Genomic DNA, 57671 nt, shown 5'->3' with positions numbered 1-57671 from the left:
ACGAAGATCGCCGACCAGTTCGTGCACATCCGGCTCGGTGGCGACATGGCGCTGATGCAGGCCGTCTCGAAGCGGGTGCTGGATGCCGAACGCACGGCCCCGGGAACAGTGCTGGACCACGAATTCCTGGCCGAGCACTGCTCGGGGCTCGAGGAGTTCATGGCGCACATCGACGGCCTCGACGAGGCCGCGGTGCTGGAGGCCACCGGACTGACGGCAGCCGAGATCGACGAACTGGCCGAGCGCTACATCTCCGCCGACCGGGTGATCATCACGTGGGCCATGGGCATCACCCAGCAGAAGAAGGCCGTGGGCACGATCAAGGAGATCGTGAACCTGCTGCTGCTTCGGGGCAACATGGGCAAGCCGGGTGCGGGGGCGTCGCCCATCCGGGGTCACAGCAACGTGCAGGGCGACCGCACCATGGGCATCTGGGAGAAGATGCCGGATGCGTTCATGGATGCACTGCAGAAGGAGTTCGGCTTCGACCCGCCCCGCAAGCACGGACTCGACTCGGTGAACGCCATGAAGGCGATGGCCCGCGGCGACATCAAGGTGTGGTTCTCGATGGGTGGCAACCTCGTGGCCGCGATCTCGGACAGCCAGGTGGCCGAGGCCGCCATGCGCGGCACCCGGCTCACCGTGCAGGTGTCGACCAAGCTCAACCGCTCGCACGCGGTCATCGGCGATGAGGCGCTCATCCTTCCCACGAAGGGGCGCACGGAGCTCGACCGGCAGGCATCCGGGTTTCAGTTCGTCTCGGTCGAGGACACCGTGTGCGCGGTGCACGCCTCGAGCGGAAAGGTCGAGCCGATCTCGAACCACGTCTTGTCCGAGATCGCCATCGTCAGCCGTCTCGCGCGCGCCGTTCTCGGCGAGGAGTCGCCCATCGACTGGGCCGGGTTCGAGCAGAACTACGATCTGATCCGCGACCACATCGCCCACGTCGTTCCCGGTTTCGAGAACTTCAACGAGCGCATCCGCAACATCGACGGCTTCGTGCTGCCGAACGGTCCGCGCGACAGCCGCACCTTCAACACGCTCACGGGCCGGGCGATGATCACGGTGAATCACCTCGAGCCGGTGGTGCGTCCCGAGGGAACACTGCTGCTGCAGACCCTGCGTGCCCACGACCAGTACAACACCACGATCTACAGCCTCAACGACCGGTATCGCGGCATCAAGAAGGGCCGCAGCGTGGTGTTCGTCAACCCGCTCGACCTCGACGAGCTCGGACTCGAAGACGGGCAGCTCGTCGACGTGTTCAGCGAGTGGAACGACGGAATCGAGCGGGTGCTGCGCTCGTATCGGGTGGTGTCGTACCCGAGCGCCCGGGGGTGCGCCGCGGCGTACTACCCCGAGGCGAACGTGCTCGTGCCGCTCGACTCGGTGACCGACGAGAGCAACACCCCGGTGTCGAAGGCCGTCGTGGTGCGCCTTGTTCCGGCGGCGGCACTCGTTCCCTGAGCCTGTCGAAGGGAAGACCCGCTCCCTGAACCTGTCGAAGGGAAGACCCGCTCCCTGAGCCTGTCGAAGGGAAGACCCGTTCCCTGAGCCTGTCGAAGGGAAGACCCGTTCCCTGAGCCTGTCGAAGGGAGTTGCCCTTCGACAAGCTCAGGGAACGAACGAAGGGGGTTGCCCTTCGACAGGCTCAGGGAACGAACGACTGCTTACAGGCCGAAGGCCGCGCCCGCCTTGGCGAGCGGTTTCGTGCCGCCCTCGGCCGTGAGGCCGGTCCACTGATCCTCGCCGTCGACGTGAGTGGATGCGACGGCACCCTTCGCGCGAGCCGCGGCGACGCGCTCGGCGTGGCTGGGCGGGTTGCTCGGAACGCCCTCGGGGCGCTTCGATTCGTTCTCCTTGCGGAGCGCGGGAACGATCTCCTCGGCCAGGATGTCGATCTGCTCGAGCACCGTCTTCAGCGGCAGTCCAGCGTGGTCGATGAGGAACAGCTGGCGCTGGTAGTCGCCCACGTGGTCGCGCATCGCGGCGTAGCGATCGATGACCTCCTGCGGAGATCCCACGGTGAGCGGGGTCTGCGCGGTGAAGTCCTCCATCGTCGGGCCGTGTCCGTAGACGGGGGCGTTGTCGAAGTACGGGCGGAACTCGTCCTTCGCGGCCCGCGAGTTCTTGCGGGCGAAGAACTGCCCGCCGAGTCCGACGATCGCCTGGTCGGCGCGGCCGTGGCCGTAGCTCTCGTAGCGGCTGCGGTAGAGCTTCACCATCTGCTCGGTGTGCTCGATCGGCCAGAAGATGTTGTTGTGGAAGAAGCCGTCACCGTAGTAGGCGGCCTGCTCTGCGATCTGGGGGCTGCGGATCGATCCGTGCCAGACGAACGGCGCGACTCCGTCGAGGGGCCGCGGGGTCGCGGTGAAGCCCTGCAGCGGGGTGCGGAAGTTTCCGGCCCAGTCCACGACCTCCTCCTCCCAGAGGCGGCGAAGCAGCGCGTAGTTCTCTGTCGCGAGCTCGAGGCCCTTGCGGATGTCCTTGCCGAACCAGGGGTAGACCGGGCCGGTGTTGCCGCGGCCCATCATGAGGTCCATGCGGCCGTCGCTGATGACCTGGAGCATCGCGTAGTCCTCGGCGATCTTCACCGGGTCGTTCGTGGTGATGAGCGTGGTGGCCGTGGAGAGCACGATGTTCTTGGTGGTGCCGGCGAGGTAGCCGAGCATCGTCGTGGGCGACGAGGTGACGAAGGGCGGGTTGTGGTGCTCGCCTGCGGCGAAGACGTCAAGCCCGGCCTGGTCGGCGTGCTCGGCGATCGCGATCATGGCCTTGGTGCGCTCAGTGTCGCTGGGCGTGTACCCCGTGGTCGGGTCTGTCGTGACATCGCCGACGCTGAAGATTCCGAACTGCATGTTCACTCACTCCTAAACTTTTCTATGCGTTTGCATATATGTGAGTGAGAACGCGTGCCCCGGGGAAACTATTCCCGCCCGTTCCCTGAGCCCGCGTTCCCTGAGCCTGTCGAAGGGGCCCTTCGACAAGCTCAGGGAACGGAGGTGCCGACTATGCCGCGTCGAGGTAGCCGTTCGGGTTGAGCACGTACTTCGTGGCCGCTCCCGCGTCGAACTCCGCGTAGCCACGCGGTGCATCGTCGAGCGAGATCGCCTTCGCGTTCACGTTCTTGGCGATGTGCACGCGGTCGTGCAGGATCGCCTGCATGAGGCCGTAGTTGTACTTCATCACCGGGCATTGACCCGTGGTGAACGACAGCGACTTGGCCCATCCGGTGCCGAGGCTGAGCGACAGCGAACCCTTCTGGGCCGCCTCGTCGACTCCGCCCGGGTCGCCCGTGACGTACAGCCCCGGAATGCCGAGGGCGCCTCCGGCCGCGGTCACGTCCATCAGCGAGTTCAGCACCGTCGCCGGAGCCTCTCCGCCGCCGTGACCCCTGGCCTCGAAGCCCACGGCATCCACACCGCAGTCGACCTCGGGAACGCCGAGGATCTGCTCGATCTGGTCGACCAGCTCGCCCGCACCCAGATTGACGGTCTCGCATCCGAAGCTGCGCGCCTGCGCCAGGCGGTCGTCATTGAAGTCGCCGACGATGACCGCCGCCGCCCCGAGAAGCAGCGCACTCGTGGCCGCAGCGAGACCGACAGGGCCGGCACCCGCGACGTACACGGTCGAGCCGACTCCGACGCCGGCCGTGACCGCTCCGTGGAATCCGGTCGGGAAGATGTCGGACAGCATCGTCAGATCCATGATCTTCTCGAGCGCCTGATCGCGGTCGGGGAACTTCAGCAGGTTCCAGTCGGCATACGGAACGAGAACGAACTCGGCCTGCCCACCGACCCATCCGCCCATGTCGACGTAGCCGTAGGCGCTGCCGGGACGATCGGGGTTCACGTTGAGGCAGATGCCCGTCTTGCGCTCCTTGCAGTTGCGGCAGCGACCGCACGCGATGTTGAAGGGAACGCTCACGATGTCGCCGACCTTGATGAACTCGACGCCCGGGCCGACCTCGACGACCTCACCGGTGATCTCGTGGCCGAGGACCAGGTTCACGGGGGCGGTCGTACGACCTCGCACCATGTGCTGATCCGAGCCGCAGATGTTCGTTGCGATCGTTCTGATGATCGCCCCATGCGGCACCTTGCGTCCGACGTTCGCGGGATTGACCCCTGGCCCGTCTTTCAGCTCGAAGACGGGGTAGTCGATGTCGATGACCTCGACTTCGCCCGGTCCTTTGTATGCGACTGCTCTGTTTCCTGCCATGTTGATCTCCCTTGATCACCGGTCCCCTGACGGGGACGTCGTTAGGCTGACTCTATGTCGCACACATGGATTCCAACAGGGAAATCCCACATTCGGATGCTTCTCATACGGCACGCCGAGTCCACTGCCAACGAGGCGGGAATCCTGTCGACGACGCAGCCGGGGCCCGAGCTCACGCCACGCGGACGCGAGCAGGCCGAAGCCCTCGCCGAGACCCTCGGCGACGCGCCTCTCGACGGCCTCTACGCATCCACTCTTCGCCGAACCCAGCTCACGGCCGAGCCCCTGTCGCGCGCGACGGGCCTGCCCGTGACCGTGGTCGAGGGCATCCACGAGATCGAGGCGGGCGAACTCGAGGACCGCAGCGATCACGAGGCCATGTCGGCCTACGCCTCGCCGTTTAGCATCTGGGCGCAGGGCGACTTCACCGCCGCCGTTCCCGGCGGATTCAGCGGCGACCACTTCTTCGAGCGCTTCGATCGCGGCATCGCCGAGATCTCGCGGGCACAGCAGGCCTCGTCGGCCGAGCGACCGGATGGCGGCACGGTCGCGATCGTCGACCACGACGCCGCGATCCGCGTGTGGGTGGCCGGCCGCGCCGACAATCTTGGTCCGGAGTTCACGGTCACGCACGGACTGGGCAACACGGGCATCGTGGTACTCACGGGCTCGCCCGACGACGGCTGGCACGTCGAATCCTGGCAGGGCGAGCCGGTCGCCTGACGCGGCTCAGCCCCGCATCCGCGCCCCCGCGGCGCATCCGCGGCCGGTCGAGTGGCGGCATGTGCGCCGAACGGGTGCGGACTCGTCTCTGCGGCTCAGTAGCCGAGGCCGGCGAGTGCCGCCTCGGTGGCACGCGCGATGAGGGCGTTGTCGTACTCCGCGTCCTCGGTGGGGCGGTTCGACATGATCACGAGCACGATCGGCGACCCGCTCGGCGGCCACACGAGCGCGATGTCGTTGCGCGTGCCGTACGCCCCGGCGCCCGACTTGTCGGCGACCGACCAGCCGGCATCCAGACCCGCGGCGATGAGCTCGGAGCCCGTGGCGTTGCCGGTCATCCAGTCGATGAGCTGCGACTGCTGCGCCGCGCCCAGAGCGTCGGTGGTGAGCAGGGTGGCGAGGTCGAGGGCGAATGCGCGCGGGGTGCTCGTGTCGCGGGTGTCTCCGGGGATCGCGCTGTTGAGGTCGGTCTCGATGCGATCGGAGCTGCTCGTCGTGTCTCCGAGATCGCGGAGCGCCTGGGTGAACCCCTCCGGCCCGCCGAGGCGCTCGAGAACGATGTTGCCCGCCGTGTTGTCGCTGAAACGCACCGCCGCCTCGGCCACGGCCCGGAGCGTCATGCCCTCGTTCACGTTCGCCTCGGTGACCGGCGAGTTGGGCAGCAGCTCGTCTGCGCCATACGAGACCAGTTCGTCGAGCTGCTCGTCGGGCACGGTCTTCAGCAGGATGCCCGCCGCGAGCGCCTTGAAGGTCGACGCGTAGGCGAATCTCTCGTCGGCGCGGTAGGCCACCTCGGCGCGGCTGAGCGGGTCGAGTGCGTAGACGCCGAGCCGGGCGTCGAACTCCTGCTCGAGCTGGGCGAACGCAGGAGTGGGATCGCTCGGCGCCGCTGGCGGAGTCGTGACCACGGGTTCAGACACGGCCGCGGGCGTGGGGCTGGGCGCGGGCGTCGAGCACGCTCCGAGCAGAGAGAGCACGACCGCTGCCGTCACGGTCGCCAGACCACCCGATCGGATGCGTCGCGCCACTCGTGAGCTCGTTCTCATCCCTCGAGTGTGCCAGCCCGGGGGCCGGCTGTCACATGCGGCCCTTCGACAGGCTCAGGGAACGGGCCCTTCGACAGGCTCAGGGAACGGGGCCCTTCGACAGGCTCAGGGAACGGGGCCCTTCGACAGGCTCAGGGAACGGGCGGCTAGCGCGGCGTCAGCCTGAGCACGGGGATCACCCGCGCGCCCGCCTTGACCTGGTAGTCGGCGAAGCCCGAGGCGACAGCCACCACCTGCGCCCAGGCGGCGTCGCGCTCGTCACCATGCAGCTCGTGCGCCGTGACCTCGACCATGCCCTGGGGCGTCTCGATCGTGATGTCGGGATTCGCGACGAGGTTGTAGTACCAGGCCGGGTTGTCAGGCGCGCCCGCCTTCGACGCGAACACGAGCCACGAGTCCTCGTCGCGCAGCGCCATCGTGGGCGCCACGCGCTCGTCGCCGGAGCGCGCTCCTATGGTGTGAAGCAGAACGAGCTTGTCGCCGAAGCCCGCCGTCTCGACGTGACCGCCGTTGGCGCGGAACTCCTCGATGATGCGCTCGTTGAAATCCATCGTCGTCTCCTTGTCGCGAACCTTCTTCTCGACCATCTCACACCAGGTGGGCGCGCGGCGTCTAGGAGGCGGACGCTCCGCTCGGCGGGAGGAGCACCTCGACCTTGTTCCTACGGAGGGCCTCTGCGAGCTCGCCCTCCGGAGCGACGTCGGTGACGAGATAGTCCACGCTGCCCAGCTCGGCCACCTGAGCGAAGAGTCGGCGGTCGAACTTCGACGAGTCGGCGAGGATCGCGACCTTCGACGCCCGCGACACCATCTCGCTCATCATCAGCGCCTCGGCCAGGTTGCTCGTCGAGAAGCCGCTCTCGGCCGAGACCGCTCCGACCGAGATCAGAGCCAGGTCGCAGTGCAGGTCGAGGTCGTTGCCGGTGTCGGAGAACTGGAAACCGATGGGCCCGATGGTGGCCTGGCCGCTCAGCCTCACTGCGCCGCCGAAGACGTAGAGGTCACGGCACACCTTCGGTGAGATCTCGGTCGGGATGCGGAGGTTGTTCGTGGCGATCGTCAGCTCGCGGTGATCCTCGAGATGCCGCACGACGGCCAGCGTCGTGGTGCCGGCGTTGATCATGACGACCGAGCCGTTCTCGACGAGCCCCGCCGCCAGGGCGCCGATCTTCTCCTTGGCAGACCGCTGCAGCCTGAGTCGCACGTCGAGCTTCTTCTCGGTCGACGGCATCACCGCGATGCTGACCGCGCCGCCGTGCGTTCGCACGAGAAAGCCGTCGGCGTCGAGCTGATCGAGATCTCGCCGGATCGTGTCGGCGGAGACGCCGAATCTCACGGCGAGTGCCGACACCGTGACCTCGCCGACCTCGGTCACGTAGGCCGTGAGATCCGCCTTGCGGCCCGCCGGCAGCCGGAGAGGCTGATCGTCGCCGTCTGAGAGAGAAGATGAGTCGGCCACGTCTGATTTGTAGCAGAACATCGCAGAAATACGCAACCCGCTGCCTGACGACGAGACATTGTCGCTGAGACCGGTGAGAAAGACGCATAAGAACGCAACATCATGCGATTACTTGCGTTAACGTTCTCGCAGGACTACTCTCACAACGATAAGGCGCACAAAAGCGCACTCAACAGCATGATCCCGCATCTCATAGGAGAGACATGAGCAAAGAAGCTCGTTTTAGAAGAGGCCTCACCACAGCTGTGGCTGCGGCCGCTGCCCTCACCCTCGTCACCGGCTGCTCGTCCGGCGCCGGCAGCGACGACGCCACCTCGGGTGGCGACGTCACCATCGAACTCGCCCAGTGGTGGGAGCCGGAACTGCCCGACGGCGCGCTGCGCACCCTGATGGACACCTTCGAGTCGGAGAACCCCGGCATCAAGGTCAAGCTGCTCAGCGGACCCTACGCCTCGACGAAAGAGCAGCTCTTCGCCGGCGCGGCCGCCGGCACGATGTCCGACGTCGTCGGCCTCGACGGTGCCTGGGTCAGCGACTTCGCCAAACAGGGCGCCCTCGCCGACCTCAGCACTCTGATGAAAGACGCCGACTACGACGACAGTGAACTCGCCAGCACCATCGAGGTCGACGGCAAGACCCAGATGATCCCCGTGGTCAACTTCGTCTACCCGCTCTTCACGAACGACGACCTGCTGGCGAAGGCCGGCATCACCGCTCCGCCGTCGACCCGAACCGAGTTCGAGACGGCCGCGAAGGCCGTGACGGCGCTCGGCGACAACACGAGCGGCTGGGTCCTGCCGCTCTCCTCCGAGGCGCCCAACGGCATCCAGAACGACGTGATGTCGTGGGTCTGGTCGTCGGGCGGAACCATGCTGAAGGACGGCAAGCCCGACGTCACCAACGACGACGTCACGTCCGCCGTCGAGTACATCAAGGGCCTGAACGACGACGGCGTGATCGCACCCGGCTCGGCCACGATGAAGGAGCAGGACAAGGTCGAGGAGTTCACCAACGGCCGCGTCGGCATGATGATCGACTCGCTGTCGCACATCGACCTGATCCGCACGTCGAACCCCGACCTCAAGTTCAGCATCTCGGCGATCCCGGCCGAAGACGGCTTCAGCGGAGAGCGCGGGATCCCCTACGCCTCGTGGGGCATCGGCGTCTCGGCCAGCAGCAAGCACCCGGCCGAGTCCTGGAAGCTCGTGCAGTTCCTCATGAGCGAGAAGACGAACTCCGAGCTGTCGACCCTCGCGAACGCGTTCCCGGGCAACACGAAGAGCGTGCCCGACTTCTCGTCGAGCGACCCGCTGTTCAAGGAGGCCTTCGACATCTACTCCGAGGGCAAGCCCGCCAACGAGTTCGTCGGACTGCCGGTGGCCGAACAGCTGATGCGTCTCTTCGACGAGCAGCTGCAGGCGATCCTGCAGGGAGACGAGTCAGTCGATGACGGCCTGAAGAAGGCCCAGGATGCGTGGGTCGGGGAGTTCTAGCCCCCTCGCCTCACACACATCCGTCGATTGACGGCCGCGCCGCGGCCAGCCCTTGCAGAAAGGGAGCTCCGCGGCGCGGCCACCCCTCACAGAAAGGCTTCTGCAGTGGCCTCGACCAACACCGTCGTCAGACCGGTCAGCACGAAGCGCAGCACCCCCAGGTGGGCCCCCACCGCACGCAAGCTGACCCCCTACGCCTTCCTCTCGCCGACCGTCATCGTGATGCTCGTGCTCATGCTCATTCCGGTGATCATGGTCATCGGGTACTCGTTCATGGACAACGTGATCACGAACAAGTTCCCGGTGTTCGTCGGGCTCGACAACTACGTCGAGGTGCTGAGCGACCCGGTGTTCCGCACCGCGACCGGCAACACCCTCTTCTTCACGCTGGTGAGCGTTGCCGCTCACCTGCTGCTGGGCCTCGGCTTCGCGATGCTGCTGAACTCGCCCCTCGTCGGCAACGTCACCAAGGCGCTCTTCCGGGTCGTCTACATCCTGCCGTGGCTGTTCACCGTCGCCATCATCGCGGTGCTCTGGCGCCTGATGCTGAATCCGAACGGCGTCATCAACTACATCCTCATCTCGCTCGGCCTGACCGACAAGGGCATCGAGTGGCTGTCGTCTCCCGACACGGCGCTGCTCGCCGTGACGTTCATCAACATCTGGGCCGGCTACTCGTTCTACATGGTCACCCTCCTCGCCGGTCTACAGGGTGTGCCCGCCGATCTGTACGAGGCGGCCAGGGTCGACGGCGCATCCGCATTTCAGCGCTTCTGGAACGTGACCCTGCCGCAGCTGAAACCGATCATCATCAGCATGAGCGTGCTCGACATCATCTGGACCTCGCAGCAGTTCGCCCTCATCTGGATGACGACCGGCGGCGGACCCGTCAACGTCACGGAGATGCTCAGCACCTACACCTACAAGCTCGCCTTCAGCCGCTACGAGTTCTCCGTCGCCTCTGCGAGCGCCGTGCTCATCCTCCTTCTCACCATGGTGCTCGCGTTCTTCTACGTGCGTCACCAGAAAGCGCGTGACTGACATGACGACATTCGCCCAGAAACAGACGCCGGCCGTTCGTACGACACCGGATGGCGCCCGACGCTCGCCCGCGCAGAAGCCGCGGCGCCGGCCGAAGGAGCGACTCGCGAAGGTCGTCATCATCCTGCTCCTGCTGACGGGGGCTGCCTTCGCCGCCTTCCCGATCCTCTGGATGGCTTCGAGCTCGTTCAAGCCGAACACCGAGATCTTCGCCTACCCGCCGCAGCTGATCACCTCGACGTTCTCGTTCGACGCGTACATCACGATCCTCACCGATCCCACGAAGGTGCGCTTCTTCATCAACAGCTACGTCGTCTCGCTGGCCGTGACCGGGCTGACACTGCTCGTGGCGATCCTCGCCTCCTACGCCTTCAGCCGCTACGAGTTCAAGGGCAAGCGCCCGATCAACATGATCATCGTGAGCATCCAGGCGGTGCCGCCGATCACGCTGCTGATCCCGTTCTTCGGACTCATGGTGGTGCTGGGCCTCTACAACACCTATCAGGGGCTCATCCTCACCTACCTGGTGTTCACGCTGCCCTACGCGATCATCATGATGACCGGCTACTTCAACACCCTGCCGAAGGAGCTCGACGAGGCGGCCCGCATGGACGGGGCCGGCCCGCTCACCGTGCTGTGGCGCATCCTGGTGCCGATCTCGATACCCGGCATCGTCTCCGTGGGCGTCTACACGTTCATGATCGCGTGGAACGAATACCTCTTCGCCCTCACGCTCACCCGCACGGAGGACATGCGCACGGTGCCCATCGGCATCCAGCTGCTCATGGGCCAGAACTCGTACGAGTGGAACGAGATGATGGCGATGAGCATCCTCGGCTGCATCCCCGTGCTGATCCTCTTCCTCTTCTTCCAGCGCTACTTCATCGGCGGCATGACCGCCGGCGCCGTCAAGAGCTGACCCCTTCCTTCCCCCTTTCCTGCGACACCACTGCCTCACCACAAAACAAGGAGAAAACCCACCATGCTCGTATCCGGAAAAGACCTTCTCGATGTCGCCAACGCGAACAACTTCGCCGTGCCGGCGTTCAACGTCAGCGACTACGCCATGATGAACGGCCTCTTCGAGATCAGCGAAGAGAAGCAGTCGCCGCTGCTCATCGCCATCCACCCCGACGAGCTGAGCCACATCGGCACCGATGTGCTGCACGCGATCATCGCGAGGGCGAACCGCTCGAGCGTGCCGGTCACCATCCACCTCGACCACGGCGCGAGCTACGAACAGGTGCTGCTGGCCATTCAGAGCGGCTTCACCTCGGTGATGATCGACGGCTCGATGCTGCCGTTCGATGAGAACATCGCCATCACGAAGAAGGTCGTCGACACGGCCCACGCCGTGGGCGTCTCCGTCGAGGGAGAGCTCGGCACGATCGGCAAGACCGACAACGAGGCCGAGGACGGCGCCGCATCCATCATCTACACCGAGCCCGACGAGGCGGTGACGTTCGTCGAGGCCACCGGCGTCGACAGCCTGGCCATCGCCATCGGAACGAGCCACGGCATCTACCCGGCGAGCATGAAGCCCGAGCTCAAGCTCGAGCTGCTCAAGCGCATCAAGGCGAAGGTCAACATCCCCCTCGTGCTGCACGGCGGATCGAACAACCCCGACGGCGAGATCGGCGAGTCGGTGAAGCTCGGAGTGAATAAGATCAACATCTCCTCCGACATCAAGGCGAGCTACCACAACAAGATGCGCGAGGTGCTGGCAGACGCGAGTGTGCGCGAGCCCAACACCATCCAGCCCCCGTCGATCGCCGCGATGAAGGAGACTGCCGCCCAGAAGATCGACCTCTTCGAATCGGCCGGCAAGGCAACGCTGTACTGACCGACGGGCGCGAGCCCACGAAGCGTTTGGTGTCACGATGAATGAGAAGCTCGTGCTGGGTCTCGGCGGAACAGTGGACTACGAGATCGTCTGGAACTCCCGGGTGATCGACGACCTCGTGCTGCACTACGCGATCCAGCCCGCGGAGCTCTCGCGGCTGATCGCGATCCGCAGCGAACGCGACCTGCTGATCGCCCTGCTCGCCTTCGTGAAGGACGGTGCGGGAGGAGAGCGATTCGTCGCCTCCTCCCGCACGGTCGAAGAGTTCGCCGCCCGGTTCCGCCGACGCATCACCCTCGGCGGAACGGGCGTGCGGGCGGCCTACGCGATGGAGGCGCTGGGAGTGACCTGCACCCTGCATCTCGTGAGCATCGACGACAACGTGCGCCGACTGCTCCCCCGGGGCTCCGCCTACATCTCGAGCGCCGAGCGCGACACCCTCGACCCGCACCTCATCGTTCAGTTCGTCGAGGGCAGCAGGGTGCGGGTGGGCGAGCTGGAGCTGCGTTCGCCGCACGCCAACCGGGTGATCTTCGCGAATGATCCGCCGAACGCCGAGCTCGTGCTCAGTGACGAACTCGGCAGCAGCCTGGAACAGGCCGAGCTCTTCATGATCTCGGGATTCAACAGCATCCAGAGCGAGGAGACGCTGCTGCAGCGCCTCGACGACATCCGCCGGCACCTGGGCCGGCTGCCGCAGAGCGCGCTCGTCTTCTACGAGGACTCCGGCTTCCACGTGCCGGCCCTGAGCAGGCACGTGCGCGAGGCACTGCTCGATCGCATCGACGTGTACAGCATGAACGAAGACGAGATGCAGGCCTACGTGGGCCACCCCGTCGACCTGCTCGACGTCGACGAGGTCTGCGCCGCGCTCGGCGAGCTCCGCGAACTCATCCCGGCCTCGCTGCTGGTGGTGCACACCAAGTTCTGGTCGCTCGCCCTGGGCGACCGCGCCGGCGACTACGAGGATGCGCTGCGCGGTGCGATCCAGATGGCCAGCACCCGCTACGTGCGCGGCGACGGCTTCACCGAGCGCAACTATGTGCAGACCGGCCTGCTGCCCCTCAACCCGCTGGGGGCCGAGCTGGCCGCCGGCATCCGGGCCCGCCTGGGCGCCGAGGTCTGCTGCGTGCCCGCCTTCCTGCTGACGGTCGAGCAGCCCACCACGATCGGCCTGGGCGACACCTTCGTCGGTGGATTCATCGCGGCGATCGCGCGACGCGGCCCTTCGACAGGCTCAGGGAACGAGTCTCAGCCGCGCAGCGCATCCAGGATCTTCACCCTCGCGCCCGTGCGCAGCAGCGAGTTCGAGTAGATCCTCGACCCGAGCAGCACGACCACCACGGTCGTGGCGATGATGACCACGAGCGAGAGAAGCGGCTCCCACCACTCGGCGGTTCCGAGGTAGACGCGCATCGGCATGCCGATCGGTGCCGAGAACGGCACGTACGACATGATCGTGAGCACCAGGTCGTTGTCCCAGGCGAACACGATGAGGAAGTACGGGATCATCACCAGCATCATCACGGGGGTGGTCACCGATCCGATGTCCTCCTGTCGCGACACGAGCGCGGCCGCCGAGGCGAACAGCGCGGCCAGCAACACGAAGCCCACGGCGAAGAACACCACGAACCAGACGATCGACGGTCCCAGGTCGCCGAGCAGCGCATCCTGCCCCGTCACCACCAGTCCGACGATAGCAGCCGCGGCGATCAGCACGATCTGACCGAACGCCAGGACCGTGTTGCCGATCACCTTGCCGGCCAGCAGGGCGCGCGCCGAGATCGCCGACATCAGGATCTCGACGACGCGGCTGGCCTTCTCCTCGACGACGCTCTGGGCGATCGTCGTGCCGAACAGGGTCGCCGCCATGAAGAACACGATGCCGAAGCCGAGCCCCACCAGATAGGCGAGCGACCCGTTCTGGTCGGCGGGCTCGAGCAGCGACACCTCGGGCGTCACGCTCAGCAGCTGCACGAGCGCGCTGGGCGCCTCCTCGAGCGCCAGAATCCGGATGCCCGTGGGCCCGTCACCCGGAACGATCGCGGCCTCGACATCGCCGGCTCGCACGAGCTGCTCGGCAGCGCCGACGCTGTCGGCCTCGGTCACGTCAAGCGATGCGACCTGCGCGAACGACCCGGAGTCGCCGACAACGGCGACGCGGGTGACGGAACTCGAGGCGGACGCGCCGAAGATGCTGCCCGCCACGATCGACGCGATCACGGCCAGCAGCAGAATCGCCGACGAGACGATGAAGGCCTTGCTGCGCAGCCGCATGCGCACCTCGCGGTCGGCGACGAGCACGGCGCTCTGAACGAAGGTGTTGGCCCGGGTGTCTGCGATGGTCATTTCACGACCTCCGTGAAGATCTCGGCGAGCGATCGGTGCCGGGGCGCGAAGCTGGCGACCGGACCCTGCTGCAGGGCGCGCCGAAGAACGGCCTGCGCGGCATCGTCGTCGTCGGCCTCGAAGAGGGCGTAGCCTCCGTCGAAGTCGAGCACGGTGACGCCGGGCATCTCGCGCACCCAGGCGGCGTCGGATGCGACGAGCAGTTCGAACTGTCGCACCGCATTGTCGTCCTGCAGCTTCTGGCGCGAGCCGCTGGCCCTGACCTGGCCGTTCGCGATCACGACGACGTCGTCGCAGAGCCGCTCGACGACATCCAGCTGATGCGACGAGAACAGCACCGGCGCACCCCGCTTCGCCACGTCGTGCAGCACCCCGAGCACGGTCTCGACCGCCATGGGGTCGAGGCCGGAGAAGGGCTCGTCGAGAATGAGCACCTCGGGAGAGTGCACGAGCGCGGCGGCGATCTGGGCGCGCTGCTGGTTTCCGAGCGAGAGGCTCTCGACGGTGTCGTTCGCGCGCTCGGCGAGGCCGAGCCGCTCGAGCAGTTCGGCGGCGTTCGCCTCGGCGTCGCGACGGGAGAGTCCGTGCAGCCGCGCGAGGTACACGAGCTGCTCGGCGACCTTCATCTTGGCGTAGAGACCGCGCTCCTCCGGCATGTAGCCGAAGCGACGCCGATCGGCCGCGCCGAGCACGGAGCCGCCCAGGCGCACCGTTCCTGAGTCGGCGGCGAGCACGCCCAGGATGATGCGCATGGTCGTGGTCTTGCCGGCGCCGTTGCCTCCCACGAACCCGGTCAGTCGGCCGTCTCCGACCTCGAAGCTCACGGCGTCGAGGGCGGTGCGGTCGCCGAAGCTTTTGGTGACTGCGTCGAGCTGCAGCATGGATGTTCCTTCCGTCGCCTCCACGCTATTGAGGCCCGCGCACGCTCACATCCCCCGCCAGACGTAGCGCGCGCAGCCCTCCTCCTCCCGCAGGCGGAGGAGATCAGGCAGCGGTGCTCAGGCGCCGGGAACCGCGATGCCGTGCTCGTAGGCGAAGACCACGGCCTGGATGCGATCGCGCACGCCGAGCTTCTGCAGCACCTTCGAGACGTGGGTCTTGACCGTGGCCTCTCCGAGGAAGAGCTCGGCCGCGATCTCTGCGTTGCTCATGCCGCGCGCCACGAAGCCGAGCACGTCGCGTTCGCGGGCCGTGAGGTCGGAGACCATGGCGGCGGCTGCTGCGGCGCTCGAAGCCGCGGCGGCCGCGGCAGCGGCATCCGACCCCGCCGCACTCGCCGCGGCGGCCCTGGCGCCGGCGTCGCGATGCGCGAACCTCTCGATCACGCGACGCGTCACATCCGGGCTCAGCAGGGCGTCGCCGCGCGCTACGATCTGCACCGCGTCGACGAGCTGCTCGGGCGTGCTGTTCTTCAGCAGAAAGCCGCTGGCGCCGCCCTCGAGCGCCTCGAACAGGTAGTCGTCGCGGTCGAACGTGGTGAGCACCAGAACGGCGGGCGGATGCTCGAGGGCCGTGATCAGGCGGGTCGCGGTGAGCCCGTCCATGCCGGGCATCTGCACGTCGAGGCAGACCACGTCGGGAGAGACCTGCCTGATGCGCTCGAGTGCGCCGTGCCCGTCGCGCGCCTCGCCGACCACCACGATTCCGGGCTCGCTCTCGAGGATGATGCGGATGCCGCTGCGCAGCAGATCCTGATCGTCGACCAGCAGCACGCGGATCTCTGCGTCCGTCACTGCGTCGCCTCCCTTGGGCGCGCGACCGCGGACGCGGTCGGGATGTCGGCCCGCACGAGGTAGCCGCCGCGAGCGCGGGGGCCAGCCTCCAGCGTGCCGCCGACCGCCGCGAGCCGCTCCCGCATGCCCACGATGCCGAGACCGGAGCCCTGCCCGGTGGCGCTGCGAGCGGGCAGCCCACCCGAGTCGGTGACCTCGACCTCGACTACCGCATCGAGGTAGCGCAGCCGCGCGTCGATCGATGCCGATGCTCCGGCGTGCTTGATGGCGTTCGTGATGGCCTCTTGCACGACCCGGTAGACCGTGATCGACACCAGGGGGCTGAGCGGGCGAGGGTCTCCGACGATGGTGAGCTCGGCGGCGAGTCCGGCGGAGCGGGCGTCGCCGAGCAGCTCGGGCAACTGTTCGACACCGTGCATGCTGGGACCGTCGACCGCATCGCCCACCTCGACCGGCCGGCTGTCGTCGCGCAGCGTGGTGAGCATGCGGTGCAGTTCGTCGACCGCCTCGCGCGCGCTCGACTCGATGGCCGACAGCGACTCGACGGCCTGCTGCGGGTCGCGCTGCAGCACCCGCCGGGCGGCGCCGGCCTGCACGCCCATCACCGAGACGTGGTGCGCGACGACGTCGTGCAGTTCGCGGGCGATGCGCAGGCGTTCGAGCGAGACGGCCTGTGCCGCGGTGCGCTCGCGCTCCTCGGCGAGCTGCTCGGTGCGGTCCTGCAGGGCAGCCCGCTCGCGGGCGGCGATCCAGGCCCTGCTGCCGAAGTAGTAGGCGCCGCCGAAGTAGAGCAGGTTCTGCAGAATCGTCACGAGACCGACCGCGACGACCGGCGAGACCGAGCCCACGACATCCCTGTCTGCGAGGCTGGCGGCGAAGGCCGGCGCGAGCAGCGCCGAGAACAGCCATACGAACATGCCCGCGATCACCACGAGTCGCGACACCATCGAGAGGCGACGATGCCTGCCCCAGGCTCCGGCCGTGTACATCGCGATGAAGAAGGCGATATTGCTGAAGAGCACTTCGGGTACGTTCAGTATTTGAACGGCCATGAACACGGCCGCGCTGACGACGAGCACCGACACGGGGTAGCGCCGCCGCCAGGCCAGGGGCGCGCTCTGCAGCAGCACCATCAGCACTCCGAGCCACACAGGCGCCGGGTCGGGGTAGAAGCCGATCGAGTAGTAGAGCTCGAGGCTGCCGAGGCTCAGCATAAAGACGACCACGGCCAGCACAGCGTCGTTCCTGTACCCCCGGCGCAACGGCCGCGGGCGCACCCATGCGTCGTCGAGCGCATCGACCCTGCTGTTCGTCACAGCACTCACGCTAGCGAAAGGCGGGGCGAGGCACCTCCCTCTTCAGGGGGAGGCGGCGCCTGCTGCTACTTCTTCGAGCTCGTGTACCCCGCGTCGTGGAGCAGCCGACGAAGGTCGAGGACCATCTGCTCGTCGACATCCTTGTGCTTGGGCTTCGTGAGCACGATGCGCCCCTCGCCCAGCTTCACGACGAACTTGCCGTCGTGCTCCTCACGCACGTCGGCGACCTCATCGAGGAGACCGATCACGTCGTTCCACTCGAGGTTGTGGGTAGTGGGGTGTCGCTCGATGTGCTCGAGCGTGGTGCGGTGGTGCTGGCTCACATGAAGGGGTTCGGTCGCGTCGGTCATACGACGAACCTAGACAAGATCACCCTCGAAGGCATTCGACATACGTCGAACGTCGATACCGTGCACGCTCGGCGGCCTCCGGGGCGCGAGAGGATGGCACCTGCACGTCATAACCGAAGCCGCTTCACCGAGGCCGAGCCGCACCCGCCGAGAGGACCCGACGCACCCATGCCCCGTCGCATCCCGACCGTTCGACACGGCGCCGGTTTCTGGATCGTCGCCGTCACCTTCCTTCTCGTGATGGCCTACTCGACCGTGCCCACTCCGCTGTACCCGCTGTACCAGCAGCGCGACGGGTTCCCGGCCTTCGTGATCACACTGATCTTCGCCGCGTACGCGGTCGGCGTGATCGTGAGCCTCTACCTCGCCGGGCACGTGAGCGACTGGCTCGGCCGGCGCCGGGTGCTCGTCGTCGCCGTCCTCGTCTCCGCCCTGTCGGCCGTGCTCTTCCTGCTGTTCCCCGAGGTTCTAGGGCTCATCGTCGCCCGCCTCGTAAACGGGGCGAGCATCGGCATGCTCACGGCGACGGCCACGGCGCACCTCGGTGAGCTGCGCGCCACGGCGCGACCGAACGAGAACACCGTGGTCGCGGCATCCGTCTCGGGGGCGGCGAACCTGGGCGGTCTCTCGCTCGGGCCGCTCATCGGCGGGCTCTTCGCCGAGTTCCTGCCCGACCCCCTCGTGCTGCCGCACCTCGTGTTCCTTCTCGTGCTCATCGTGGCCGCCGTGGCGCTCATGCTGGTGCCCGAGACCGTCGACGTTCCCGACCAGCCGCCGGCCTACCACCCGCAGAAGCTGTCCGTGCCGGAGGGCGCACGTCGGCCCTTCGTCATCGCGGCGTTCGGCGCGTTCTCGGGCTTCGCCGTGTTCGGACTCTTCACCTCGCTCGCACCGACGTTCCTCGTGGTCACGTTCCAGGCCGGCGACCACCTGCTGGCCGGGGCCACGTCGTTCTCGGTCTTCGCCGCCGCGGCAGCCGGGCAGATCCTGCTGACGCCCGTTCCGGTCTATCGGCAGTTCACCATCGCCATCGCGGCCTGCTCGACCGGGCTCGTCCTCGTTGCTCTCGGGGCGCTGCTTCCGCAGATCATTCTCTTCATCGGCGGCGGCGTCATCGCCGGGCTCGGTGTGGGCCTGCTGTTCAAGGGGGCGATCGGCACCGCCGTCTCGCTCGCAGACCCGAAGCGCAAGGGAGAGACGCTCGCGCTCATCTTCCTCGTCGCCTACGCGGGCCTCGCCATCCCCGTGCTGGTCGTGGGCGCCGCGCTCGCCTTCGAACCCGCCACCGCCGTGCTGCTCGTCTTCGTGGTCATCGTGCTCGCCGCCACGGTCACGGCCGGAACCCTCATGCGTCGCCGGGCACGGGCATCCAGCCGGCCATAGATTCGATCCGGCAATAGATGTTGCCACCCACCGCTTACGGCAGCGTTTAGGGCACAATCGATACAGGCACCTGCGACATCCACCCACACCAGAACAAGGAGCACACCATGGCAGTCTTCTCCCGCGGTTTCGGGGCTCGCAGGCGCGAGTCCGACCCGGAGCTTCCCCCGGGCCAGTACCTCACCGAAGACTTCCCGGTGCTGTCGGCAGGGCCCACGCCCCGCATCGACACCGCCGACTGGAGCTTCAGCATCACCACCGAGTCCGGTGCCGTGACGACCTGGAGCTGGGACGAGCTCATGGCTCTGCCCATCGAAGACGTGCACACCGACATCCACTGCGTGACGCGCTGGTCGAAGCTCGGCACGTCGTGGCGCGGCGTCTCGCTCGACACGCTGTTCGCCGACATCGACACCTCTGATGCGTACACGATGATCGAGTCGTACGGCGGCTACACGACGAACGTCCCCCTCGAAGACCTCCTCGATGGCAAGGCCTGGATCGCTTTCGAGTTCGACGGCGAGCCGCTCGACCCCGAGCACGGCGGCCCTGCCCGGCTGCTGGTTCCGCACCTGTACTTCTGGAAGAGCGCCAAGTGGGTGCACGGCATCCGCATGCACTCCGACGACGACCCCGGCTTCTGGGAGCAGAACGGCTACAACATGTACGGCGACCCCTGGAAAGAGCAGCGGTACTGGTAGTGGCGATCGTCGCCGGCTGGCTTGTAGGAACGGTGGCCCGGGCCATGCGTGTCACGCCCCAGGGCCGTGTTCTCGTTCTCGACGTGCCCGAGTGGCCCGGCAACCTGGCCGGACAGCACCTCGACCTGCGCCTGACCGCTGAAGACGGCTACCAGGCCGTGCGCTCGTACTCGATCGCCTCGTTCGGCGACGGGCACAGCATCGAACTCGCCGTCGACGAGCTGCCCGACGGCGAGGTCTCGCCCTATCTCGTGCAAGACGTGCAGCCCGGCGACATGCTCGAGGTGCGCGGGCCGCTCGGCAACTTCTTCGTCTGGCGCGACTCCCAGACCGAGCCGGTGCAGCTCATCGCCGGCGGGTCCGGCATCGTTCCGCTCGTGTCGATCGCCCGTGCACACAGGGCGGCGGCGAGCGCGGCGAAGTTCCGGATGCTGTACTCGGTTCGTGCGCCGGAGGACGCGTACTACGCGTCGGAACTCGAGGGACTCGTCGACGACAGCTTCGCCCTCGACTGGGTCTACACCCGCACCGCCCCAGCCGGCTTCGCGCGCACGGCCGGACGTGTCACTCGGGCCGACATCGAGGCATCCACCCTGCCCGTGGCCGACAACCCGCTCGTGTACGTCTGCGGGCCGACCGGTTTCGTCGAGGCGGTCGCGCGCATCCTCGTCGACCTGGGGCATCCGGCCGAACGAATCAAGACCGAGCGTTTCGGAGGAAGCTGACATGCCCGAGCACGCCCGACAAGCGAACATCCCCATGAGCCGCGTCGATGGCAACGCGGCCGCCGGCCCCCTTGGCGAGATCCTGCGGATCGACATCACGACGGCGGTCGCCACCTGCCGACACTGCGGCGATGCTGCCGCGCTGAGCGAGGCGATCGTCGAGCGGGATGCCGAGGGAGTGATCATGCTGTGCCGCTCCTGCGGGCACACCCTCGTGACCTACATCAGCCGCGCCGGCCGGCAGTACCTGGAGTTCGCGGGCCTCAAGAGCCTGACCGCGGCGTCCTCGCGTTCCTGATTCGGGAGGGGTATTCCGTCGCCACCACGCCGCCACGGACAACAGCTTCTGCGTCTTCAAGAACCCGTTCGCGGAGGTGCGCCTGGGCATCCGAGGCGATACTCCGCGGCCACCGCAATCGAGCCAGGGGCACCATCCCCTCAGCATCTCCTAGAGCGATATGGGCCACCAGCTCGTGCCGCGACAGACCTCGCGCAGCCGAGATCGAGAACCCTGTCACTTCCCGGGGGGAGAACTGCGCCAGAAGCGTCGTGCGCGTCGACAGAGTGATACCGGCTGCGGTGATCCGCACCAACACGTATGCTCCACGTTGTCGTGACAAGTACTTCAGGCGAGTCAATGCACGGTCCAGCGCACGATCGTGCTCGGTGACGAAACCTAGCCCGGGTTCCGGACTCGTCCCGAACTCCATGAGTTGGCGCCTGATCACTTGGTAGTCGTAGACCCCCAACACCAGAGCGGCGACGACGGAAGCACCGAGACCGACCGCATAGAGACCGAGAATCACCGAGAACAGAACAAACACCCACCGCACGGCTGCGACCGTATCCTCGCTACCAGGAGTGAACGTCAGCCAGAACCAGAGAACTGCAACCACCACCAGCATCACCAGAGGCGCCATGATCCACACAGACGTACCGCTTCGACGCCGGCCCTCAGTCACGTTCCCCACACTGTGCCATTCATGTCGTGTACCCCTCAGATGCCGCAGCACGTGAGAGACACGCTACGGCACCGGCCACGGACACCGATTGAACCGTTGTCCCGTAATCCACCCCCGACGGGCCTCACTGGCGGGAGTTCGGCGTATCCAATTCAGGAGGACAGCGCAGCCGCCGCCACTATCCACGTGGCCGGCCTCTCCTCCTGAATTGGTAGCGCCTCGCGAGGCCAGCGCGCTCCAACTGGGCGCGGCCTCGCTGGTACCCTGCCGGAATGGCCTCCGGAGTAACGATCTACGACCTGCGCGGCGCCTCGTTGATGGCGCCGTTCACCGATGAGCAGCTCGAAGACCTCACAGCGCACAGTTTCGTCGTGTCGCTCAGCCGTGGCGAACTGCTGTTCGAGGAGGGCACGGCCAGCGCGCACTTCTACATCGTGCGCTCCGGGCGCATCCGCATCGCCCGGCGCTCGTCGGAGGGCACCGAGCTCGGCCTCTCCGTCGTCGAGGCCGGCGGCACGATCGGCGACCTCTCGGTGATGGACGGCCTCGCGCGCTCAGCGACGGCCGAGTCGATCGACGAGGCGGAGGTGATCGCGGTGCCGGCCGATCGCATCCGGGCCCTGCTCACGAGCTCGCCCGAGGCGCTGATGTCGGTCGTCGAGGAGCTCGCCTCCATCGTGCGGCGCCTCACCGGCGCCCAGAGCGACCTCGTGTTCCTCGACCTGCCTCGCCGGCTCGCCAAGCTGCTGCTCACCTACATTCCCGAGTGGCGCCACGACCTCAATCAGGTCATCGTCGAACTGCCGATGAGTCAGGCGGGCATCGCGGCGCAGCTCGGCGTCGCGCGCCAGTCGCTCAACACGGCGCTGCGCACCCTCACCCGAGACGGACGCATCGCCGTCGACGGTCGCCGCGTGACCCTCAGCGATGTCGAGTCCCTCAGGGCCTACGTCAACTCGTAGGCGGCGCGGTCACGTGCCGACCGGCGACGTGGCCACCTCGCGGGCGAGCGCCTCGAGGTCGCGCACGGTGCGCCCGTCGGCGTCGCGCCCGGCCGGATTCGCCAGCGGCCACACGTCGATGGCCTGCTCGTAGAGCCGCGTGGCCGCGGTCGCCGCCCCGAGTCGTCGGGCCGAGTCGGCGGCGGCCAGCAGCCAGTGCACGGCGCGGCGCGCGGCCGATTCGGTGGATGCCGACGGTGCGGTCTGCAGCTGCAGTGCGTCGACGAGGTGCTGGGCGATGACGGCCGCGGCCCGCGAGCCCTCGTCGGGCGCGCTCTCGAGGAAGTCGACCGTGGCGAGGTGCCGCTCGCTGCGCGACCTGCGCGACTGCATCTCGTAGGCCACCTGCCGGATCAGCGGGTGGCTGAACACGTACTGCCCGCGCTCGGAGGAGAGCGGGTCGGTGATCGAGATGAGGATGCCGCGGGTCTCGAGCGTGGCGACGTCTGCGGCGAGGTCGCCCGCCGAGCGTCGCGACACCGCGGCGAGCGCGGGCATCGAGAAGGAGAATCCGAGCACGGCGGCGAGCTGGGCCACGAGCCGCGCACCCGGCTCGAGTGCGTCGAGGCGCGACGCGATCAGCACGCGCAGGCTCGCGGGGGGCTCGGCGTCGGCGAGCATACGGGCGCTGATCCCCGGGGCGAGGCGGAGGCCCTGCACGGTGTCTTCGAGCAGGCCGTCGTCGACGAGGCTGCGCAGCAGCTCGCGCGCGTACAGGGGCACGCCGCCGACGCGCGCGGAGAGCAGGTGGAGCACGTCGCGAGGCAGCTCGGGAGCGAGCCCGGCGATGAGCGCCACGATCGACTCCTCGTCGAGCGGCGAGAGTTCGAGAAGCGTGGTGTTCTCTCCCAGGCCGACGGCGGGCCGGCGCACGAGCAGCTCGGGCCGCGTGACGATCACGACCAGCACGGGTGCCGGGTTCTGCCTGCGCAGGTGCTCGACGAAGTCGAGCAGGCCGTCGTCGGCCCAGTGCGCGTCTTCGATCACCCAGACGACGGGGGCGTTCTCTCCGGCGGACATCCGCTCGAACCAGAGCGACCACGCGGCGAAGTACTCGTCGCGCCCGTAGCCGGCGGAGCCCGAATTCAGCAGCGGAGCGCCGTCGGCGTCGGCCCCGAGCAGGGGCGCGAGTCGATCGCACATCCAGTCGAGGTCGTCGAGCTGCGTCGAGTTCGCCGGAGTCCAGCTCACGAGCTTGGTGCGCAGGCGGCCCAGGGCCACCGCCTCGCTCTCGCCCTCGACCGAGCCGATGCGCGAGCGCACGGCCGACGAGAGGGCCGAGTACGAGACGCCCTCGCCATACGAGAGGCAGCGAGCCGAGTGCCACATGATGGCCATCGGCACGTGGTCGAGGTGGTCACGCAGCTCGAGAACCAGGCGGCTCTTGCCCACGCCGGCGTCGGCGGAGACGACCGCAACGTGCGGGCGGCCGGTGGCCACGACACGGTCGAAGGATGCGGTGAGCACGTCGCGCTCGGCATCGCGGCCGACCAGCGCGGTGAGGATCTCGGCGGCGGGCGCCGCACCCGATCCGGTCTCGGAGATGACGCGGAGCGCGGGGTATGCGGGCACCTCGTCTGCGATGCCCTTGATCGCGACGCGGATCTCTCGTCCGAAGTCGATGCGATCCACCGTGAGGGTGCGCGTGTGCGCATCGGTGAGCACGGTGGCTGGCGCGGCCGCTCCCTGCAGGCGTGCGGCGAGGTTGACGGCGGCACCGGTGACCATGCCCTCGCCGGCCGCTCCGAGAACGACGGCGACCTCGTCGGTCACGACGCCGACGCGCACGGCGAGGGCGCCCATGCCGGATGCGCGGCCGTAGTCGCCCACGGCCCGGGTCAGTTCGAGGGCGGCGCGCACGGCCCGCTCGGCGTCGTCCTCCCGGGTTCGCGTGGCGCCCCACACCGCCATCACGGCGTCGCCGATGAACTTCTCGACGACTCCGCCGAGTGTTTCGATCGTGCTGCGGCAGAGGGCGAAGTAGCCCGAGAGAAGCTCGCGCACGTCTTCGGCGTCGGTGCGCTCGGCGAGTTCGGTGAATCCGACGAGGTCGGCGAACAGGATGCTCGTGAATCGTCGTTCGGCGGGCTGCGGCTCCGCTGCGCCCGGCAGCGCCGCCCCGCACCGGAAGCAGAAGTTCGCGGCGTCGACCGATCGCGCGCCGCAGGCGGGGCAGATGCGGGCGCCGGGTGTCGTGGAGGCGGGGCCTTCATTCGTCGAGGGGACAGGGCTCGCCGAGGGCGACGCGCTGCCTCTCTCGCCGTCACCCCACATGCCCCTCATTTTAGGCACGGGAGAGTCGGGAAGATTACACCTCGTCGGCGATAGCAACCTGAGAGTGCGCGCACGGCACACGGGCTTGGTAAACTACCACGATGGCTCGTACCCGGGAGTTCGACGACGCAATGCTCCGCCACGCCTCGCGCGAGCTGTTCTGGAGCAACGGATTCACGAACACGTCGATCGGCGACATCTCCGCGGCCACCAGGGTCGGCAACGGCAGCATCTACGCCGCCTACGGCAGCAAGTTCGATCTGTTCTTCACCGTTCTCGAGTCGTACTGCCAGACGCGTATCGACATCGTGAGCGCGGCCATGGCTGTCGGCAGCACGGCAGACGGGTCGATTCGCGAGTTCTTCGACGTGATCGTCTCCGACTGCTCGAACCAGCTCGACCGACGCGGATGCCTGATGCTCAACAGCATCGCCGAGTTCGGCGGCAGAGACGATCGGGTCATCGAGCTGTGCCGCACCACGACCGAGACGATGGAGCGACTGGTCGCCGAACGACTGGCCGACGCATCCCCGAATTCACTAGAGGCACTCGATGCCGAACTTCTGGCCTCGCAGATCATCCTCGTCTCGCAGGGGCTCATTCAGATGAGCAAGCTGCAGATCCCGCGCGAGAAGCTGGCTGCGATCGCCGATGCCTACTGCGACGGGCTCGCGTAGCTCCTCGCCGCCCGGCATCGACCTGCCACAACGGCGAACGAGACGGCCCGGATTAGACAGATCCGCACTGCACCCGGGCCCGATCAGGCGGTAGCGTGACTGCAGGGGCGGCTGTGGCCGTGGCCCCCTCTATCGATTAAGAGGAGCAGTTCAATGACCGACACCACCGAGAACCAGCCCATCGTTCACCATTGGGTCGACGGAGCAGAGTACCTGTCGACATCCGGTCGCACCGCCCCCGTGTACGACCCGGCCCTCGGTGTGGTGACCAAGCAGGTCGCCCTGGCCGACCAGGCCGAGATCGACGCGGTCGTGGCGAGCGCGAAGGCGGCCTTCCCCGGCTGGCGCGACACGTCGATCACGAGGCGGCAGCAGGTCCTCTTCACCTTCCGCGAGCTGCTGGCGTCGCGCAAGGCCGAGCTGGCAGACATCCTCACGTCGGAGCACGGCAAGGTGCTCTCCGACGCCCTGGGCGAGATCACCCGCGGTCTCGAGGTCGTCGAGCTCGCCACCGGGTTCCCGCACCTCATCAAGGGCGAGTACTCCGAGAACGTGTCGACCGGCGTCGACGTGTACTCGCTGCGGCAGCCGCTCGGCGTCGTCGGCGTGATCAGCCCGTTCAACTTCCCGGCCATGGTGCCGATGTGGTTCTTCCCGATCGCGATCGCCGCGGGCAACACGGTGGTGCTGAAGCCGAGCGAGAAGGATCCCTCTGCGGCGAACTGGCTCGCCGAGCTCTTCACCGAGGCCGGCCTCCCCGACGGCGTTCTCAACGTGCTGCACGGCGACAAGGTCGCGGTCGACGGCCTGCTCGAGCACCCCGATGTGAAGAGCATCTCGTTCGTCGGATCCACGCCCATCGCCCAGTACATCTACGAGACCGCCGCGAAGAACGGCAAGCGCGTGCAGGCGCTCGGAGGGGCGAAGAACCACATGCTGGTGCTGCCCGACGCCGACCTCGACCTCACGGCCGACGCGGCGATCAACGCCGGCTTCGGATCGGCGGGCGAGCGCTGCATGGCCATCTCCGTCGTCGTCGCGGTCGAGCCGGTCGCCGACGAACTGATCGAGAAGATCACGCAGCGTATGGCAGGGCTGAAGACCGGCGACGGACGCCGCAACTGCGACATGGGTCCGCTGGTCACCGAGGCGCACCGCGACAAGGTCGCCGGCTACATCGACATCGCGGCGACCGACGGCGCGACGGTCGTCGTCGACGGACGCGGCATCGAGGTCGACGGCGCGGCCGAGGGATTCTGGCTCGGCCCGACGCTCCTCGACAACGTGCCCGTCACATCCCGCGCGTATACAGAGGAGATCTTCGGACCGGTGCTGTCTGTGGTTCGGGTGTCGTCGTACGAGGAGGGCGTGGCGCTCATCAACAACGGCGCCTTCGGCAATGGAACCGCGATCTTCACGAACGACGGAGGGGCCGCGCGCCGCTTCCAGAACGAGATCGAGGTAGGCATGATCGGCATCAACGTTCCGATCCCCGTGCCCGTGGCGTACTACTCGTTCGGCGGATTCAAGGACTCGATCTTCGGCTCGAACAAGGCGTACGGCGTGCACGGCTTCGACTTCTTCACCCGCGAGAAGGCTGTGACCAGCCGCTGGCTCGACCCGTCGCACGGCGGAATCAACCTGGGCTTCCCCCAGAACTAGCGCGTGGGGCGGTCGCACAGGCCGCCCTTCGACAGGCTCAGGGAACGACAGGCTCAGGGAACGACGAGCTCAGAGAACGGGGCCGCGCTGCTCGGCGAAGGTGAGCGCGGCCCAGAGCTCCGCCCTGTCGGCGAAACGGTCGAGGTCGAGGCCCAGCAGCTGCTGAACGATCGCGAGGCGCGCCCGCAGAGTGTGCCGGTGCACGCCCAACGCCTTCGCCGCCGGGTCCCACGCCCCGTTCGCGTCGAGCCAGGCGGCCGCGCTGGCGAGCAGCACGTCGACATCACCCCGACCGGATGCCGTGAGCGGCTCGAGCACGCGCGCCGCGACATCCTGGGCCCCGGCCCGGGCGAGAACGCCCAGCACGCCCGATCCGGCGAGCTCGCCGAACGTGGCCGTCGGACGCTCGGCCGTCGTGACCGACAGTGCGCGACGGGCCTCGACGAGTCCCCGGGCCAGCTCGGTCCAGTCGACGGGCGCCGAGGTGCCCGACCTGATCGCGAGGCGATCGAACTGCGGAGGGAGCGTGCCCGCCGCCGACGCCACGAGCACGAGCTCGTCGTCGCGTTCGGCGAAGAACACCGTGCCCCTGCGGCGCTCGGACACGAGCTCCAGCTCGGTGAGCAGCGACTCGGGCACATCGCCGGCTGCGGCCACCGTGACGGTCAGCGGCTCTGCCGGGAGGTCGCCCCACAGCCTGCGGGCCGTTCTCTGGGCCCCCTCGACGTTGCCCTCGAGCAGCAGTTCGAACAGGCCGCTGCGCAGATCGCGGCGTGCGCCCTCGAGCGCGCGACTCTGCTCGAGCGCGATGGAGGCGAGCGCGATGACGCTCGTCACAAGGTCGGCGCCCGCGCCGTCGAGGGGCGCCAGGGTTCCGAGCGCCAGCACGCCGCGCAGGCTGCCGCCGCTGCCGAGCGTCTGCAGCACGACGCTGCCGTCGGCGGCACTCAGGCGAGCACCCGCCCGCGATCCCTTCGCGAGAACCTGGCCCACGGCATCCTGCACCGCGTCGTGGAGCGACGGCGGCATGCTGCGCTCGGGCGATGAGCGCACCTCGTCGCCCAGGCTGTCGAAGAGCACGACCCAGCAGCCGAGCCTGCGCTCGAGTTCGGCGAGGATCGCCTCGAGGCCGTCGGGGCGCAGGGCCGCGAGGGCGATCGAGCGCTGCGCGTCGAGCGACCACTCGAGGCGCTCGCGCTCGTCGAGGGCGATCACGTCGGCGACCGCGCGGATGATGGCGATGAACGGCGTGCGGTCGGCGACCTCGAAGAGCGGGATGCCACGGGTCTCGCAGGCGCGCACGAGGGCCGGCGGCACATCGTCGTGGATGATGCTCGTGGCGAAGCCGAGGCCGAGGATTCCGCGGTCGCAGAGCCGGGTGACGTAGGCGTCGATGTCGGCGACCGCTGTTCCGGGGCGCATCTGGTCGCCGTCGGTCAGCAGCAGCTGCCCCTCCTCGAGCCACGGCGTCGGATCGGGGAAGTCGGAGCTGTGCACCCAGGCAATCGGAGCGTCGAGCTGCGCCAGGTTCCCGCCCGCGAGCAGGCGCAGGTGGAAGCGCTCATCCGCGAGCAGAGTGTGGAGCGAGGTGGGCATCTACCGAGGGTACCGGGGCGGTCTCGTTCCTTGAGCCTGTCGAAGGGCAGCCCGCTCAGTGGCGCTGCACCTGCCCGCGAACTCTGCGGCGCACCAGCACGGCCGTCGCGCCGAGCAGCAGCAGCATGCCGGCGAGCGCGAGCCGCGCCGTCGCATCCATGCCCGTGAGGCCGAGCATGCCCGCCACGCCCGAACCCCCGGAAGGCGCCGAGCCCGGACCGGCACCCGCACCCGCACCGGCACCGGGCTGGCCGCCCTCGCCCGGCACCGTCGCGTCGACCCCGACCTCGATCGTCGTGAGGAACACGTCGCCCGACCCCGCATTGGGTGCCCCGTCGACGGCCCCATACGTGAGCCCCTGAACATCGGCGGTGCCATCGCCGAGCGCCGACGCGAACAGGTTGCCCTCGTCGTATTCGTCGGCGCCGTCGCGCTGAGGGGTACCGAACTGGCTTCGTGCGGTCTCGGCACCGGATGCGTCGAGGGTCGCGGTGAACACGTCGACCCCGCCGGCGCCGCCCTCTGCGAAGCGCCCCGCCGTGTGGCCGACGAGCACGACAGCGCCGTCGGCGCCGGCGACCAGGGCCGCCCCCCGGTCGTCGTCGGAGGTTCCGAGCTGCGTCGTGAAGAGCGCCGCCGCGGAGCTGTCGAATGAACGCACGAAGGCGTCGTTGCCGCCCGCCGTCGCGGCCCCCGAGAGCGAGCCCCCGGTGAAGCCTGCCGCGACCACGCCCGCGGGAGTCGCCAGTAGCGCGCTGACCTGATCGCCCGCCTCGGTGCCGAATTGCTGCAGCCACTCCCGCGTTCCGTCGGCCGAGTACTTCGCGATCCACGCGTCGTAGCCGCCCGAACTCGACGCCCCGGGCATCGCGGCTCCGGCCGTTCCGGCCACGTAGACGCCGCCGTCGCTCGCGAGGGCCGCGGCGAAGGCCTTGTCCTCCCCCGTGCTGCCGAACTGGTGCGACCACGCGACCCGGCCATCGGCATCCACCCGTGTGACCATCGCATCTTTATCGCCCGCGCTCGACTCGCCGTCGAGGGCTCCCGAGGTGTAGCCCGCGAGGTAGGCCCCGCCCGCTCCGTCGGCCGCCACCCCGTAGGCGCGGTCGGCGGCCGAGGCCGAACCGATGGATGTCTGCCACAGCACGGTTCCATCGCCACCGGCCCGGGCGACCAGCACGTCGTCGTTCACCGCGCCCGCGTGGTCGCGCTTCGAGTAGCCGCCCACGATCACCGAGTCGTCGGCGGAGGCGACCACACCGTAGGCGCGATCGTCGAGCGCGGAGGCGATGGCGCTCGACCACACTTCGGAACCGTCGGCAGCGAAGCGCTGCAGCACGATGTCGAGGCCGCCGGCCCCGCCGACGCCGCCGAGCGCTCCCGCCGCGTTCACGGCCTGAACTCCGCCGTCGCTCAGCGCAAGCACTCCCCCGGCGCGGTCGTCGCCCGCGGTGCCGAGCTGCGTTCCCTCGAACGGCGCACGGGGCGTGGTCTGCAGGTAGCCCGCGATGTCCTGGATGCCCTCGCGGAACCCCTCGCGCCACACACCCCAGTCGTGCCCGCCGTTGTAGACGCGGAACTCCGCGGTGATTCCGGGCACGCGCTTGGCCGCGTTGTACAGCGTCGCCGACTCGTAGTCGATGTCGTGGTTCACATCGGCCGGGTCGGGGTTCACGTACTCGTCGTCGCCGACCGCGATGAAGAGGTGCAGCGGTGACGCGGGGTCGAACGCGGCGAACGTCGCGGGGTAGTTGAGCGAGAGGTAGCGCTGCTCGTCGAAGACCTGGTCGCCCGCGCCGTAGGCGCCGAACTCGCGCGCCGACGAATCGACCGGCGGAGTCGGCACGTAGACCGCGGGGCTCAGGATGAGCGCGTTCGCGAAGAGATCCTGGTGCGCGGTGGCGTAGCGCAGCGCACCCGCGCCGCCCATCGAATAGCCGCCCACGACGCGGGATGCGCGGTCGTCGATCGTGGCGTACTTCGCATCGATCGTCGGAATGAGCTCCGTCGTGAACGCCGTCTCGACGGCGACGCCGGGCGTCGCCCCGCCGGTGTACTGCGAGTCGACGTAGTAGTTGCCTCGCTCGTTCCACGGAGCATCCGGCATCACCACCACCATCGGCGGGATGCTGCCGGCGGCGATCAGCTCGTCGAGGTCGGGGCCGACCTGCTGCCACGCGGCCTGCGTGTCGCCGCGACCGTGCAGCAGATAGAGGGTCGGATAGCGCGTCGCTCCCGACGCGTCGTACCCGTCGGGCAGATAGACCGTGTAGTCGACGGGCCCGCCGATGGCCGAGCTCTCGAACGAGCCCGCCTCGAACGTGCTGCCGGCGGCCTGTGCCGGTGCGGCGGGCAGGGCGAGGATGCCCGCCCCTGCGAGTGCGAGCGCGGCGAGAGCCGCGGTCTTCGACGTCCACATCATTGTGTTGCCTCTCTGGATGGTGCTGGATGGTGCTTGATAGTTCGGGTCAGGCGAAGGGCTCCGCCGCTCGGAGGATCGACCGCGCCCGGCCGAGCATGGCCGCATCGACCATCTCGCCGCTCGCGAGGGTCGCGACTCCCCCTGCCTCGCCGACCGTGAGCACCTCGCGGGCCCAGCCGAGCTCGGCGTCGGTCGGGGCGAAGGCCTCGTGGATGACGGGCAGCTGGCTGGGGTGGATGGCGGAGCGGCCGAACCAGCCCGACTCGCGGCCGCGCAGGGTGTCGGCGCGCAGCGCATCCAGATTGCGGATGTCGGGGAACGCCGACATCATCGGCGCCTCGAGCCCGGCCGACCGGGCCGCGTACAGCAGGCGGATGCGGGCGTAGTCGAGCACGGCGGGCGACCGCGTGCCGAGCTCGCTCGCAAGGTCGGATTCGCCGAGCGCGAGCCTCGTCACGGCCGGATGCGCGGCGATCGCGTAGGCGTTCTCGACGCCCAGCGCCGACTCGACGAGGGCGGTCACCGGCAGCCCGGAGGCGAGGCCCGCGAGCACGTCGAGCTGCCCGGGCGTCTCGACCTTGGGCACGCGCAGCTCGATCGCGGCGGGCGATGACGCCAGCGCGCGCGCATCGTCGTCGCCGCGTTCTCCGCTGTTGATGCGCACCTGCACCACGGCGAGCGCCGGATGCCGTTCGTCGCTCAACCGGAACGCGGCGAGCCAGTCGAGCACGGCCTGACGGGCGGCGTCCTTGCGCTCGGGCGCGACCGCGTCCTCCAGATCGAGGATCACCATGTTCGCGCCGCTCGCGGCCGCCGTCTCGAAGCGGTCGGGCCTGTCTCCGGGAACGTACAGCGCCGCGACGATGGGCCGGGCGGCGAACGGTCGGGCACCGGATGGGCGGGCGCTCACAGGATCCCCCGTTCGCGCAGCGCCGCCCGCTGCTGGGCCGTGATGCCGATCTCGTCGAGCACCTCGTCGGTGTCGTGACCGTGCGGTCGGCCGCTGAACCGGATCGACCCGGGCGTCTCGGAGAGCCGGAACAGCACGTTCTGCATCTTGACCGGTCCCAGCTCGTCGTCGTCGACGGTCTGAACGGTGCCGAGCGCGGCGTACTGCGGATCGGCGAGGATTCCCCGCACGTCGTAGACGGGCGCGACGGCGGCCTGCGCCCTCTCGAACTCCTCGAGCACCACCGCGGTGGGGCGCGCGGCGACCCAGGATGCGACGGCCTCGTCGAGCTCGTCGGCGTGCTGCGCCCTGCTGTGCCCGCTCGAGAACCACGGCTCGTCGACGAGTTCGGGTCGGCCGACGAGGGTCATCACACGCTCGGCGATGGACTGCGAGCTGGTCGAGATGGCGACCCACTCGTCGTCGGCCGTGCGGTACACGTTGCGTGGCGCGTTGTTCACGCTGCGGTTGCCGGTGCGAGCCTGCACGGTTCCGAGCTGGTCAAAGGCCGTGATCTGGCCGCCGAGCAGCATCAGGATGGGCTCGATGATGGCCATGTCGACCACCTGGCCGCGGCCGGTCGCCTCGGCGGAGCGCAGTGCGACCATCACGGCGTAGCTCGTGGCGAGCGCGGCGATGCCGTCGGCGAGGCCGAAGGGCGGCAGGGTGGGCGGGCCGTCGGGCTCGCCCGTGAGCGCCGCGAATCCACTCATCGCCTCGGCGAGGCTGCCGAAGCCGGGCCGCGCGGAGTAGGGCCCGAACTGTCCGAAAGCGGTGACCCGCGCTATGACCAGTGCCGGGTTGGCGGCGAGAAGCGCATCCGGACCCAGGCCCCAGCGCTCGAGCGTGCCGGGCCTGAAGTTCTCGATCAGCACGTCGGCCGTGCGCACGAGCTCGAGCAGCACGGCGGCCCCGTCGGCCTGACCGAGGTTGAGCGTGACCGTGCGCTTGTTGCGGCCGAGCGTCTTCCACCAGAGGTTCACGCCGTCTTTGGCCGGTCCGTGCCCGCGCGAGGCGTCGGGCTTCAGCGGGTGCTCGACCTTGATCACGTCGGCCCCGAAGTCGCCGAGGAACGTGGCGGCGAGCGGACCCGCGAAGAGCGTCGAGACGTCGAGCACCCTCACTCCGTCGAGAGGCGCGGCGCTCATGATTCGTCCTCCAGATCCCACGCGAGGCGGAAGCCGATGTTCGGCGACCTCGAGATCCCCAGCCCGGTGAGCAGGTACTTGAGGCAGAACTCGGGCTCGCGGCGGCCTCCATCGACGTACCAGTCGGAGCCCTGCGCCTCGTAGTCGGCCCCGCCCTTCAGCTGCGCGAAGCGGGTGACGCCGTCGCTGTGCTCGCTCTCGGTCCAGTTCCAGACCCACGGCTCGGCCCGCTCGAAGGCACCATCGGATGCCGCCAGCTGCCACTCGAATTCGGTGGGCAGGCGGGCCCCGGCCCACGCGGCGTAGGCTCGCGCGTCGTCGAGGTCGACGCAGGTCACCGCGTCGCCATCGGCCTGAGCGGCGAGCAGGAAGCGGTTGTCACTCGCGGGCGCGTAGCCCGTGTCGACCACGAAGCGATCGAACTCGGCGCGGGTGACCTCGCGGCGGGCCACGGCGACGCGGCCGGTCTCGACCGTGACCTCGAGGCTGCGGTCGTCGTGCAGCCGCGGGGGCAGCGGCTTCCACTCCTCGACGTAGGGAGCCTCGCCGTAGAGTCCCGTCTCTCGGCGGCGGAAGCGCACGACGAGCTCGTGCGTCGCAGCGTCGATCACGACCGAGTCGGCGGGTGCGGCTGCGAGGAGCGCCGCCGCCGGAATCCGGCGCACGGCCTCTCGCGCGGGGAAGCTCGAATCGGCGCTGGGCGCATCCGCCGCGGCCTCGGCGAGCAGCCCGCGCAGGAGATCGGAGTTCGGCTCCGTCACTGCAGTCGTTGTCGCATCCTGCGGTGTCGCATCCGGAGCCGTCGTATCCGGAGCCGTGGTGAGGCCGCGCGCCTTCTCGCGCACGATCGCGGTGACGCCACGCGCCGGAACGACGACGCCCTCGGGGCCGACGATGCGCCCGGCCGTCGCATCCCACAGCACGCCCGAGCCGTGCTCGGCCGACAGGGCGGGGCCGGTGTAGTCCGCGACCGAGCGATTGACGAGCGTGTACACATCGAGCTCGTCGGTCGACCAGCGGGAGGCATAGACGCCGTGGTCGAGGGCGTGCCCGGACGCTCCGTCGAGCGGCACCCAGTCGCCGCCCACGAAAACGTCGCCGAGCGCGCGCTGCACCCGCAGCATGCGCCGCAGCGTCGACCGATCGCGCGCGTTCCAGCCCACCCAGACGCCGAAGACCGTGTCCCAGACGAGCATGCCTGTGCCGTTCATGAAGGCCGACTGCAGCTCGGAGCTGTGGTCGCGATTCCAGCGGCGGGTCGAGTGCATCATGTGCCGACGCTCGAACCAGTGGGCGCGCATCACGCCGGGCGCCTCGCTGTCGTCGAACCACTGCGCCCAGCTCAGCTGGTGGTCTTCGATGCGCACGTTGGGCACGCGCGACTCGCCCTCGAGGGCGCGCGGCAGCGACGATTCGCGCAGAGCCCTGACGAGGGCGCGGTCGCCCTCCTTCATCGTGTCGAGGAAGACGCCGTCGACCCCCAGCTCGTCGACGATCAGGGCGAGCTCCGCCGCGTCGTCGTGGTCGGCCCGGCGCGTTCCCGTGTCCCACGGGTTGTAGTCGATGAACACGCGCATGCCTCGCCGCTGGAACTCGGCGATGAGCTCGCCCAGGCCGGGCACGTCGCGGTAGTAGTCGAACTGGTTGCGGTCGTCGATGCCGATCACCGGGTAGGCGTGCCAGAGCACCACGCCGTCGAAGCCGCCGAAGTCGGCCGTCGCATCGACGAAACGCTGCACGTCGAAGCGCTGCGCCTCGGCGTCGAAGAGCCGCTCGTCCCAGAGCCACACGAGGGCGACGGATGCGCAGTGCTGGGTCCAGCGCGAGGTGACGTCGTCGTAGGCCGCGCCCGAGTAGTCGATGCGGCGGCGGGCGTCAGCGCGCCAGGCCGCGAGCGCCTCACGCCAGGCGGGCCAGTCGGCCGGGTCCGCGGGAGCCGCGAAGATCTTGGCGATGTCGCCCACTGCCTCATCGAGCACACCGGTCAGCGGCAGCTCGGTCGCGCGGTCGATCGGGCGCGGCACCAGCGGGTCGAACTCGTTGGTGTTGGCCTCGTCGGGGTCGTGGACGAGGTCGGCGACGGGCAGAACGTCAGAGCGATGAGACAAGAGCGTCGATCTCCTTGCGATCGGGAATGGAGGGCACGGCGCCCACGCGCTGCACCGAGAGGGCGGAGGCCGCGGTCGCGAAACGCACGGCCGAGGGCAGGTCGAGCCCCTCGTCGAGCGCGGCGGCAAAGGCGCCGCAGAACGTGTCGCCGGCCCCGGTGGTGTCGACGGCCTCGACCTCGTGGGCCTCGACCCGCGTGAGCTCGGCGTCGCCGCGATGCAGCAGCACGGAACCGGCCGAGCCGAGGGTGATGAGGACACTCGGCACGTCGCGGGTGAGCGCCCGGGCCCGCGAGAACAGGTCGCGCGCGTCGTCGCCGGCCAGCTGAGCCGCCTCGGTCTCGTTCACGACCAGTACGTCGACGAGCGCGAGCAGCTCGGAGGGAAGGGGCCGCACCGGCGCCGCGTTCAGCAGCACGCGCGTGCCCGCGGCGCGGGCGATGGCGGCCGCCACGCGCACGGTCTCGATCGGGATCTCGAGCTGCAGCACGAGCACGTCTGCGTCTCGGATGAGCTGCGCCTGGTCGTCGGCGAGCGAGGTGAACAGCGCGTTCGCTCCCTGGTTCACCACGATGGTGTTCTCGGCGTGCGCGTCGACGGTGATGAGCGCGGTGCCGGTCTCGCCCGCGGTGACGCGCGTAGCATCCACGACCCCGGCGCCGCGCAGGCTGTAGCGCAGCAGCGCGCCCGCGTCGTCGTCGCCGAGCAGCGCGACGAAGGTGGTCGCCGCACCGGCGCGGGCGGCCGCGACGGCCTGGTTGGCGCCCTTGCCACCCGGATGCCGGCCGCCGCCCGTCGCAAGCACGGTCTCGCCGGGCGCGGGGATGGCCTCGACCGTGTAGACGAGGTCGAGGTTGGCGCTTCCGACCACGATGACGCTCATCGGGCGGCCTGCGAAAGGGTCGGTGTGGGAGTCGGAGCGAGAGCGGCCGTGCGCTCCGCGAGCTCGTCGAAGCCGATGCCGTCGAAGCCCGGGATCGACGTGGCGAGTCGGTTGTGCAGAGGCTCGATCCAGGCCTCAGGCAGCGCGGCGGCGCCGGTCAGCGCGCCCGCGATCGCGCCGGCGGTGGCGCCCACCGAGTCGGTGTCCCAGCCACCCATCACGGCGATTGAGATCGCCGTGGCGAAGTCGCCGTCGGAGCGCACGAGCGCGAACGCCAGCAGCGCGCTGTTGTTGAGCGCGTGCACCCAGTGCAGGTGACCGAACTCGGCGGCGAGCGCGTCGAGGCCCTCGTCGACCGAGAGCTCGGATTCGCCCAGCTCGGCGCCGCGCAGGACGGCCGCGGCGTAGCGGCTGCCCTCGGGAACCGCCGAGAGCCCGGCCGCGATCACCTCGTGCACCGACGAGGCGACGAGCGCCGCGGAGCTGGCGGCCGCGACGAAGAGCGCGCCGTAGAGCCCGCTGCGCCGGTGGCTGAGCCACGCGTCGCGATAAGAGAGCGCGGCCGCGGCGTGGGGGTCGCCGGGCCGCGCCCAGCCGTAGACATCGGTACGGATCTGCGCACCGATCCACTCCTGGAACGGGTTCTGCACCGTGGCCGCGAGATCGGGCTCGTGCCCCTCGAGCAGGTTGCGGTAGACGATGCGCTCGGCCGTGAACACGCGGCCTCCGGGCAGGTTCGCGAGCCACGAGAGCGCCACGTCGTCGGTCGTGAAGTCGGCCCCTGCGCGCTCGAGCAGCTCGAGGGCGATCAGGGGAAAGTTGAGGTCGTCGTCTTCGGGCATGCCGACGATGTTCTCGACGAGGCTCGTGGGGCGGCTGCGCCGGTTCCACGGGTATCGCGCCGCGACGGCCGGGTGGAGTCCCCGCTCGGTGAAGTACGAGGAGACCGGCCAGTTGCCGGTCGACTGCGCAATGGCGCGGATGCCCTCTCGCGAGATCTTCTCGACGGGCTTGCCGAGCAGGCAGCCCGCGGCCCTGCCCAGCCAGGCCCCGAGCATCCGGTCGCCGAACGAGCCGGTCGACATCGAGCCGGTCCCGCCCGAGTCGCTCGACACCGTCGGCAGCTCGGGCGGCTGCGGCGCGAGGTCGAGGATGGCGTCGAGTGCGTCGGGCTCGGCCGCGACGAGCGCGGCGGGTAGAGGCAGCTCGTCGATGCGCGCGAGCAGGGCACGCGCGAGTTCGCGCAGCTCGGGAGGCGCGGGCTGCGGCGACGCACCGCTGACGGCGGCGGTCGGCGAACCGCCCGCCGCCACCCACTCCGCCTCGAGCGTCGACACGTCGACCCCGTCGAGGCGAGCGGCGGCCAGCGCGTGCGGCACCAGGTCTTCGGGCTGGGTCCAGCTCAGTCGCAGCATCAGAGTGCTCGCGTGATTGCCGACATCGAGGCCGCGCGGGCCTCGGCGCGGGCGCAGTCCTTCTCGAACACCTCGCGCGCGACGGCCGCGATGCGCGGGCCGGTGGCGGTGATGTCGATGCGGCTGCCCTGCGTGACGGCGTCGACCCACTCGGCCGGAACCGCCTCGAGCCCGTGCAGCGCGCCCGCGATCGACCCGGCCATCACGGCGATCGAGTCGGAGTCGCGACCGTAGTTGATCGAGCCCAGAACGGCCTCGCTGTAGTCTCCCCCGCCGACCACGAGCATGCCGAGGGCGATGGGCAGCTCCTCGATCGACTTCGTGCGGCTCGGGATGCGGGCGTCGCGGGCGGGCGCCCGGTAGTTCGGGCCGACGGTGTCGAACGGCTCGACGGCCGAGCGGAGGTGGGCGAGCGAGTCGCGCCAGTCGCTGCGGGTGGATGCGGCCTCGACGACCGATTCGATCGCGTCGCGCGTGCCGTCCTTCGCGAGCCGCAGGGCGACATCCAGAACGCTCGAGACGGTCGCGCCGACGCGCATCGCCTCGGCGACGGCGGCAGCGTAGACGCCGGCCGCCTCGCGGCCGTAGCTCGACTGGTGGGCGCCGGCCACGTCGATGGCCTCGGCGTAGGCGGTGTCGGGCGAGCCCGCGTTGATGATTCCGATGGGGGCCGCGTACATGGTGGCGCCGCAGTTCACGATGTTGCCGACGCCCGCCTCGCGGGGGTCGATGTGACCGTAGTGGATGCGCGCGACGAGCCACTTCTCGGCGAGGAAGATGCGCTGCAGCAGGATCGCGTCGGTCTCGAGTTCGGGGATCCACTGGCGTTCACCGATGAGGCGCGGAACGAACTTCTCGGCGATCGCATAGGCGTCGAGGTGGTCGCGCACCTCGTCGTAGACGTCGACGAGCGCGTTGGTCATGAGGGTGTCGTCGGTGATGTGGCCATCGCCCTTGTGGTACGGCGCGATGGGCCGGGCGTTGCGCCAGTCGGCCAGGAACGGCGGGACGACGCCGGTGATGAACCCGTCGTAGCGCTCCTGGATGGCCTCGGGCGTGTTGCCCTCCGCGGCTCCTCCCAGGGCGTCGCCCACGGCGGCGCCCGCGAGGGCCCCTGTCGCCTTGTCTTCGAGCAGATCCATCCTGAAGTCTCCTTGTGTTCCGACGGTCGTGGCCGGCTGAGTGTCGTGTGTCATGGGGTGTGTTCTGGTGCGGGGGCCGGGGCGCGGGGCGGGGTTCCGCCCCGCGCTCCGGCGTGCTGGAAGGTCAGCCGATCGACGACCAGCCCTCGGTGAGCTTCTGCTTCAGCTCGTCGAGGGTGATCGAGTTCGCGAAGTACTGCTGCAGCAGCGGGGTCGCATACTGGTCCTTCCACTGCGGGTAGTTCGTGGCCTTCTGGAACGGCGCACCCGTGAGGTCTTCACCGGTCGCGAGCAGCTCCTTCCAGCCGTTCTCGCCGTTCGTGTTCGTCTCCACGGCGGTGCGCGCGGCATCCGTCGACGGGATCAGCCAGTCGCCCTCGGCGACCGAGGCGAGGTTGTCGGCGCTCATGAAGTAGTCGATGAACTTGGCCGAGGCCTCGACGTTCTTGCTCTCGGCTGCCACGGAGAGGGTCTGCGGGTTCGCGGCCTGCACCGGGCCGGCGGAGCCGGCGAGCGGGGGCAGGACCTTCCAGTTGAAGCCCTCGGGCGCGGACTCGCTGATCTGCTGCGCCAGGAAGTTGCCGCCCACGTACATGGCGTACGTTCCACCGAGGAAGCCGGGGAGGACATCCGACCCGCTCTGGGTGAGCGTGATCGGGTCGAGCGACGCGTCTTCGTAGGCCATGTCGTGCACATACTTCGGAACGGCCAACTCGTCGTCGCCGATGTCGATCTTGGCGGTGCCGTCGTCTTCGACGTCGAAGAAGGTGCCGTCGAATCCGAGGGCCGTGTTCATGATCGCGGCGGTCGGCTGCTTGAGGCCCCAGCCGACACCGAACTTGCCGTCGGCGGTGAGCTTCTTCGAGATGTCCTGCAGCTGGTCCCAGGTGAGTTCGTCGCCTGTGGGAACCTCGACGCCGGCCGCGGCGAACGCGTCGGTGTTGGCGTAGACCACGTAGGTCTGCAGCAGGGTGGGAGCGGCGACGATCTTGCCGTCGGCGGTCGACACCGTCTTCCACACGTCGTCGGAGACGCTCGACTTCACGTCGTCGCTCAGCTGGTCGCTGAGGTCGGCGAGGTAGCCCTGGTTCGCGAAGCCGAGGATGTCGCTCGACTCGTCCTGGATGACATCCGGGGCCGTGCCGCCCTGGAACTGGGTGACGAGCTGGTCGTGCACGTTGTCCCAGCTTCCCTGGGTGAGCTTCACCTGGATGTCGGGGTTGTCGGCGTTCCAGCTGTCGACGATCTCCTTCGTGGCCGCCACCGTGGAGTCCTGGTAGGCGAGGCTCTGGAAGGTGATCTCGACGGGGCCGTCGTTCGACGAGCTGTCTGTCGTTCCGCCTCCGCCGAACGCGCATCCCGACATCATGCCGACGATGGCGACGGCGCCGACGGCGACCGAAATCTTTCTTCTCATGGGTGAAACTCCTTTGTTTTCTGGTGAGGGCACTGCACTGTGTTGGGTCGGATGGTGGGGGGGGTGAGGCGGGGTCAGCCCTTGACCGCGCCGCTGAGCAGGCCCGAGGTGAGCCGCTTCTGGATGAGCGCGAAGAACACGAGGCTGGGGATCGTGGCGAGCAGCGACGCCGCCGCGAGCTGGCCGAGCTGCACCTGCCCCTCGGCGCCGACGAAGCGCGCGAGGGTGAGCGGCAGCGTCTGCAGCGCTGGGTCCTGGATGAGCACAAGAGCGAAGAAGAACTCGTTCCAGGCCGAGATGAAGGTAAACAGGCTCGTGGCGACGAGGCCGGGGGCGAGCAGCGGAAGGATGATCTTGCGCAGCACGAGCAGCCTCGACCCGCCGTCCATCGCCCCGGCCTCCTCGAGTTCGACGGGGATCCCGGCGACGTACCCCTGCAGCATCCACAGGGCGAACGGCAGCGACCACACCGTGTACACGAGGATCAGGCCGACCAGGCTGTTGATGAGCCCGATCTGCTTGAGCACCAGGAACAGCGGAATGATGATGAGGATGAACGGGAACACCTGGCTGAGCAGGATCCAGCCCGTCGCCACCGTGCGCAGCTTGGTCTTGAACCGGGCGAGGGCGTAGGCCGCCGGCAGCGAGATCACGGTCACGATGAGGGTCGTCGCGACCGACACGATGAGGCTGTTCAGCGCCGCCGGAATCAGGTTGGCCTTCTCGGTGGCCTCCGTGAAGTTGTCGAAGTTGAGCGACTGCGGCAGGAACGACGGGGCCGCCGACTGCAGCTCCTGCGGCGTTTTGAATGCCGTGATGAGCAGGAACAGCAGCGGGAATCCGAGGAACACGATGTAGCCCGCGAGCGCCAGGTACTGCAGCGGACGCGTGACCCGGCGGGTGCGCTTCGCCGACGAGAGCCGACGGGGCGTGGGCGCAGGGCGGTCGGGCCGTTTTGGGTTGTCGGACTGCGGGCGGTCGATGGTGGCGGTCATGAGTTGCGGCTCCTCGCCTGGCTGCGCAGATAGAAGAAGAGGAAGATGCCGATCACGACGACCATCACATTTCCCATGGCGGCGGCGTAGCCGAAGTTGCCGTAGCGGAACGCCTCGTTGTAGGCGAAGAGCATCGGCAGCATCGTCTGGCCGCCCGGCCCACCGGCCGTGAGCACGTAGACCAGGGCGAAGCTGTTGAAGTTCCAGATGAGGTCGAGCGTGGTGATCGCCACGATGATGGGTCGCAGCGCCGGCAGGGTGACGTGCCAGAAGCGCTTGAACGCGCCGGCCCCGTCGATGGATGCGGCCTCGTGCAGGTCGGTGGGCACGTTCTGCAGCCCGGCCAGCAGCGTGATGGTCGTCTGCGGCATTCCGGCCCAGACGCCCACGACGATCACGGCGGGCAGCGCGGTCGAGAAGTCGCCGAGCCAGTTGATGTCGCCCGGCAGGCCGATGGCCCGCATGCCCTCGTTGATCGGACCGTAAGTGGGGTTGAGCATCAGTCGCCACATGATGGCGATGATCACCGGCGGCATGGCCCACGGCACCAGGGCCAGGGTGCGCGCGATCCAGCGGATCTTGAGGTCGAGGTTCAGCAGCAGCGCGAGCCCGAGCGAGGCGAAGAACTGCAGGATCGTGACGCCGAACGCCCAGATGAGGCCGATGCGGAACGAGTTCCAGAAGAGCTCGTTGCCCATGAGCTGCGTGTAGTTGTCGACGCCGTTGAAGCTGACCGTGGCGTTCAGCCCGGCCTTCGAGTCGGTGAAGCCCAGAAGCAGGCCCTGTGCGAGCGGGTAGACGCTGAACAGCAGAACGGGGATCAGGGCCGGCAGTACGAGAAGCCAGGCGTCACGGCCTCCGCCGCCGCCGACGCGCGAGCGTCGACGCTTCTTCGGCGGTGCCGTGGGGTTCGGCGCGCCCGCGCGCGGGCGACTGTCGAGTGTGCTCGTCATCGTGCATCCTCTTCGATTGTGGGGAGGTGGGTCGGGTCAGGGGGTGGGGTTCTGTGCAGCAGGTGTGGACTCGCGAACCGTCAGCGACGGCTTGATCACGACCTGCTCGACCGGCGCATCCGGTGTTTCAAGGCGCCGGATGAGCAGCTTCGCTGCGGCCCGCGCGCGCTTGACCGAGCCGAGGTCGACGCTCGTGATCGAGGGGTTGGCGAGCTCGGCGATGTCGGTGTCGTCCATGCCGATCACGGCCACCTGCTCGGGCACCCGGATGCCGCGGGTGCTGAGCTCCTTCATGGCCGCGACCGCGAGCAGATCGTTCGCGCACACCACCGCGTCGGGGGTCGACTGGGAGAAGAGCTCGCGGGCGGCGACGAGGCCGGCGCGGTAGGTGAAGTCATCTGCGCTCGCCTGCATGTCGGCGACGAGCGGCATGCCGTGCTTGGTCATGGCCCGCACGTACCCGGCGAGTCGGGCTGCGCCCGGTACGGTGTCGACGGGTCCGTTGATGAAGGCGATGCGCTCGCGCCCCGCCTTCACGAGGTGCTTCACCGCGAGGCCGATGCCCTTGGCCGAATCGGCACGCACGTTGTCGAACTCGACGCCCGCGGGCAGCGATCCGATGATCACGACGGGCACACGCGTCTCCTGCAGCGCGGCGACGAGCTCATCGGTCACGCGCAGCGGGCTCATGATGAGGCCGTCGGCAAAGCCGCGGTTGAGGCCGGCGAGGAAGTCGATCTGGTCGCTGGGGTCGCTTCCGGTCGACGAGAGCACGAGGCGGTAGCCGGCCTCGGTCACGACACGGGAGACCTCGTGCATCATCGCGACGTAGACGGGGTTTCCGACGTCGGCGACCGCGAGCGCGATCTGCATGGTCTTGCCGACCTTGAGCGAGCGGGCGGTGGCCGAGGGAACGTAGCCCAGGGCGGTGGCGGCCTCGCGCACTCGCTCGGTCACGCCATCCGATGCAGGAAGCCCGTTGAGCACCCGCGAGACCGAGGCGATCGACACACCGGCGCGCTCGGCAACCAGCACGAGTGTGGACTTCTTCGTCACGGGGATCCTTATGTAATCGTTTACAAGAACGTTTACAGGAACACTAGCCCGCCTCCCGCCGAGACGCAAGCGGAGCTGACCTCGGTCGACGACCGCGAACTGACGCGAAGTGCTCTGGGGCGAACGCGAACTGACCCGAAGTGCTCTCGATTCTCAGAAAGAGAGCACTTCGGGTCAGTTCGGTGAGCGCTAGGCGGGCCCCGGCGGGGCTGCTGCCGTCAGCGGCGCTGCGTCGGGATCCAGATGCGCATCGTCGACGGGCCGCGGTTTCCCCACGCGTGGTACGGCAGCAGCTCCGCCGTGAACGCCTCGGCATCGGACGCGGATGAGGCGTGGGCGGCCGCGTTCAGTTCCGAACCGTACGGCCACTCCGACGTGGCCTCGGGCGCGACCCGCAGGGTCACGGTCAGCCGGGCACCGACATCCGGGCCCACCGGGTCAGCTGAATTGGCCGAATCGACCGAATCGACCGGATCGACCGTGTCGTCGATCTCGATGCGGCTGAACTCCTCCTCGCCGCTGCCGACGCCGGCCAGCCCCGCCGACTCGAGCGAGAACACCTCAGGGCCGCGCTCGACAGCCACCGAGCCGCGGATCGCGTCGATGCGCGAGTCGGGCCGGGTGAAGCGCGGCCGCATGGGCAGCTCGAGCTCGAGCTCGTCGCCCGCGGAGAACACGCGCGTCACCGTGACATATCCCGGCGACACAGCGCCCGGCGACACGGCCTCCGTCGAGCCACTGCCGACGGCCAGCGTCGCACCCGTCGCCCAGGAGGGAACCCGCAGTGACAGCGACACCTCATCGGAGGGCGCCTCGATGATGCGCACCACGATGCGGCCCGAGCGCGGGTAGTCGGTCTCGACCTGCACCGATAGCCGGCCGCCGACGCGCCCGTCGCCGCCGCCCAGCTGCGTGTCGATCATGGCGGGGGCGTACTGGTGCAGCTGCAGCCCCGTGTCGTCGACGGTCGCCACATAGGCGGCGAGACTCGCGAAGGTGCGCGCCACGTTGGGCGGGCAGCACGACACCTCGAACCAGGGCGCGCGCACCGACGACGACGCGCGCGGCGAGATCTCGTCGGGCGAACCCGCCTCACCGGGCGTGCGCTGGTGCAGCGTGTTGGCGTAGAAGAACGCCGTTCCCTCGGCCGACGGCGACGTGGCCACGACGTTGAACAGGGTGCGCTCGATCAGGTCGGCGTAGCGCACATCGTTCTCTTCGAGCAGCAGCCGCCAGCTGAACATGATCGATGCGATGCCGGCGCAGGTCTCTGAGTAGGCGCGGTCGCTGGGCAGCTCCCAGTCCTCGCCGAACGCCTCGTCCTGGTGGTGCGATCCCTGCCCGCCCGTCACGTAGGTGCGGCGGTCAATGGTGCGCTGCCACTGCGCCTTCAGCGCGTCGATCATGCCGGAATCGGACTTCTCCACGGCGATGTCGAGCGCTCCGGCGGCGAGGTAGTTCGCCCGAACGGCGTGCCCGCGCAGCACCGTCGCGTCGCGCACGGGAACGTCGTCCTGGAAGTAGGCCCGCCCGTACTCGATGTCCTTCAATGTCTGATGCCCGCGTCGCTCCACGAACAGGTCCGCGAGGTCGAGATACGACTGCTCCCCCGTGACCCGGCCGAGTTCGGCGAGGCCCACCTCGACCTCGGGGTGGCCGCAGACCGACTGGATGCCGTGCTCGCCGAAGGCCTCGACGATCAGATCGGCGGCGCGTCGAGCGATCGACAGCAGCCCGTCGTCGGCGCCGGGCGCCGTGCGCTCCCGGGCGACGGCGGCCTGGAAGAGGTGGCCGAGGCAGTAGAGCTCGTGGCCCCACTCGAGCTGCGACCAGCGGGACTCCTGACCGGCATGGCCGAACCGGGTGTTCAGGTAGCCGTCCGCATCCTGCGCCGCGGCGACCCGCTCGACCACGGCGCGTAAGCGCGCCTCGAGAGCGTCGCGCCGGGCGGGGTCGCCGCTGGAGCCGGAGGAACCGAGGCGCCCGATCTCCCAGGCGACGGCCTCGAGGTACTTGTAGATCTCGGAGTCGGAGAACTCGCGTCCCCGCCGGCCCTCCGACGCGGTGAGGCCCGCGGCCACCCGGTCGAAGTTGGCGAGCCAGCCCTCCTTCTCGAGCCAGTGCTCGATGTGCGGGAGGGTGGCTTCTCCGTTGACCTGCTGGCGGTCGTGCCAGAAGCCGCCGGTGATGCGAACCTCATCGAGGCCCAGGGGTCGGAGCGCACCGGAGGTGGGAACCACCGGAGCTGCGACGGTTCGTGTGATGAGTGACATGGTTACCCCTTGAAAGCGCCGGACATGAAGCCGCGCACGTAGTGACGTTGAAGAATGAGGAAGAGAAGTATGCACGGGAGTGCGAGAACGACGACGCCGGCCTCGGTCGCGCCGTAGTCGACGACGCCCTGCACCTGCCCGCGCAGGTTCGAGACCGCGAGCGGAAGAGTCATCTTCGTCGAGTCGTTGATCAGGATGAGCGGAGCCATGAAGTCGTTCCACGCCGCGAGGAAAGCGAACAGCCCCACCGTGATGAGCCCGGGCTTCACGGCCGGCACGAGCACCTTCCACAGCACCGTCCACGAGTTGCAGCCGTCGACCATGGCGGCCTCGTCGAGCTCTCTCGGGATCGACTCGAACGCGATGCGCATCATGAAGGTCGAGAACGGCAGCTGGAACATCGTCAGCACCAGCGCCACCCCCACGAGGGAGTTCGACAGGCCGACCATGTTGAGCAGCACGTACAGCGGGATCAGCAGTGTGGCGTAGGGCACCATCAGGATCGCGATCGTCGCGAGGAACAGCGCGTTCTTGCCGCGGAAGTTGAACCTGGCGAACGCGTACCCCCCGAGCAGCGAGATCACGAGAGTGAGCACCACGGTCAGCAGCGACACGAACACCGAGTTGCCGATGTACTGCAGAATGCCGTCCTGGTAGTTCGCCAGCGTGATGTAGTTGCCGAGCCCCCAGCCGTCGGTCTGGTTCGTGCCAGCGAGCGGCGCGACCGACGAGATCGCGGTCCACACCAGCGGGTAGAGGAAGATCACGGCCAGCGCCGCGGTCAGAACCCAGAACGGCATCTGGATGGCGATTCCGCCGAGACTCGTCGTGCGAGGTGCCTTGCGGCCCCCGCGTGGCGGCTCGGCCGGGCGGTCGGCCGCGACGGTCGTGGGCGGTTCGATGAGAGCGGTCACGGGTCAGTCCTCGGCTTTCTTGCTGAACGCGCGGATCTGCACGATGTTGATGATCACGAGGGCGGCGAGCACGATGACCGACAACGCACCGGCGACGCCGAGGTTGTTCGGCCCCTGGAATGCCACGTTGTAGATCAGCTGCACGACGGTGATGGTGCTGTTGTCGGGGCCGCCCTTGGTGAGGATGTAGAACTGCTCGAAGGCGAGCAGCGATCCGGTGACGCACATCACGGTGGTCAGCGCCAGCGTCGGCTTGAGCAGCGGAACAGTGATGTCGCGGAAGATCTGCCAGCGCGATCCGCCGTCGATGCGGGCGGCCTCGTAGACCTCTTCCGGAATGCCCTGCAGTCCCACGAGCATCAACAGCATGTAGAAGCCGGCGAATCGCCAGACGATCAGGAACAGGGTCGACCAGAGCGCGGCATCCGGTGTGCCGAGGAACGTGAAGCCCCATGACTTGGTGAGCTCGGCGAACGGGCCGGCGATGGGCGAGTAGAGAACGTAGAAGAGCAGGGATGCCGATGCGAGGCCGAGCGCGCTGGGCACCAGGAAGGCGGTTCGCAGGAAGCCCTTCCACCGGCTGGACTCCTGCACGAGCAGGGCCAGTCCGAGGCCGAGGCCGATGAGCAGCACGGTGGCCAGGACGGTGTACTTCAGGGTGAAGATGACCGAATCGAGGAAGAAGCGGTTGTCGAGGGCTTCGGGAAAGTTCTCGGGGAAGTTGATGCCCTGGTTGCCGCCGAGCAGCGGCCAGTCCGACGCGGCCATCTGGAAGACGAGCACGAGCGGCACCAGGAAGAGGAGCACGACGAACAGCGCCGTGGGAAGAGCGAAGAGCCAGCCCGTGAGGGCGCTTCCGGAGCGTCGCGGGCGGCGCCGGGTGGGAGCACGACCGGGCCGGGTCGCCGCGACCGGCGCCGATGCCGGAGTGACGGTGGTGCTCATGAGGGAGCCTTTCGATGCGGTGATGCGGGTGTGGAGCCGGGGCGGGCGCTGCGGGCGCCCGCCCCGGATGACGCTGGTGATGCCGGTTACTGCGAGAGCACCTCGGTGATGGCCTCGTTGTCGGCGTCGAGCGAGTCGCTGCCGTCGAGAACCGCGTTGCGCACGAGCTCGAGCCACGGGCCGGTCGGCGAGTTGAACGCCTCCTGGAAGTTCTTCGACACAGGGGTGTCACCCTTGGCCGCGACCTCGTTGATCGTGACCAGGCGCGGATCCTTGTCGGAGTACTGGTTGCTCGACAGGTCGCTGCGGGAGACCACGTCGCTGTCCTTCGCGAGGACCTCGACCTGTGCATCCTCCGACATCAGCCAGTTGAGGAAGTTCCAGGCCTGGGGCGACTTCTTGGAGTCCTTCGAGATTCCGATGCCGTCGCCACCGACGAACGTCGAGGCGCCGCCATCCGGCCCCGGGATGCCGGCGACGCCGACATCGAACGGAGTGGACGACAGGAGCGTGGCCGGGTACGGCATAACGCCGACCTTGCCCTCGGTGAATCCGGCGGTCCAGGTGGGGCCGGCCTCGTCCTTCGACGACGGCAGCACCGTTCCGGAGGCCCACAGGTCGGCCCACGTGGCGAAGACGTCCTTCGCGTTCTTCTCGGCGAGCAGCGACTCTGTTCCGTCGCCGTTCATGACCTCGTCGCCCGATGCCCAGACACTCGGGAACCAGGTGAAGACGAGGCAGCCGCCGCAGTTGAGGCCGGTGGCCGTGCCGTAGGTGTCGGGCTTGTTCAGAGCCTGAACCGCCTTGGCCTGCTCGGCGAACTCGGCGAGGGTCGTCGGCCCCTTCTCGGGGTCGAGTCCGGCCTCCTTGTAGAGCTCCTTGTTCCAGAACATCATCGAGAGATCGAGCACGAAGGGCAGCACGTGCTCCTTGTCGTCGACGGTGCCGGCCGACAGGTGCCCCTTGTTGATCGAGTCCTTGAAGTCGAGGCCGTCGATGTTCGACGAGATGTCCTGGAACAGTCCCTGCTCCACCCAGTTCGGCACGTAGACGATGTCTGCGGCGAACAGGTCGGGAAGGCTTCCTGAACCGGCTGCGGCACCGACCTTGGCCACGTAGTCGTCGTTCGGCACGACGGTGAGCTTGACCTGGTTCTCGTGGCTCGCGTTGTACGCGTCGACGAGCAGGTTGGCCTGCTTCTCGAGCGGGGCGCGAGTCCAGAGGGTGAGCTCGCTTCCGTCGTCGGTTCCTTCCGGGCCGGCGCTGGCCGCCGGGTCTGCGGTGGTTCCGCCGCCGGAGCATGCGGCGAGTCCGGCGATGAGTGCGCCGGCGAGCAGCACGCCTCCCGCCCGTCGCATGCGATTACCTGCTGTGGTGATCATCTGTGATTCTCCTTTTGACTCTACGTTGAGTGGACCGTGCAAAGGTCCGTCAGGTTCGGGCAGAAGCCGAAAGCTTCGAAACCCCTTTCGGCAGGCTATCGCGTGGCCTACAGCGTCGTCAAGTACATTTTCCTGTAGCCTTTTCTTCACGGAAGAGGTGCGCATGTCAGACAACAGAACGGGCACAGCGGGGGGCCGCGCTGCAACGCTCAGCGATGTGGCGAAGATCGCCGGCGTGTCTCTTGCCACCGCGTCGAAGGCCATCAACGGCCGCGGCGAGGTCGCGGCCGCGACGCGGCAACGTGTGCTCGAAGCGGCGAAGAAGATCTCGTTCACGCCGAACGAATTGGCGCGCAGCCTCATCAACGGTCGAACGGGAACCGTCGGCCTGCTCACGAGCGACCTCGAGGGCCGCTTCGTGATCCCCATTCTCATGGGCGCCGAAGACGCATTCGGCGCGGGCCAGGTCAACGTCTTCCTGTGCGACGCCCGCGGCGACGCGATCCGCGAGCAGCACCATCTGAACGCGCTGCTGACACGACGTGTCGACGGCATCATCGTGGTGGGCCGCTCGACCGATCCGCGCCCGTCGCTCGGGCACAACATCCCCGTTCCCGTGGTCTATGCCTACGCGCCGAGCGAAGACCCCACCGACGTGTCGATCACTCCGGACAACCGAGCGGGCGGCCGCCTCGCGGTCGAACATCTCATCGCGTGCGGTCGTTCGAAGATCGCGATGATCTCAGGAGAGGCCGTCTATGCCGCCGCCCAGGACCGCGCCGCGGGGGTCATGGATGCGCTCGGCGACGCCGGCCTCGAGCTGATGGGGCGACCCATGTTCTCGGAATGGTCGGAGCACTGGGGTCGCGACGCGTCGGCGATGCTCTTCCGACAGTTCCCCGACATCGACGGCGTCGTCGCCGGCTCCGACCAGATCGCGCGGGGCGTGCTCGACACGATGCGCGACCTCGGCCGAGAGGTTCCGCACGACGTGGCCGTGGTGAGCTTCGACAACTGGGAGATCCTGGCGACGAACTCGCGCCCCGAGCTCACGAGCATCGACGCGAATCTGCAGCAGCTCGGGCGCATGGCCGCCACCCGCATCTTCGACGCCATCGACGGAACGGCGGCGACTCGCGGAGTCGAGAACCTGCCGGGCCGGCTGGTCATCAGGGGATCGACGATCGCCCGCCGCTGAGCCTGCCCTTCGACAAGCTCAGGGAACGAGGGGCGCCCTTCGACAAGCTCAGGGAACGAGGGGCGCCCTTCGACAGGCTCAGGGAACGGTCCGTTCCCTGAGCCTGTCGAAGGGGCGAGCGATACCCGCGGCCTACTCGACCGGCGCGGAGTGGTGGCGACGGAGCAGCAGCGCTCCCGCCGCCAGCAGCAGAAGCGCCGCGAGCGCAGGCAGCAGCGGCTCGGCTCCCGTGGCCGGAAGCGTTTCTGCTGCAGCCGCTCCCGATCCCGCAGGAACAGACGGAGCCCCCGGAGCGGTCGGGACGCCCGGCGTCCCCGGCTCCTGCGGGTCGACCGGCACCTCCACAGCGGTGATCTGCACCTCGAGCGTGCGCGTCTCCTCGACGTTGCCAGCGGCATCCACCGAGCGGAAGCTCAACGTCTGCGTGCCCACCTCGTCGAACACGATGTCATCGTCGCCCGCGGCGATCCACTCGTCGCCACCCGTCGAGTACTCGGTTCGGGCGACCCCCGACGTCTCATCGCTCGCACTGAGCATGATGCGCACGGGCTTCTCCGGAGTCCCCGTCACCGGCGCGGCAGCGGCAGCAGCGGCAGCGGCAGCCCTCAGCCCATCTCCGATCACCGTCGCCGAGCTCACGGGCGCGACCGAGTCGAGCTTCACGCTCGCCGAGCCGATCTCCGAGACGTTGCCCGCCGCATCCACTGCCCGGGCCTCGACCAGAGACGCGCCCTGCGCCGACACCACGATCGGCGTCGCGTACGGCGCCCACTCGCCCTCATCGACGCGCACCGAGACCGCCGGCGCGTCATCCACGTCGTCGCTCGCGGTGACCGACACGGTCACGTCGCCGGTGTTCCAGCCGGATGCCGGCGGCACGGGCGCCTGCTCGAGCATCACGGTCGGGGCCACGACGTCGGGCTCGGGGTCGACGGCCTCGGCGGCGAAGACCCGCCACTCGTAGATGCCGCTCGAGCCGCCGGCCGCGGTCTCGCCCCAGGCCTGCATCACCGCGCGCAGGGCGGTCGTTTTCACGGTGTCGAACGACACCGGGTTGAAGGCCTCGCGATCGCGGCCGTAGTCGCCCTCGGCGTCGACGTCGAGCCATTGGCCCGTCGCCACGTCGAGGTACTGGATGCGCCAGCTGCGCGGAACGATGACGCCCACGCCGGCCTCGTCGGTGGAGTCGGAGAAGAACTTGAGCTCCGAGCTGTCGACGTCGACGATGCGATCCCAGGTGAGCTGCACCCACTGCTCGCCGACCTCGGGCCACGTGCCCCAGCTCGATCCGTCGGCGGCGCCGTCGTTGATGGCGCCGACCGATGTCCAGCTCGACGAGAACGAGGCGGTCGCCGTGGCGAGGGGCGCGATGTTCCCGGTGAGCGGCACAGTGCTCGAGAGAGGAACGGTGGCCTTGCCGGCGACCGACACGTTTCCGGCCGCGTCGCGTGCCCGGTAGAACACGTCGTGCTTCTGCTCGTCGACCACGACCGGGGCCGTGTAGGCCTGCCAGCCGAGCTGGTCGTCGATCGAGTACTCGAGTCCCGCGGCCGTGTTCGTACCCGACCCGGTCGCGAGCCCCGACACGGCATCGGCGCCCGCGACGGTCACCTGGCGCGCGGCCGCGTCGACCGTGGCCTGGGCCGTCGGCAGTGTCTTGTCGATCGACACGGTCACGAGCGATTCCTCGCTGACGTTGCCCGAGGCATCCGTCGCCCTGGCCCTCACCTCGGTGGCGCCCTCGGCGCTCACGAGGATCTCGGCGAAGCGCACGTTCTCGAACGCAGCCCAGTCGCCCGAGCCCGACTTCACTTCGATGCGGCTGCGGATGTCGCGGTCGTCGACGGCCGTGGCCCGCACCGTGCTGTTCGACAGGTACCAGCCGCCCGCGCCCTGCGACCCCGCGACCGTGAGCGCCACGCTCGGAGCGGCGAGATCGGCGGGTTCGCCCAGCACCGTCCACTCCTTCACTCCGAGGCTCGACTTGCCCTCCACCGTTCCCTGGGCGACGAGCTGCGCACGCAGCCTCGTGGTGGTCACGGCATCGAACGTCACGGTGTTGTAGGCGTCGACCTCGGTGCCGTAGGCGGAGGCGTTCGGCACGGCGACCCAGGTCTCCGTCGCCGCGTCCCAGTACTCGAGCGACCACGACTTCGGCACCGCGATCCCGTCGCCGGCCGCGTCGAGGTTGTGCACGAAGTACAGGGCGCTCTCGTCGATGCGCACCGGGCTCGCCCACTCGTACTCGATGGTCTGCGGGCCGACCTGCGGCCACGCCCCCCAGACCTGCGCGTTGTCGTTCGGGGTGACATCGCCGGATGCCGTGGGCTCGGTTCCGTCGTTGAGCCCGCCGACCGCATTCCACGGCGCCGTGTAGCTCGCGGTGGCCGTCGCGTCGAGCGCGACGTTCGTGCGCAGCTCGTCGCCGCCGAGCACCGTGACGGCGGCCTCGACCTGCGACGCGGCGTATCCCTGCGCGGAACCCGACACGGTGAAGGTGCCGGGCGCCGCGACGTCGGCCGCATCCACCGGCGCCCATACGACCGTGGCGGGCAGGGTGACGCCGCCCGCATAGGTCACGTCGACGGTCTCGGGAAGCTCGGGAAGCTCACCGACGAGGGTGCTGACGGCGGCCGGGGTGTAGCCCGTCGCCGCATCGGCGTTGACCTTCCACTCCTCCACAGCGAGGGCGGAGTACTCCGACGGGTTGGCCGTGCCGGGCGACGCCTTCAGCACCGCGCGCACCTGCGTGGTGGTCACGGCGTCGAAGGTGGTCGACTGCGGCGACGCGGTCGAGGTGCCGTACGCGCTCGGGTTCGGAACGTCGACCCAGGCGCCGTCCTTCCAGTACTGCAGGATCCACGACGCCGGGTTCGAGACCCCGTTGCCCGTACCGGGCGCCACATCGCGGAAGAACTTCACCTCCGTGCTCGAGATGCGCACCGGATGCGGCCAGGTGTACTGCAGCCACTGCTCGGCGGGCCGGTTTCCGGTCCAGCTGCCCCACATGTCCGGCGGCAGCGGGTTGGGGCGCACGATCTCGTCGTTGAGGGCCTTCACCCAGTACTGGGTGGGAACCGGGTCGTTCGACACGGTGACCTGCGCCCAGGGCGCGATGTTCGTGCGCGGCGTGGTGTTCGCCTGCTTCTCAGGAGTCTGCTTCACGAGCTTCATGCGCGCCGGCGTCTGGGTGTCGTCCCATTCGACCGTGTCGATGGCCACCGAGCGCCGGAAGTGATTGCCGCCCACCGCATCCGCCGTGTGATACGCGATGACCCACTCGCCGTCGAACTCGGTGATCGCCGGATGGCTGGTGGTCGACGAGACGGGAGCGAGAACGGTGCCGCGGTACGTCCACGGGCCGGTGGCGCTGGGTGCCGAGGCGTAGCCGATGCACGCGTGGTAATTCGCCGGGGTGCACGTGCTGCCCACGTCGTTGCCGGCGTAGGCCAGATAGTAGGTGCCGTTGCGCTCGAACAGCCACGGGGCCTCGAAGAACCCGGTGAGTCCGGTGACCGTCTGCGCGCTGCCCACGAGGGTCTTCATGTCGGCTGCGAGCTCGATGCGCCGGGCCTGGCCGAAGCTGCCCCAGTACATCTGCACGGTTCCGTCGTCGTCGACGAACACGGTGGGGTCGATGTTGTGGATCGTGTTGCCGAGGATCTTCTGCGACACGATCGGGCCGCCCGCGTGGTCGGTCCAGGGGCCGAGCGGGTTGTCGCTCACGGCCACACCGATGCCGAACTTGTCCTCCGAGGTGCTCGCGGCCTCGTGCACCGGCACATACCAGTAGTAGCGGCCGTCTATGCCCTCGACGACCTGGCCGGCGTAGGCGCGACCGGGAGTCGCCCAGTCGAACACGGCCTCGGGGCGCATGAGCGCGGGGTGGTGCTCCCAGACCCCGGAGTCGACGTCGGTGGTCGAGAACGCCTGCCACTCGTTCATGATGAAGTCGTTCTGGGTGGCGGATGCCTCGTCGCGGCCCGCGTAGATGTAGAGCGTGTCGTCGACCACGAGGGTCGCCGGGTCTGCCGAGTAGTACGAGCCGTCGCCCAGGATGGGGTTCGACGTGGCCGCGTTCGCCGGTGCGGCGGCGACGAGGGCGAGGCCGGATGCGACCAGGCCGGCCGCGAGCAGCGCGGCGGTCGTGCGAATGGTGCGTTTCACGTGTGATCTCCGTTGATCGTGTGCGGTCGAGCGGGGTGCCCTTCGACAGGCTCAGGGAACGAGCGAGGTGCCCTTCGACAGGCTCAGGGAACGATGTGGGTGCCCTTCGACAGGCTCAGGGAACGGTCCGTTCCCTGAGCCTGTCGAAGGGGGAATCGACTACTCCAGCAGCGCGGCGGACTGCGTCGAGCGCGTCGACCGACGCGACCGGGCCGTGAGGTACAGCCCCAGGCCGGCGATCAGCGCGAGGGTCGCGGCCCAGGCGATGAAGCCCACCGGCTCCCCTACACCCGTGGATGCGATCACGTCGGGCCCGGGGCCTCCCGCGACCACCACGGTGATCGGCGCCGACAGCTCGCCGCCCGGGTTCACGAGCACGATGCGGTGCGCTCCGGCCTCGGTCGACACGGGGATCGTGACGACCGCCTGAGCCGTGCCGTCAGCCGCCACCGTCAGCGTTCCCAGCGTGACCGGGGTGCTGCGCAGCTCGATGCGGAAGACCGCGCCGGGCTCGGCGTTCTTCAGCGACACCGGAACCTGTCCGCCCGGGGAGACCGTCGTGACGCCGAGGTTCAGCATCTCGAGGCCGGTCAGGCCGCCCGACGGCTCACCGGGGGTTCCCGGATCGGTGGGCGTTCCCGGGTCGGTCGGATCGGTCGGGTCCGTCGGGTCCGTCGGATCGACGGGCCCTGTCGGCTTGGCCGGAACATCGACGGAGGCACTCTCCGAACGGTTGCCCGCCAGGTCGCTCGCCCGGTAGTCGATCGTCACGGCCGCGTCGCCGGTGGCGAACGGAGCGGAGTAGACCGTCCACTCGCCGCCCGCGATGCGGTACTCGACCTGAGCGACGCCCGATGCAGCATCCGACGCCGTCAGCGTGAGAGTGCGCGCTGCCGAATCGAAGGACTGCGTCACCGTGGGCGTCGTGCCGTCGCGTTTCACGGTCACGGTCTGCGTCTCGGAGACGTTGCCCGCGGCATCCGTCGCCCGCAGCAGCACCGTGGTGCTGCCGTCGGTCGAGACCGCGATGGCCGCCGTGTACGGCGCCCATTCGGCGTCGCCGACCTTGGCCTCGACCTTCGGTGCGTCGTCGCGGTCGTCGATCGCCGATGCGGTGATCGTGGCCGTGCCGGTGAACCAGCCCGACGCGGGAGCCTCGGGGGCGACGGCCACGGTGAGCACCGGCGCCGTGGTGTCGGGCACCACGGCCGCGGCCTTCTCGAAGACGCGCCACTCCTTGATGCCGAGGCTTCCGGCGCCCGAGGCGGTGCCCGCGGCCTTCAGCTCGACACGCAGCTTCGTGGTCGTGACCGGGTCGAAGGTGACCGTGTTGAAGGTGTCGACCGCGGTCGGGTACTCCGACGCGTTCGTCACCTCGACCCAGGTCGACGTCTCGGCGTTCCAGGCCTGCACGATGTACGACTTCGGCACCGAGATGCCCACGCCCGCGCCGTCGAGGTTCGAGACGAAGTAGAGCTGCGCCTCATCGACGGTCACCTCCTCTGTCCAGTCGTACTGCACCCACTGGGTGCCGATCTCGGGCCAGGCGCCCCAGACGTTGGCGTTGTCGTTCGGGGTGACATCTCCCGACGAGGTCGGCAGCACGTCGTCATTCAGTCCGTTCACCGAGTTCCAGCCGGCGGTGACGGATGCCGTGGGTACGGCGAACAGCGCCACGTTGCGTCGGTGGTTGCCGTCGCTGGCCGCGACGGTCACCGGCTCGGCCTCGGTCACGTTGCCCGCCTTGTCGGTGGAGCGCAGGTGCACGACCGTCTCGTCGAGTCCGATGAGGATGGTGCGCGTGTACGCGGTCCACTCCACGGCGTCGCCGATGCGGTACTCGAGGCTCGCGACTCCCGAACCGGAGTCGCTCGCACTGGCCTTGACCGTGCGACCGATCGCATCCGGAACGCTCACGATGGCGGGTTTCGTCGCGTCGATCGCGAAGGCGAGCTCCTTGACCGTCGACACGTTGCCCGCGGCGTCGCGTGCCCTGGCCTGCACGGTGTGGCTGCCGTCGGTCGAGACCGCGACACCCTCCGTGTAGGCCGTCCAGGCTCCGCCGTCGACCGCGTACTCGAGCACGGGGGCCGGATCGGCGTTATCGGTGGCCGAGAGCGTCACCGTGACGGGGCCCGTGTACCAGCCGGATGCCGGGGCGGCACTCGACGGGGCGATCGTCACGACGGGCTTCGTCGAGTCGACGGGCGAACCGGTGCCGACCTGAACGGTGGCCGAGGCTGCGACGGGAGAGTTCTCCACGGCGCCGGCCACGGTGAATGTTCCGTCGGTGGCGTACTGGGCCGGGTCGATGTCGGCCCAGTCGACGGCCACGCCGCTCTGCCGCGATCCGTCGTTGTACTGCACGGTGACGGTGGACGGCAGCGCCGGGGCGACTCCTGCCCTCGTCTTCACGGAGACCGGGTCGATCGTGTTGATCTGGCCGGGAGGCGTCGCACGGACCCAGACGGTGGCCTTCGCCGGGGCCGATGCCCCGTCGACGAGGCCGATGACCTCGAAGCTGCCCTCGTTCGCGTAGCTGGCGGCGTCGATCGGAGCCCAGGCAACCGGAGTGGCCTGGCGCGAACCGTCTGCGAAGACGGCGTCGACCGTCGCTGGAAGGACCGGGGCCACCCCGACGCTCGTGCGGACGGAGACCGGGTCGAGAGACTCGGGGGCCTCGGCGAACACCTTCCACTCGCTGACCGCGACACCCGCGTAGGGGTCGCCGCCCGTTCCCGGTCCCGCGGCCGAGAGCACGAGGCGCAGCTTCGTGGTGGTGACCGCGTCGAACGTCACCGAGTTCGGTGCATCTCGGGCCACGCCGTAGTCGCTCGGGTTCTCGACGTCGACCCAGGCCGCGCCGTCCCAGTACTGGGCCTTCCACGACTTCGGGATGTTGACGCCGGCGCCTGAGGTGGCGCTCGTCTGGTCGGCCCAGAAGCTGGCCTCGAGCGAGTTGACCCGCACGGGGCTCGACCAGTCGTACTGCAGCCAGCGCGTCGCCGGACGCGAGCCCGACCACGTGCCCCAGAGCTCGGTCTGGGCGCCTCCGGAGTGCAGGATCGTGCCGTTGTTCACGGCGTTCACGTTGTTCCAGCCGGCCGTGAACTCGGCCGTGGGCGTTGCGGATCCGGCGACGTTGTTGCCGCCCGCGGCGACCTCGGAGGAGATGACCACGTCCTTTGTGCTCGAGAGCTCCCCATCGTTCACCGTGAGGCGAAGCGTGTACTCGCCGGCCGCGGTGAAGCGCACGACGCTGGTGGCGGCATCCGGGCTCTCGAAGACGGCGAGCCCGTCGGTCGGGGCGCTGACGACGCTCCAGGTCGTGGTGAGGTCAGTGCCCGGCAGGCCGTCGTCCTTGGCCGTGCCGATGAGGCGCGCCTGGCCGGCGGCGGTGTACGCGGCGTCACGCCACGCATCCACCTGGGGCGGCAGGTTCGTCGAGGCCGGGGCCTCGACGCCGGTCGAGAAGACCTGCACCTCCTTGATTCCCGTCTTGAATTCGGCCGCGTGGGTCGAGGTGACGCGCACCTTCTGCGCCGTGATCTCGGGGAACTGGGCCTGGTTCAGGTTGGCCCGCGGATAGACGGGCGTTCTCGCCTGGGCCGGGATCGGCTTCCAGGTGCTGCCGTCCTGATACTCGATCGTGTACTGCGCGGGCTCGGAGTAGCCCTGCACCGTGGCGGTCGACGAGGAGTTGTAGAAGAAGACCCGGATGTCGTCGAAGGACTTCGCCGAGCCGAGGTC

45 protein-coding genes (2 of these 45 only partly in view) are annotated in these 57671 nt (G+C 68.8%); 15 read left to right on the top strand and 30 right to left on the bottom strand.

Going from position 1 to position 57671, the window contains the following annotated elements; all coding sequences use genetic code 11:
- Positions 1-1467, top strand: the 3' portion of a protein-coding gene (locus tag ASF51_RS05425; protein ID WP_055926203.1) for an FdhF/YdeP family oxidoreductase. Its footprint begins 831 nt before the window's first position; 1467 of the gene's 2298 nt are visible here — the last part of the coding sequence; its start codon lies off the left edge, out of view; the stop codon is at positions 1465-1467.
- A 203-nt stretch (positions 1468-1670) separates the two neighbouring features.
- Here ASF51_RS05425 and ASF51_RS05420 read toward each other — a convergent pair whose 3' ends face one another.
- Together ASF51_RS05420 and fdhA are read right to left on the bottom strand one after the other, a co-directional pair.
- Positions 1671-2858 carry an LLM class flavin-dependent oxidoreductase gene (locus tag ASF51_RS05420; RefSeq protein WP_055927953.1) on the bottom strand — a complete coding sequence of 396 codons (1188 nt, stop codon included), beginning with the start codon at positions 2856-2858 and terminating at the stop codon, positions 1671-1673.
- Between the two features lie 151 nt (positions 2859-3009).
- Complete coding sequence (gene fdhA, locus ASF51_RS05415; RefSeq protein WP_055926200.1) at positions 3010-4221, bottom strand: formaldehyde dehydrogenase, glutathione-independent; 1212 nt, start codon at positions 4219-4221, stop codon at positions 3010-3012.
- Between the two features lie 96 nt (positions 4222-4317).
- On the opposite strand from fdhA, the gene ASF51_RS05410 reads away from it, so the two are divergent.
- Positions 4318-4944, top strand: a complete 627-nt coding sequence (locus ASF51_RS05410; protein ID WP_200926092.1) for a histidine phosphatase family protein — start codon at positions 4318-4320, stop codon at positions 4942-4944.
- 95 nt (positions 4945-5039) lie between these two features.
- On the opposite strand, the gene bla is transcribed toward ASF51_RS05410, so the two are convergent.
- The 3 genes from bla to ASF51_RS05395 all read right to left on the bottom strand — a co-directional run bounded on the left by bla (position 5040) and on the right by ASF51_RS05395 (position 7448).
- The gene (gene bla / locus ASF51_RS05405; protein WP_055926197.1) at positions 5040-5990 is read right to left on the bottom strand and encodes a class A beta-lactamase; all 951 of its coding nucleotides are present in this window, start codon (positions 5988-5990) and stop codon (positions 5040-5042) included.
- Between the two features lie 146 nt (positions 5991-6136).
- The gene (locus ASF51_RS05400) at positions 6137-6541 is read right to left on the bottom strand and encodes a nitroreductase/quinone reductase family protein (RefSeq protein WP_055927948.1); all 405 of its coding nucleotides are present in this window, start codon (positions 6539-6541) and stop codon (positions 6137-6139) included.
- A gap of 61 nt (positions 6542-6602) precedes the next feature.
- A complete protein-coding gene (locus ASF51_RS05395; RefSeq protein WP_055927944.1) occupies positions 6603-7448 on the bottom strand; it encodes a DeoR/GlpR family DNA-binding transcription regulator in 846 nt (281 codons plus the stop codon).
- Positions 7449-7651: 203 nt separating this feature from the next.
- Here ASF51_RS05395 and ASF51_RS05390 point away from each other — a divergent pair, with 203 nt between their 5' ends.
- The 5 genes from ASF51_RS05390 to ASF51_RS05370 all read left to right on the top strand — a co-directional run bounded on the left by ASF51_RS05390 (position 7652) and on the right by ASF51_RS05370 (position 13140).
- Complete coding sequence (locus ASF51_RS05390; protein WP_055926193.1) at positions 7652-8941, top strand: sugar ABC transporter substrate-binding protein; 1290 nt, start codon at positions 7652-7654, stop codon at positions 8939-8941.
- Positions 8942-9046: 105 nt separating this feature from the next.
- Complete coding sequence (locus ASF51_RS05385; RefSeq protein WP_235497144.1) at positions 9047-9982, top strand: carbohydrate ABC transporter permease; 936 nt, start codon at positions 9047-9049, stop codon at positions 9980-9982.
- Position 9983: 1 nt separating this feature from the next.
- Positions 9984-10901 carry a carbohydrate ABC transporter permease gene (locus ASF51_RS05380; protein ID WP_082479566.1) on the top strand — a complete coding sequence of 306 codons (918 nt, stop codon included), beginning with the start codon at positions 9984-9986 and terminating at the stop codon, positions 10899-10901.
- Positions 10902-10964: 63 nt separating this feature from the next.
- Positions 10965-11825: a ketose-bisphosphate aldolase gene (locus tag ASF51_RS05375; protein WP_055926190.1), complete on the top strand. Its 861-nt coding sequence runs from the start codon at positions 10965-10967 to the stop codon at positions 11823-11825.
- Positions 11826-11862: 37 nt separating this feature from the next.
- Positions 11863-13140 (top strand): ADP-dependent glucokinase/phosphofructokinase, encoded by a 1278-nt coding sequence (locus tag ASF51_RS05370; protein ID WP_082479565.1) that lies wholly within the window; start codon positions 11863-11865, stop codon positions 13138-13140.
- On the opposite strand, the gene ASF51_RS05365 is transcribed toward ASF51_RS05370, so the two are convergent.
- From ASF51_RS05365 to ASF51_RS05345, 5 genes are all read right to left on the bottom strand, one after another.
- Positions 13077-14174: an ABC transporter permease gene (locus tag ASF51_RS05365; RefSeq protein ID WP_055926187.1), complete on the bottom strand. Its 1098-nt coding sequence runs from the start codon at positions 14172-14174 to the stop codon at positions 13077-13079. The two genes, ASF51_RS05370 and ASF51_RS05365, sit on opposite strands and share 64 nt — an antisense overlap.
- The gene (locus tag ASF51_RS05360; protein WP_055926184.1) at positions 14171-15055 is read right to left on the bottom strand and encodes an ABC transporter ATP-binding protein; all 885 of its coding nucleotides are present in this window, start codon (positions 15053-15055) and stop codon (positions 14171-14173) included. Before ASF51_RS05360 ends, ASF51_RS05365 begins: the two co-directional genes overlap by 4 nt.
- A gap of 117 nt (positions 15056-15172) precedes the next feature.
- The gene (locus ASF51_RS18975; protein ID WP_055926181.1) at positions 15173-15907 is read right to left on the bottom strand and encodes a response regulator transcription factor; all 735 of its coding nucleotides are present in this window, start codon (positions 15905-15907) and stop codon (positions 15173-15175) included.
- Positions 15904-17223, bottom strand: coding sequence for a sensor histidine kinase (locus ASF51_RS18970; protein ID WP_235497143.1), 1320 nt, complete (start codon positions 17221-17223; stop codon positions 15904-15906). Before ASF51_RS18970 ends, ASF51_RS18975 begins: the two co-directional genes overlap by 4 nt.
- 65 nt (positions 17224-17288) lie before the next feature.
- Positions 17289-17573 (bottom strand): hypothetical protein, encoded by a 285-nt coding sequence (locus ASF51_RS05345; protein WP_055926173.1) that lies wholly within the window; start codon positions 17571-17573, stop codon positions 17289-17291.
- 168 nt (positions 17574-17741) lie between these two features.
- On the opposite strand from ASF51_RS05345, the gene ASF51_RS05340 reads away from it, so the two are divergent.
- From ASF51_RS05340 to ASF51_RS05325, 4 genes are all read left to right on the top strand, one after another.
- Entirely contained in the window at positions 17742-18956 is a 1215-nt protein-coding gene (locus tag ASF51_RS05340; protein WP_157412017.1) for an MFS transporter, read from the top strand.
- 107 nt (positions 18957-19063) lie between these two features.
- Positions 19064-19657, top strand: coding sequence for a sulfite oxidase-like oxidoreductase (locus ASF51_RS05335; protein WP_044439472.1), 594 nt, complete (start codon positions 19064-19066; stop codon positions 19655-19657).
- Positions 19657-20382, top strand: a complete 726-nt coding sequence (locus ASF51_RS05330) for a ferredoxin reductase (protein WP_369797283.1) — start codon at positions 19657-19659, stop codon at positions 20380-20382. The genes ASF51_RS05335 and ASF51_RS05330 overlap by 1 nt, the downstream gene beginning before the upstream one ends.
- Position 20383: 1 nt before the next feature.
- Positions 20384-20680 (top strand): DUF6510 family protein, encoded by a 297-nt coding sequence (locus ASF51_RS05325; RefSeq protein WP_055926167.1) that lies wholly within the window; start codon positions 20384-20386, stop codon positions 20678-20680.
- Here the strand turns inward: ASF51_RS05325 and ASF51_RS05320 are convergent.
- The gene (locus ASF51_RS05320; protein ID WP_235497142.1) at positions 20646-21290 is read right to left on the bottom strand and encodes a hypothetical protein; all 645 of its coding nucleotides are present in this window, start codon (positions 21288-21290) and stop codon (positions 20646-20648) included. The genes ASF51_RS05325 and ASF51_RS05320 overlap by 35 nt on opposite strands.
- 326 nt (positions 21291-21616) lie before the next feature.
- On the opposite strand from ASF51_RS05320, the gene ASF51_RS05315 reads away from it, so the two are divergent.
- Entirely contained in the window at positions 21617-22306 is a 690-nt protein-coding gene (locus tag ASF51_RS05315) for a Crp/Fnr family transcriptional regulator (protein ID WP_082479564.1), read from the top strand.
- 9 nt (positions 22307-22315) lie between these two features.
- Here ASF51_RS05315 and ASF51_RS05310 read toward each other — a convergent pair whose 3' ends face one another.
- Positions 22316-24619, bottom strand: a complete 2304-nt coding sequence (locus ASF51_RS05310) for an adenylate/guanylate cyclase domain-containing protein (RefSeq protein WP_055926158.1) — start codon at positions 24617-24619, stop codon at positions 22316-22318.
- Between the two features lie 101 nt (positions 24620-24720).
- On the opposite strand from ASF51_RS05310, the gene ASF51_RS05305 reads away from it, so the two are divergent.
- Together ASF51_RS05305 and ASF51_RS05300 are read left to right on the top strand one after the other, a co-directional pair.
- The gene (locus tag ASF51_RS05305; protein WP_235497141.1) at positions 24721-25296 is read left to right on the top strand and encodes a TetR/AcrR family transcriptional regulator; all 576 of its coding nucleotides are present in this window, start codon (positions 24721-24723) and stop codon (positions 25294-25296) included.
- 153 nt (positions 25297-25449) lie between these two features.
- Complete coding sequence (locus ASF51_RS05300; protein WP_055926153.1) at positions 25450-26958, top strand: CoA-acylating methylmalonate-semialdehyde dehydrogenase; 1509 nt, start codon at positions 25450-25452, stop codon at positions 26956-26958.
- Between the two features lie 69 nt (positions 26959-27027).
- On the opposite strand, the gene ASF51_RS05295 is transcribed toward ASF51_RS05300, so the two are convergent.
- The 16 genes from ASF51_RS05295 to ASF51_RS05220 all read right to left on the bottom strand — a co-directional run bounded on the left by ASF51_RS05295 (position 27028) and on the right by ASF51_RS05220 (position 48556).
- Positions 27028-28554 (bottom strand): PucR family transcriptional regulator, encoded by a 1527-nt coding sequence (locus ASF51_RS05295; protein WP_055926150.1) that lies wholly within the window; start codon positions 28552-28554, stop codon positions 27028-27030.
- 55 nt (positions 28555-28609) lie between these two features.
- The gene (locus tag ASF51_RS05290) at positions 28610-30976 is read right to left on the bottom strand and encodes an alpha/beta hydrolase-fold protein (RefSeq protein WP_055926147.1); all 2367 of its coding nucleotides are present in this window, start codon (positions 30974-30976) and stop codon (positions 28610-28612) included.
- Between the two features lie 46 nt (positions 30977-31022).
- Positions 31023-31886, bottom strand: a complete 864-nt coding sequence (locus ASF51_RS05285) for a CoA ester lyase (protein WP_055926144.1) — start codon at positions 31884-31886, stop codon at positions 31023-31025.
- A complete protein-coding gene (locus ASF51_RS05280) occupies positions 31883-33073 on the bottom strand; it encodes a CaiB/BaiF CoA-transferase family protein (protein ID WP_055926141.1) in 1191 nt (396 codons plus the stop codon). The genes ASF51_RS05285 and ASF51_RS05280 overlap by 4 nt, the downstream gene beginning before the upstream one ends.
- Complete coding sequence (locus ASF51_RS05275; RefSeq protein WP_235497140.1) at positions 33070-35181, bottom strand: SUMF1/EgtB/PvdO family nonheme iron enzyme; 2112 nt, start codon at positions 35179-35181, stop codon at positions 33070-33072. The genes ASF51_RS05280 and ASF51_RS05275 overlap by 4 nt, the downstream gene beginning before the upstream one ends.
- Positions 35165-36064, bottom strand: a complete 900-nt coding sequence (locus ASF51_RS05270) for a ribokinase (protein WP_055926138.1) — start codon at positions 36062-36064, stop codon at positions 35165-35167. Before ASF51_RS05270 ends, ASF51_RS05275 begins: the two co-directional genes overlap by 17 nt.
- On the bottom strand, positions 36061-37479 hold the full coding sequence (locus tag ASF51_RS05265) for an ADP-ribosylglycohydrolase family protein (RefSeq protein WP_055926135.1): 1419 nt from the start codon (positions 37477-37479) through the stop codon (positions 36061-36063). The genes ASF51_RS05270 and ASF51_RS05265 overlap by 4 nt, the downstream gene beginning before the upstream one ends.
- Complete coding sequence (locus ASF51_RS05260; protein ID WP_055926131.1) at positions 37479-38621, bottom strand: ADP-ribosylglycohydrolase family protein; 1143 nt, start codon at positions 38619-38621, stop codon at positions 37479-37481. The genes ASF51_RS05265 and ASF51_RS05260 overlap by 1 nt, the downstream gene beginning before the upstream one ends.
- 124 nt (positions 38622-38745) lie before the next feature.
- Positions 38746-40038: an ABC transporter substrate-binding protein gene (locus ASF51_RS05255; protein WP_055926128.1), complete on the bottom strand. Its 1293-nt coding sequence runs from the start codon at positions 40036-40038 to the stop codon at positions 38746-38748.
- A gap of 74 nt (positions 40039-40112) precedes the next feature.
- Complete coding sequence (locus ASF51_RS05250; RefSeq protein ID WP_082479561.1) at positions 40113-41033, bottom strand: carbohydrate ABC transporter permease; 921 nt, start codon at positions 41031-41033, stop codon at positions 40113-40115.
- Complete coding sequence (locus tag ASF51_RS05245; RefSeq protein ID WP_055926125.1) at positions 41030-41986, bottom strand: carbohydrate ABC transporter permease; 957 nt, start codon at positions 41984-41986, stop codon at positions 41030-41032. The genes ASF51_RS05250 and ASF51_RS05245 overlap by 4 nt, the downstream gene beginning before the upstream one ends.
- Positions 41987-42022: 36 nt before the next feature.
- Entirely contained in the window at positions 42023-43042 is a 1020-nt protein-coding gene (locus ASF51_RS05240) for a LacI family DNA-binding transcriptional regulator (RefSeq protein ID WP_235497139.1), read from the bottom strand.
- A 218-nt stretch (positions 43043-43260) separates the two neighbouring features.
- Positions 43261-45315 (bottom strand): glycoside hydrolase family 127 protein, encoded by a 2055-nt coding sequence (locus tag ASF51_RS05235; RefSeq protein WP_200926091.1) that lies wholly within the window; start codon positions 45313-45315, stop codon positions 43261-43263.
- Positions 45316-45317: 2 nt separating this feature from the next.
- A complete protein-coding gene (locus ASF51_RS05230; RefSeq protein ID WP_082479560.1) occupies positions 45318-46229 on the bottom strand; it encodes a carbohydrate ABC transporter permease in 912 nt (303 codons plus the stop codon).
- 3 nt (positions 46230-46232) lie between these two features.
- A complete protein-coding gene (locus ASF51_RS05225; RefSeq protein WP_055926122.1) occupies positions 46233-47174 on the bottom strand; it encodes a carbohydrate ABC transporter permease in 942 nt (313 codons plus the stop codon).
- Positions 47175-47260: 86 nt separating this feature from the next.
- Positions 47261-48556, bottom strand: a complete 1296-nt coding sequence (locus ASF51_RS05220) for a sugar ABC transporter substrate-binding protein (RefSeq protein WP_055926119.1) — start codon at positions 48554-48556, stop codon at positions 47261-47263.
- A gap of 163 nt (positions 48557-48719) precedes the next feature.
- On the opposite strand from ASF51_RS05220, the gene ASF51_RS05215 reads away from it, so the two are divergent.
- Positions 48720-49754, top strand: coding sequence for a LacI family DNA-binding transcriptional regulator (locus ASF51_RS05215; RefSeq protein WP_055926116.1), 1035 nt, complete (start codon positions 48720-48722; stop codon positions 49752-49754).
- A 132-nt stretch (positions 49755-49886) separates the two neighbouring features.
- On the opposite strand, the gene ASF51_RS18965 is transcribed toward ASF51_RS05215, so the two are convergent.
- Both ASF51_RS18965 and ASF51_RS05205 read right to left on the bottom strand, forming a co-directional pair.
- On the bottom strand, positions 49887-53921 hold the full coding sequence (locus ASF51_RS18965; protein ID WP_055926113.1) for a family 43 glycosylhydrolase: 4035 nt from the start codon (positions 53919-53921) through the stop codon (positions 49887-49889).
- Positions 53922-54080: 159 nt separating this feature from the next.
- Positions 54081-57671, bottom strand: partial view of an Ig-like domain-containing protein gene (locus ASF51_RS05205; protein ID WP_082479673.1) — the 3' portion only. It continues 2661 nt past the right edge of the window; 3591 of the gene's 6252 nt are visible here — the last part of the coding sequence; its start codon lies beyond the right edge, outside the window — the gene reads right to left on this strand; its stop codon occupies positions 54081-54083.

It is taken from the genome of Agreia sp. Leaf283, assembly GCF_001422485.1.
Lineage (GTDB): Bacteria > Actinomycetota > Actinomycetes > Actinomycetales > Microbacteriaceae > Agreia.
This window is presented reverse-complemented; position numbering and strand designations above follow the sequence as displayed.

Coding starts and splice junctions, on each gene's coding strand:
- ASF51_RS05375 (WP_055926190.1), top strand. CDS start 10,965: ATGCTCGTATCCGGAAAAGACCTTCTCGATGTCGCCAACGCGAACAAC.
- ASF51_RS05270 (WP_055926138.1), bottom strand. CDS start 36,064: ATGAGCGTCATCGTGGTCGGAAGCGCCAACCTCGACCTCGTCTACACG.
- ASF51_RS05280 (WP_055926141.1), bottom strand. CDS start 33,073: ATGAGCGCCGCGCCTCTCGACGGAGTGAGGGTGCTCGACGTCTCGACG.
- ASF51_RS05305 (WP_235497141.1), top strand. CDS start 24,721: ATGGCTCGTACCCGGGAGTTCGACGACGCAATGCTCCGCCACGCCTCG.
- ASF51_RS05365 (WP_055926187.1), bottom strand. CDS start 14,174: ATGACCATCGCAGACACCCGGGCCAACACCTTCGTTCAGAGCGCCGTG.
- ASF51_RS05390 (WP_055926193.1), top strand. CDS start 7,652: ATGAGCAAAGAAGCTCGTTTTAGAAGAGGCCTCACCACAGCTGTGGCT.
- ASF51_RS05310 (WP_055926158.1), bottom strand. CDS start 24,619: ATGTGGGGTGACGGCGAGAGAGGCAGCGCGTCGCCCTCGGCGAGCCCT.
- ASF51_RS05335 (WP_044439472.1), top strand. CDS start 19,064: ATGGCAGTCTTCTCCCGCGGTTTCGGGGCTCGCAGGCGCGAGTCCGAC.
- ASF51_RS05220 (WP_055926119.1), bottom strand. CDS start 48,556: ATGATCACCACAGCAGGTAATCGCATGCGACGGGCGGGAGGCGTGCTG.
- ASF51_RS05370 (WP_082479565.1), top strand. CDS start 11,863: ATGAATGAGAAGCTCGTGCTGGGTCTCGGCGGAACAGTGGACTACGAG.
- ASF51_RS05325 (WP_055926167.1), top strand. CDS start 20,384: ATGCCCGAGCACGCCCGACAAGCGAACATCCCCATGAGCCGCGTCGAT.
- ASF51_RS05260 (WP_055926131.1), bottom strand. CDS start 38,621: ATGGATCTGCTCGAAGACAAGGCGACAGGGGCCCTCGCGGGCGCCGCC.
- ASF51_RS05225 (WP_055926122.1), bottom strand. CDS start 47,174: ATGAGCACCACCGTCACTCCGGCATCGGCGCCGGTCGCGGCGACCCGG.
- ASF51_RS05250 (WP_082479561.1), bottom strand. CDS start 41,033: ATGACCGCCACCATCGACCGCCCGCAGTCCGACAACCCAAAACGGCCC.
- ASF51_RS05215 (WP_055926116.1), top strand. CDS start 48,720: ATGTCAGACAACAGAACGGGCACAGCGGGGGGCCGCGCTGCAACGCTC.
- ASF51_RS05400 (WP_055927948.1), bottom strand. CDS start 6,541: ATGGATTTCAACGAGCGCATCATCGAGGAGTTCCGCGCCAACGGCGGT.
- ASF51_RS05235 (WP_200926091.1), bottom strand. CDS start 45,315: ATGTCACTCATCACACGAACCGTCGCAGCTCCGGTGGTTCCCACCTCC.
- ASF51_RS05420 (WP_055927953.1), bottom strand. CDS start 2,858: ATGCAGTTCGGAATCTTCAGCGTCGGCGATGTCACGACAGACCCGACC.
- ASF51_RS05315 (WP_082479564.1), top strand. CDS start 21,617: ATGGCCTCCGGAGTAACGATCTACGACCTGCGCGGCGCCTCGTTGATG.
- ASF51_RS05300 (WP_055926153.1), top strand. CDS start 25,450: ATGACCGACACCACCGAGAACCAGCCCATCGTTCACCATTGGGTCGAC.
- ASF51_RS05290 (WP_055926147.1), bottom strand. CDS start 30,976: ATGATGTGGACGTCGAAGACCGCGGCTCTCGCCGCGCTCGCACTCGCA.
- ASF51_RS05345 (WP_055926173.1), bottom strand. CDS start 17,573: ATGACCGACGCGACCGAACCCCTTCATGTGAGCCAGCACCACCGCACC.
- ASF51_RS05360 (WP_055926184.1), bottom strand. CDS start 15,055: ATGCTGCAGCTCGACGCAGTCACCAAAAGCTTCGGCGACCGCACCGCC.
- bla (WP_055926197.1), bottom strand. CDS start 5,990: ATGAGAACGAGCTCACGAGTGGCGCGACGCATCCGATCGGGTGGTCTG.
- ASF51_RS05245 (WP_055926125.1), bottom strand. CDS start 41,986: ATGACGAGCACACTCGACAGTCGCCCGCGCGCGGGCGCGCCGAACCCC.
- fdhA (WP_055926200.1), bottom strand. CDS start 4,221: ATGGCAGGAAACAGAGCAGTCGCATACAAAGGACCGGGCGAAGTCGAG.
- ASF51_RS05380 (WP_082479566.1), top strand. CDS start 9,984: ATGACGACATTCGCCCAGAAACAGACGCCGGCCGTTCGTACGACACCG.
- ASF51_RS05340 (WP_157412017.1), top strand. CDS start 17,742: ATGCCCCGTCGCATCCCGACCGTTCGACACGGCGCCGGTTTCTGGATC.
- ASF51_RS05255 (WP_055926128.1), bottom strand. CDS start 40,038: ATGAGAAGAAAGATTTCGGTCGCCGTCGGCGCCGTCGCCATCGTCGGC.
- ASF51_RS05295 (WP_055926150.1), bottom strand. CDS start 28,554: ATGCCCACCTCGCTCCACACTCTGCTCGCGGATGAGCGCTTCCACCTG.
- ASF51_RS05410 (WP_200926092.1), top strand. CDS start 4,318: ATGCTTCTCATACGGCACGCCGAGTCCACTGCCAACGAGGCGGGAATC.
- ASF51_RS05265 (WP_055926135.1), bottom strand. CDS start 37,479: ATGCTGCGACTGAGCTGGACCCAGCCCGAAGACCTGGTGCCGCACGCG.